Below are 56507 nucleotides of genomic sequence, written 5' to 3' on the forward strand. Positions count from 1 at the left end.
GGCTGCGCTTCATGCTCTGGTCCTCGTTGGGCCAGAACGAACTTCAAACTGGATTAAGCCCCAGGGGCAAGGTCACCCGTTGAGAGACAGATCTGTATGAGCGCACCAATTCTTGAACCGCAGATTTTTGATGAACTGAAAGCCGCGCTTAACCACGGCATCGCGTCAGGCGAGTTGCTGACACCGTTGCAGATCGAGCAGCAGACAGCGCTCTTCCGTGATCGCTTTGGACCCGCCGTGTTGCGCGATCTTGACGGTGAATCCCTGCTGCGTCTGATGCACGGACGCCTGAGTGGTGAAACTCGGTGTTTGGCCTATTGGTTGGAGTTCAAGAACGATGACGAGTTCTCCGGCAACCAATTTGGCGGTATTGGTGGTGGGTCAGCGCTAAAATTTGGCATCTTTCAGCGCCAGAGTGACAACGCCTGGATGACGGGGTCGCCGAAGGCACAGAATGTCCTGTCGCTTGAGGACGCCATAGACATTGCACGAAAACAGAGGGACCAATTGGTGGCTGGCGCTGACGTGTTGTCGTCGCTGAATACAGGAGATACTTCAGATGAGGCATACGTCAAGCTTCAAGCTGCCATGGAGAAGGCTGCTCCAAAACTAGCGCATGACGGCTGGGCTCACAAATACTGGTTTCTTACCAGCCCAAACCGACTCGATACCTACCATAGCCCCCGTTACCAGCGATTCCACCTCTTTAAGCTTCTACAAATGCCTCCCGACAAGGTCGGGATCTTGGATGGCGGTTCGCCTCGCTTCGTCTGCGCAGGACGTTTCGTTGCCGCTGCACAGGAACTTGAGGTGCCGGTCACAACACTCGACACAATCCTCAACCGGCGCGATGGTGCCTTTCACCGATATTGGAAGGTAGGCACTACAGAAGGGAGTGACGGCCGAAGCCACTGGACAGAAATGCGCGAGGGCGGTTTCGTGTCTATCGGTTGGTCCGAGCAAGTTCCCGACCTGTCAAAAACGATTAGTCAGGACAAGACGACTGCGAAAAATAAAATCCGGGATCTTCTGCTTCCCGTTTACACTGCTAACGTAGGCGTCGCGTCTAGAAAGGCTGGAGAAATACTGAATTTTGCTCAAGAAATATCGGAGTTAGATTTAGTGCTCGCGTGTGAAGGCCAAACCGTTCTGGGCGTAGGGAAAGTCCGCGGGCCTTATGAGTATGACAGCAAGCTTAGCTTCCCACACAAACGTCCTGTTGAGTGGCTTAGCCTCGACTCCTGGCGAATGCCCGACCAGGAGGGGTCGCGTACCACGATTTATGAACTTGGCAGGAGCGCAGCTAACCTCCTTGAGCTTGAACAGCGGCTATCCCGACGAGGGGCGGTGCCTGCCACAGTATCTGCACCGCATCCAGTTGTTCCGGCAGCCGAAACCGTACCTATGCCGCCGCTCGATCAGTTTGCCGCGCGAATCGAAGCCATCCTACGCCGCAAGGGTCAGGTGATATTGTACGGGCCGCCTGGCACGGGGAAAACCTACCGGGCGTTGGCCGTCGCCAACGAACTTGCCGCCCGCCATGCGTTCCGGAAGAGCTTTGTCGATTTGATCCCATCTGAGCGCAAGACGGTAGCCGACAGCGAGGGCTTCGTGCGCGTCTGTACCTTTCATCCCGGGTGGGGTTACGAGGACTTCATCGAGGGTCTACGGCCTACGACAGTGAACGGCCAGATGGTTTTTGAACCGCGCGGCGGCATCTTCAAACGTCTCTGTACAGATGCATCCAAGCAACCGAACCGCAATTTTTTTCTTGTCGTGGATGAGATTAACCGTGGCGACCTACCACGCATCTTTGGGGAATTAATTACGGCGATTGAATACGATAAACGGGATCGACAGATCGTATTACCAGTCACCGGCGCACTGTTTTCCGTGCCAAAAAATGTGTTCGTCATTGGCACGATGAACACGGCGGATCGTTCTATTTCTCTTATGGATACCGCGCTTCGCCGGCGTTTTGGTTTCGTCGAAGTGATGCCAGAAAGCAATTTACTAGTTGGACGGAAAGCTGGAGGGTTGCCGCTTGGTCCTTGGCTGGACGCGCTGAATACAAGACTTCGCCTCCATCTGAAACGGGACGCCCGCAACCTTCAGATTGGCCACGCCTATTTGATGCCACCTCAGCCCGTCACTTCGGTAGCGGAGTTTGCTCGCATTCTACGCGACGACATTATCCCCTTGCTCGAAGAATATTGTTACGACGATTTCGGTATGCTCAGAGACATTCTTGGTGGTGAGCTGGTCGATGCAGAGGCTGGGCGTATTCGAGAAGAGATATTTGGCACCAACCGGGAAGGAGATCTGATTCAGGCTGTGTCATTCGAGGAAATGCAGCCACTTGTACTCGATCAGGAGCCGGCCGATAGCACTTTGGTTGGCGAGCCGTATGATCTCCCAACCGACGACAGCGAGGGAGACGATGACCCCGCACCCTGACGGCACGCCCCCATTCGTCGTCGAGCTAACGGAATGGAACCGGGTCGGCCCCGCAGAGGACTCGCGCTTAAGGGGCCGTTCTCTAGCGGGCGATATGCCGTCGCGCCGACTGGCCGAGACGCTGCGTGGACGGTTGGACATCCGCGAGGCATACGACGGACTTGAAATCACCAGCACATCTTTCGTCGGCCGCGTGGACGTGGGGCCGCTTCGCATCGCGATTGAGCCCAAGCTGCCAGCGATGCCGCTCGCTCGACTGCTCCGCTACGCTTATGGGCTGCGCGATGTCTCGGCGGTCGAGGAGACGAGGTCACCAACCACTCGGCACGGTCTACACGACTTGCTAGTTTCGTTGCTCGCGGCGGAGGTGGAGGAATTAATGCACCGGGGTCTGGCGCGTCGCTACATTCCACTATCGGAGAATCTGGAGAGCCCACGCGGCCACATCATGATAGATCAAGTGATCCGTCAGGGCGGCGTGCGGGAGGCTCGGCTTCCCTGCGGGCACTTCGAACGTCGGGCTGACTGGCATTTGAATCAAGTGTTGCGCGCAGGCCTTGAGGCTGGTGCGCGACTTGTTGAAGACAGGAACCTCCGACGGCGTGCGCATCAACTTTCGTCGATGTTTGGAGATGTCAAGCGCTTGGTGAGCCTCGGTGCTGATGACATCGACCGGGCGGACCGTGGCCTTACCCGTCAGACCGCCGCCTGTGGGCCGGCGCTGACGATCATCCGGCTACTGCATGACGCCCAGGGTATCGCCTTCGATTCGGGACAAGTGCCGAGCCGGACGCCCGGGTTTCTGTTCGATATGAACGTCTTCTTCCAACGCCTGCTCTCTCGCTTTCTGCACGACAATCTTGCCGGTGCGCGGATCGCGGACGAACTTGCGATCCGCAACCTGTTTGCCTACGCGCCTGACGCCAATCCGAGGCGGCGCCGTGCGCCGGCACCGCGGCCAGATTACGCTTTATTTTACAACAAGGTGCTGCACGGTTTCCTCGACGCAAAATATCGCGACGTTTGGGAAAGGAGCCTCCCTGCGGAATGGCTGTATCAACTTTCAATATACGCACTTGCCTCGCCAAGCGAAGTTAGCGTGCTGCTGTACGCCTCGATGTCTACGGAAGCACGTGACGAACGCGTGGAAGTTCGCCAGCCTGTGACGTGGTCCAACAAGCGGCCTGCTTCGGTCATCTTGCGTCCGGTCTCGCTACCTTACCTAGCCGAACTTCTCGATCCCGACCGAGCGAGGAGTCTGGCCGGCGAGCGGCGGCGGTTAGCAGACCAACTGGTGGCGCCCGGAACTCGTCAGAACGACATGCTAGCGGCCTGATGGTCGTATCTCATCGGCTTATGCGCTTCTGGTGTCGCTCATAGGGATATGGCGTAAACATAGTCCTCATCATCGTCGTTCGTGGCCCGCCAAGTCTCCTGCCACGTCCCCCGAACTTGCTGCTGACCGCAGCCCGCCCGCCGCCTCCCCGTGCTCAGAGCCGGGCGCCTGGCCTACGACCAGGGTGCGCTCCAGGGCTTGCCTGCGGCGCGCGGTGGCCGTTCACAGCGCCGGCGGTCTCGGGCGGCACGCCGACCCGCTCCATCAGTTCGCGAACGTCGCGGATGCGGCTGTCGAGAAGGCCGTGCATCTCAGTCAGCGTCCAGCGCAGCTCATCCACCGCGCCCGGCGCCGCGTCGGGAAAATGCGAGAGATGATAGATCATCTCGTTGAGCACCTGCCGCAGCCCATACAGGTCGTCATGGGCGAGCTTCTGGACGTCGAGCTGGCCGAGCAGCCGCTGCACGAAGCTGCGCCGATCGGGCGGCACATGGCGCAGATCGACGAACCGGTTGACGTGGAAGGCGCGCGGCGCCTCGGCACTGCCGGCCGCTTGGGCCAGCGCGAGGCGCACGCTGTCCGCGTTGAGGTCCTCGGTATCGACGGAGAGCGTGTTCGGGAACAGGCTCTTGTAGCGTTCGATCAAGGCGTGGGTCTTGTCGTAGTACCAGCCGAACTTCTCGGCCAGCGACAGATCCATCCATTGCTGCTTCGACATCTCTCCGAGGTGGAAAGCGGTCGGACGCTTGCGCTGCGCGGCCGGCGAGTCGGCGTAGTAGAGGTGGTTCTGCGGCGACAGCTCGGCATTCTCCACCAGGCTTGCGATGCATGCCGCGCGGTCACGCCGGCGCAGATGCACCAGCGTGACCTGATCGCCGAGGAGCTCGGCGATGATCGGCAGCACGGCCGCGTAACCGTTGCCGACGACGCAGGCATGGGGGCAATCGAGGATCGTCTGACGAATCTGATCCGCGAAGCCGGGATCGTTGGTTTCCTTGAGCTGGCAGAACAGCTCATTGAGCTCGCTCGACGCCCATTCGTGCACGGCCCTGTCGCCGTTGCCCTGGTTGTCGAACACCTCCTGCATCATCCGCGTCAGCGACGTCGTGCCGTCCCGGCCGGTGCCGACGCACAGCACCCGCAGCGTGGAAGGCGGAGAATTCCTCAGGGCCGCGTCGCGGCCATTGCCGGAGGGGCGCGTCGCTCCATTGTCCGAGACCACGGCCAGGCGCTTACGCGCCAGCCGGCGAAGCTCCGCGGACGCCGCCTCCCACTCGAGCCTATAGCCGTCGCGCTCGTCGCGCAGGCGGCCCATGATCACGCCCCTTTCTTCCGTGATGCGCCTGTACCGCTCGGACTCGTCCTTCGCGGCGATCAACTCCGCTTGCAGCGCATCGACGAAGCGTTTCACATCCGCATCGAGGCGGCTTTCGGTGCTGGCGGTGTCAATCCCCAACCGGTTCTCGATCCACCGGCGCAGTCGCACTCTCGACAACAATAATCCTCCAAGAAATCGAGCCGAACGGCCTGCTGATCGTCTGCCGCAAAGGCCGCCTTGCCGGCTCCGGCTCTCCATGTAATACAATTGCAATGTACATCAAACTGCATCGCAATTCGGTTGCAGAGGCAGCGATGTTGGCCGGCACGTTGCGCGAGCCGCGCCCGCTCGTGCCCGAAAAATGTGCATGCCGCGCGACTAGTGGCCATTTGAGGGTATTAATACACCGCGATGCGGCGCGAGTGCGGTGGTCATGCGTCACGGCACGCCGCCGGCGCCGCTGTTGCCAACGGGCACGGCCGCGACGACGCCAACTCCGTTGAGCTAGTCCAGTCCGCGCTCGCGACTCAGGCGCACCATCTCGTCGATGAAGATCTGCTTCTGCTTGTCGTCGAGGCTGGTGAACAGCGGTTCCGATGTGTCGGCCACCGCGCGCTGGTCGGCGGCGCGATCGACCAGGAACTGAGCCTCGTTGCGCATCTGCTCGACGATGTCGTCCGGCGGATCGCGCTTCGACCGCGCGATGCGCAGCTCGAGTCGATCCGCGCCGTTGCGGCCGAGCGCGTGCATCGCGTTGGCGAACGGACCCCAGTTCTTCGCCTGCTCTTCCGTCAGGTTCAGCCCGGTCTTCAGGCGCTCGATATTGCTATCGCTGTTGGCGACGATCTGGTCGGCCGTGAGTTGCGGGGCGCCCGGCTGCGTCAGCATCGGCGTCGCCTTGGCGACCTTGCTCGTCTTCGTCGCCTTGGAAGGCTTCGCCTTCCTGCCCTCGGCCGGCGGCGCCTCGGGCTGCGCACTCTGCTGGCCGCTGTTGCCGGTGAACGCCCCGGTCACGCCGGTGACCACGCCGACGACACCGCCGATCGCGCCGCCGAGCACACCGCCGACCGGGCCCGCCGCCCTGTTGCCTTCGCGCGCACCCTGCTCGACGCCCTTGAACAGGCCCTGCGCGGCAGGCTGACGCGGCAGGCCCACAAGGCCAATGAGGCCTATTGACACTCCTATTGCGATGCACCGGAAAGACCGGCGCCAGATGCCGGGGCTCATCATCATCAGTTCAGGCTCCGTGCGCAGTCGCTGGTCGTGACGACCATGATTCCAACGAATTCTACCGTTGCCGCAACGCGCAAGTCCATCTGCCGCACGCAGCGCGATGCATCGGACGTGCCCAGCTGCACTGGTTCCTCTCGGCTTCCTGCTCGGCCGAGACGCGCTTTGCACTGCAACGCTCAGCACTGCGATGCAATCAGTTGCGGAACCTGCGACGAAATGTGCACGCCATTAGTTCTAGGATTCGCCTCACCGGCTTTCTCGACAGCCGCTCGCAATTCTGCTCTGATTGCATCCAAGCGAAATCCATGCGCGCATGACGCGACGCAACAACTAACAAATCGGATTCGCATCGACAGAATGCTTGGCTCACCAGGGAGGGAACGCCATGTCACGGAGGAAGCTGAACCGCCGACAATTCGTTGCTGCGACCGCTGCCACCTCGGCGGTCATGATTGCCGCGCCCTATGTGCGCGGCGCCTACGCCGCCGGCAAGCTCTCGATCGGCTTCTGGGACCATTGGGTTCCGGGCGCCAACCAGGCCTCGACCGATCTCGTCAACGAGTGGGCCGCCAAGGAGAAGGTCGAGGTTCAGATCGACTACATCACCAGCCAGGGCAAGAAGATCGAGCTGACGATCGCCGCCGAGGGCGCCGCGAAGTCCGGCCACGATCTGATCGCCATGCCGACCTGGTGGCCGCATGCGCATGCGGAACTGCTGGAGCCGGTCAACGACATCATGGAGCCGATCATCCAGGAGAACGGCGAGGTCAACGGCACCGTCAAATATCTCGGACAGTCCGGCGGCAAATGGCTCGCCGTGCCGGCCTGCGTCGGCAGTCAGATCAAGGGTCCCTGCTCCCGCATCGATCTGATGAAGAAGCATGCGGGCATCGACGTGCAGGAGATGTATCCGGCCGGATCTCCACCGAAGGCCGACAATTGGACCACGGAGACCTTCCTGAAAGCGGCGGAGGCCTGCCATAAGGCTGGCGTGCCGTTCGGCATCGGGCTTGGCGAAACCACCGACAGCGTGGACTCCGCCGGCGCGTTCTTCCAGGCGTTCGGCGCGGATCTCGTCAACGCCAAGGGCGATGTCACGGTGAAGACGGATGCCGTGCGCCAGGCGCTCGAGTTCTACAAGCGGCTGATCGCGGCGCTGCCGCCGGATGTCGCCTCGTGGGACGACGCATCGAACAACAAATGGCTGGTCTCGGGCAGGGGCGCGATGATCATGAATCCGCCGAGCGCCTGGGCGGTGGCCAAGCGCGACGCGCCGCAGATCGCCGAGCAGTGCTGGACCCACGGCTTCCCGGCCGGCCCCAAGGGCCGCTTCGCGCCGTTCCTGCCCTACTTCTGGAGCATCTGGTCGTTCTCCAAGAACAAGGAGGCGGCCAAGAGCCTGATCGTGCACCTGTCGAAGCCGTCATCAATCGAAAAGATGGTGGTGGCGAGCGGCGGCTACGATCTACCGGCCTATCAGAAGCTGACGACGCTCAAGGTGTGGCAGGAGGAGGGACCGCCGAAGGGGACCCTCTATCACTATCCCAACCCCTATAATCACCAGACGCTGTCGATCGCAGCCTCCCCTGCTCCGCCCAAGATCGCGCAGCAGATCTATGCGCAGGCGACGATGACCAAGATGTGCCTGCGCTACGCTCAGGGCGAGAAGATGGAATCGACCCTCGCCTGGGCTGAAGGCGAGTGCGAGGGCTTCATGCGCAGCTGAGGCATGCTCGAAGCAACGCCGGCGGTCCGCTTCAGCAGGCGGGCCGCCCCCTTTCACCTTGTCAGTGTTTCCCATCCAGTGAGGACCCCGCTGTCGCAGGGGACATCACGAGGAGCCTTTTCTCATGGTTGATGCCGCCATCGGTGAAAACGCCGTCGCCCGCCCTCGCGCGGCCCGCCGCAATGGTCTGCACAGGGCGTTGAAGCGGAAATCGACCGCCGCTTTCCTGATGACGCTGCCGCTGATCCTGCTGATCGTGCTCCTGGTCGTCTATCCCGCCCTGTATTCGGTGCATCTGGCGACCCTGAACAAGTCGATGCAGCGCTTCGTCGGCTTCGGCAATTTCGAGTTTCTGTTCAAGCGCGACACGTTCTGGCTGGTCGTCAAGCAATCCTGCATCTTCGCCATCACGGCCGTCGTGTTCAAGGCGCTGATCGGCTTCATCGTCGCTCATTTCGTCCACAACATCCCCGCCAAGGGGCAGCGCAAATGGCGCGGCATGCTGCTGGTACCCTGGGTGATCCCGCCGGCGATGAGCACGCTGGCCTGGCTGTGGCTGTTCGACCCGTCCTACAGCGCTTTCAACTACACGCTCGCCTTCTTCGGCATCGGCCCGATCCCGTGGACCGGGGATGCCGCCTGGGCGCGGTTCTCGGTGATCCTGGTCAACATCTGGTACGGCGCGCCGTTCTTCATGATCATGTACCTGGCCTCGCTGAAATCTGTCCCGGATCAGCTCTATGAGGCCGCGGCGATCGACGGCGCCAATTGGTGGCAGCGGATCTGGTACGTGACCCTGCCGATGATGCGCAACATCATCGCGATCACGACGCTGTTCTCTCTGATCGTGACGTTCGCCAATTTCGACATCGTGCGCATCCTCACCGCCGGCGGCCCGCTCGACAAGACGCACATCTTCGCGACCTGGGCGTTCCGCGTCGGCATCGAGGGCAGCGACATTCCGCTCGGCGCCAGCGTCTCGCTGTTCATGGTGCCGATCCTGGCGGTCGCCGCCATCTTCATCCTGCGCGACGTCAACAAGCGGGGGAACGAGTCCTGATGAGCACCGTCACGATCGACAAGGCCGGCCCGACCCGTACCGTCAAATATGGCTCGATGAGCCGCGACCGCGCCTGGGCGCTGCGCTGGTCGTATTTCTTCCTGACGCTGTTCGCGATCTTCTCGCTGGTACCGCCGCTCTACATGCTGATCACCTCGCTGAAGGGCAGCGCGGAGATCTCCGCGGCGACCAATCCGTGGTGGGTATTCCATCCGACGCTGGAGAACTATGTCGAGCTGCTCACCTCGAACCAGTTTCAGCGCTTCTTCTTCAACTCGGCCATGGTCTCGATCGTCGTGGTGATCATCACCATGCTGATCAGCATCCCCGCCGCATTCGCGCTGTCGCGGATGAAGTTCTGGGGCTCGGCGACGCTGGCGACCGGCGTATTCCTGACCTATCTGATCCCGGACAGCCTGCTGTTCATTCCGCTGTTCAAGATGTTCGCGCTGATCGGCGACGTCACTGGCATCCAGTTGATCAATCGCTGGTACGTGCTGCTGTTCATCTATCCGACCCTGACGGTGCCGTTCTGCACCTGGATCATGATCGGCTATTTCGCCTCGATCCCGAAGGAGCTCGACGAGGCCGCGATCATCGACGGCGCCTCCTGGCTGCAGACGCTGACGCGGATCTTCATTCCCGTCGCCCTGCCCGGTCTGATCGCCGCGACGATCTTCGCCTTCACCGTCTCCTGGGCGCAGTTCCTGTATCCGCTGGTGTTCACGACCTCGACCGACCAACTGGTGCTGCCGGTCGGCATCGTCACGAGCCTGATCAAGGGCGACGTCTTCAACTGGGGACAGATCATGACCGGCGCGCTGCTGGGCGCGGCGCCGCCGCTGATCATCTACGCGTTCCTGATGGACTATTACATTGCCGGGCTCACCGCCGGCGCGACCAAAGGCTGATGACGGGGGTTGATCACACATGGCTGAAGTGAGCTTGCGCAAGGTCGTGAAGCGTTATGACGACGTCGAGGCGGTCAGGGGCATCGATCTCGATATCGCCGACCACGAGTTCGTCGTGCTGGTCGGCCCGTCCGGCTGCGGCAAGTCGACGACATTGCGGATGATCGCAGGGCTCGAGGACATCTCCGACGGCGACATCACGATCGGCGGCGATGTCGTCAACGACGTGCCGCCGAAGGATCGCGACATCGCCATGGTGTTCCAGAACTACGCCCTCTACCCGCACATGACGGTGGCCGAGAACATGTCGTTCGGGCTGCGGCTGAAGCACTACCCGAAGGCCGAGATCAAGAGCCGCGTGGCGGAGGCCGCGCGCATGCTGGATATCGCCGACCTCGTCGACCGCAAGCCCAAGCAGCTTTCCGGCGGCCAGCGCCAGCGCGTCGCGATGGGCCGTGCGATCGTGCGCAATCCCAAGGTGTTCCTGTTCGACGAGCCGCTGTCCAACCTCGACGCCAAGCTGCGCGTGCAGATGCGCATCGAGATCAAGAAGGTGCACCAGAAGGTCCGCACCACGACGGTCTACGTCACCCACGACCAGGTCGAGGCGATGACCCTGGCCGATCGTGTCGTGGTCATGAACAAGGGCCGCATCGAGCAGATCGGCACGCCGAACGAGCTGTACCACAATCCGGCGACACGCTTCGTCGCCGGCTTCATCGGCTCGCCCGCAATGAACTTCGTGCCGTGCCGGCTCGAGGAGGCCAATGGCCGGCTCCACATCCGCCTCACCGACCGGATCGCCTTTCCGCTGCCGCCGGCGCGCGCCGCGCGCTATCAATCCGTGTCGCGGAACGAGCCGCTGCTGCTCGGCATCCGGCCCGAGCACATCGCCGAGACCAAGCCGCATGCGGAGCCTGGGATTGAGCCGTTCGAGGCGCTGCTCGACGTCACCGAGCCGATGGGCATGGAGACGCTTGTCTACTTCACCCTCAACGAGACGCCGGTCTGCGGGCGGGTCAACCCCAACGCCGGCGCGCGGGATGGCAGCCCTCTGCGCATGGCAATGGACCTCAACAACATGCACCTGCTAAATGAGGCTTCAGGCCTCGTCATCTGACGAGCATAAGAAGCTTCAAGGGCAGGACATGACCACCAGGACGGCAACCAACAAGAACAAGATCCTCGTCACGGAATCCTTCTCGGCCAAGGGCCGCGCGCTGCTGGCGGCGCGCGATGATGTCGAGATGATCGAGTTCCCCAACATGATCTCGGCGGTGGATTTTTCCGACCTGCTGAAGTCCCACGCGCCGGTGCACGGCGTCGCGCTCGGCGCCACGCGCTTCGGAGAGCCGGAGCTGATCGCGGCCGGCGACATGAAAGTCGTCACCCGAATCGGCGTCGGCTTCGACGCGGTCGATGTGCCCGCGCTCTCCAGGCACAAGGTGCCGCTGATGGTCGCGGGCACGGCGAACTCGCCCTCGGTTGCCGAGCAGGCGCTGTTCATGATGCTGACGCTGGCCAAGCGCGCCAACGAGATGCATGCGATGGTCAAGGACGGCACCTGGGGCGCGCGGCTCGGCGTGCTGCCGTTCGATCTCTACGGCAAGACCGTGCTGATCATCGGCTTCGGCCGCATCGGCACCCGCACCGCCAAGCGCTGCCTCGCGATGGAGATGCAGGTCCTGGTCTACGATCCCTACAAGCCCGCAGCCGACATCACCGCCGCGGGCTGCGAGCCCGTTGCCGATCTCGACACTGCGCTCCCGCGCGCCGACTTCGTCAGCATCCACTGCCCGAAGACCCCGGAGACCATCGGCCTGTTCAACGCCGCGCGTCTCAAGCTGATGAAGCCGACGGCGTATCTGATCAACACCGCGCGCGGCGGCCTGATCGACGAGGCCGCGCTCTATGACGCGCTGTCCTCGGGCCGGCTCGCCGGCGCTGGCCTCGACGTGTTCGAGCAGGAGCCGCCGCCGGTCGGCCACGCGCTGCATGCGCTGCCCAACGTGATCATGGCTCCGCACGTCGCTGGCGTGACGCGAGAGGCGGTCGACCGCATGAGCGAGCAGACGGCGCGCAACATTCTCAGCGTGCTCGATGGCGATCCGATTCGGCAGAACGTGATCAATCAGGACGTCTTGTAGTCGTCCGGCCGGTGCAATGGTCCTGTCCCGTCGGCGACGAGGCAGGACCCGCCCTCATCACGCGGATGTCAGGACCTTTCTCCACCGCTTTGGCGCCCAACTTTCAACGCATTCTTGCAACTTGGCCAAATCCAGCTACAACTGTGACTATCGGCGCCGGATTTTACGCGCGCCGGTAGGAACAGAGGCGGCCATGAGTGTTGCGACCGAGCACGCGCTCGCAACGATAGCGAGCATTCTCGATCAGCCTGAAGCGACGAGGTCGGCAGACAAGGCGGCGCCGTCGTCGAAGAAGGCTGCCGCGACTGTCGTCTCTCTCGATCAGGCCGACGGCTACACCAAGCTCGGACCTGGGCCGATTTCCGCGATCCGCTTCCGCTGGACGGCACGGCGGGGCGAGGACGGCTACTATGTCGACGAGACCGTCGGGCCGACCTCGATCGCCGTGAGCAGCGGACCGATGACCGCCGAAGCTGCCGTCAAGACGGTCGACACCCGCGCGCGAGAGGCGATCGAGCGCTTCGAGGCGCTGAAGAACGAGATGACCGGCAAGGGCCCGGTTGCGCCCAGCGAGAGGTAGCGCTCCGGCCGCCCGGACCACTCCGTCTTCGTTGCGATGTCTCCAAATCCCATGGCCGGGTTCCATCCTGGCCATTCGTATTTTGTGGACCTTGAGGCCGCCTGCCGTCCCGCTCCGGAAGGGCCTACCTCCGCGCGCCCAGATAGTCCGGCTTCGCCAGCGGCACGCCGGCGTGACGCAGGATGTCGTAGGCCGTGGTGACGTGAAAGAAGAACTGCGGCAGGCTGAACGTGAGCAGCAATGAGCGACCATCGTCGAAGCTGCGCGTCGCACCGTTGCGGAAGGTGAAGCTGACCTCCCGCTTCGCGCCCTCCTCGATCGCCGCAGGTGGCACGCTGCGCACATCGTCGATCGCGGTTGCAATCCGCGCCTTCAACCCGGCCATATCCGTGTCGCTGTCGGCAACGGTCGGCTGCGCGCGGCCGGCGAGCAGCGCGCAAGCAATGGTGGCGTGGCGGTTGGCTTCGCAGACCTGCCGGATCAGGTTGTACATGTCGGGCGCGAGCCGGGCCTGCAGCAGGTCGGCGGGATCGATGCGGCGCGCCTCGGCAAAGGCAGCGGCCTTGTCGAGCACCCCCGAGAGGTTGTGAAGATAAGGCACGAACACCTCGACCGACGCCTGCACCAAGGAAATGCTCATCAACCAACCTTCCTGCTTGCCCCTCGTCGCGCGTGGCGACCTCCGCTATGAATAGCGCGGCCACATCATGCGAGGTGATTCAATATGGGATTTTTCAACCGGACCGTCGCCGCCGTGACCGCAGCCGTGCTGGCCTGCGGTCTCGCCACTGCCGCACTCGCCGACCAGCCCTCGCGCCTCGACGAGATCGTGCAGCGCGGCAGCTTACGGGTCGGAATGACCGGCGACTACAAGCCCTTCACCTATCTTGACAAGGCGACCGGAAAATTCTCCGGCTTCGACGTCGACATGGCCGAGTCGCTCGGCAAGGCGCTCGGCGTCAAGGTCGAGTTCGTGCCGACGAGCTGGCCGCAGCTCATGAAGGATTTCGAGGCCGACAAGTTCGATGTCGCGATGGGCGGCGTATCGATCACGCTCGACCGCCAGAAGAAGGGCTTGTTCTCGACGCCGATCATGCGCGAGGGCAAGACCCCGATCGCGCGCTGCACCGACACCTCGAAGTACCAGACGCTGTCCGACATCGACAAGCCCGGCACCCGGGTCGTGGTCAATCCGGGCGGCACCAACGAGCGCTTCGCCCGCGCCAACATCAAGTCAGCCGACATCCGCGTCCACCCCGACAACGTCACCATCTTCGACGAGATCGCCAAGGGCGACGCCGACCTGATGATGACCGACGCCTCCGAGACGCGCTATCAGCAGAAGCTGCATCCCGGCGTGCTCTGCGCCGTGCACCCGGAGAAGCCGTTCGATTTCTCCGAGAAAGCCTACTGGCTGCAGCGCGACGTGGCGCTGAAGGCGTTCGTGGACCAATGGCTGCACATCTCGACGGAGAACGGCAGCTACCAGGCGATCTACAAGAATTGGTTCGATTGAGGCCGGCGTGCCGCGCAGACGGCAGGTGCTGACTGTCTGCCGTCTTTCCTACCAAAGTCAGACAAATCAAGCTGCATGAATGAGGTCCCGGCTCGGAGGCCGGGACGACAGCGGAGTGTGGTGTTGGAGCTCGCCTCACCGCGACGCTGCGGGGGATGGTGAAACCGCCCTCAGCCGTTGCGATACGTGTAGCTGTAGCCGTTGATCGCCGGGGCGCCGCCGAGATGCGCATAGAGCACCTTCGACCCTTCCGGGAAGTAGCCCTTCTTGACGAGGTCGATCATGCCCTGCATCGACTTGCCCTCATAGACCGGGTCGGTGATCATCGCCTCGGTGCGGGCGGCCAGGCGAATGGCCTCGTTGGTCTCGGCGCTCGGCACGCCATAGGCCGGATAGGCGTAGTCGTTGAGGATCACGATCTCGTCGTCGCGGACCTTGCGGCCGAGCTCGACGAGCTCAGCGGTGTTGTCGACGATCTGCCGCACCTGGCTGCGGGTCTGCTGCGGCGTGCCGGAGGCGTCAATGCCGATGACGCGGTCGGCGCGGCCGTCGGCAGCGAAGCCGACGATCATGCCGGCCTGGGTCGAGCCGGTGACGACGCAGACGATGATGTAGTCGAACTTGATGCCCATCTCGGCTTCCTGCGCCCTCACCTCCTCGGCGAAGCCGACATAGCCGAGACCGCCGAACTTGTGCACGGAGGCGCCGGCCGGAATGCCGTAGGGCTTGCCGCCGGCATCCTTGACCGACTGGATCGCATCTTCCCAGCTCTTGCGGATGCCGATGTCGAAACCGTCCTCGACGATGCGGCTGTCGGCGCCCATCAGGCGCGTCATCAGGATGTTGCCGACCCGGTCATAGACGGCGTCCTCGTGCGGCACCCAGCTCTCCTGCACGACGACGCACTTCATGCCGATCTTGGCCGCGGTCGCCGCCACCATGCGGGTATGGTTCGACTGCACGCCGCCGATCGAGACCAGGGTGTCGGCATTCGATTCGATCGCATCGGGCACGATGTATTCGAGCTTGCGCAGCTTGTTGCCGCCCATCGCGAGACCGGAATTGCAGTCGTCGCGCTTGGCATAGATCTGCACCTTGCCGCCGAGCGCCGCGGTCAGCCGCGGCAGATGCTCGATCGGGGTGGCACCGAAGGTGAGCGGATACTTCTTGAACTTGTCGAGCCGAAGCACGGGTCTCTCCGTGGGTGGATGAAAGGGCCGGCCGAAACATACGAAAAAGGCGGAGAAAGGTGCTCTCTTTATTGGCCTGCGTTTTTGTGCTCACGTCCGCAAGAATTGATACCGGCAAGAGATATGTCCGCACATGACGGAAAAAATGAGAGAATCTTCCACCGCTGATCTCGACCGGGTCGATCGGCGCATCCTGCAACTGCTGCAGAAGGACGGCCGGATGAGCAATGCCGAGCTTGCCGCCACCGTTCATGTCAGTCCGGCCACCTGCCATCGCCGCACCCAGCGCCTGTTCGAGGAGGGCTACATCAAGGGCGTGCGCGCCCAGATCGCGCCGGAGAAGGTCGAGCGCAGCGCGCTGGTGCTGGTCGGCGTCGTGCTCGATCGCTCGACGCCGGAGAGCTTTCGCACCTTCGAGGCGGCGATCCGCAAACTGAAATTCGTGCTCGATTGCCATCTCGTCGCCGGCGATTTCGACTTCTTCCTGAAGATCCGCGTTCGCGACATGCACGACTTCAACCGGATGCATGGCGACCAGCTGATCTCGCTGCCGGGCGTGCGGCAGACGCGCACGTTTTTCGTGATGAAGGAGGTGGTCGACAATGCGCCGCTCGATTTCTGAGCAGGCCGGGCATTGAACCGGTGGCGCCGCATCGGCGACTTACCAGCGCGTGAGCTCGCTCACATCAGCAACCGACATCGCGGAGACACGGATGAAGAGGCTGTTGGCCGTCGCGGCTTTGGTTCTGGCCAGCAGTGCCGCCGAGGCGCAATACGTCATCGAGTATGGCGGCAAGACGATCCGCATCGATCCCGACCGCGGCACCGTGCAGATCCCCGGCGTCTACGACAATACCGAGCAGAAGAAGACCAAGCGCACCAAGCGCGACCAGGACAATGCGACCAAGCCGCCTCCGGCGCCCACCGAGGCGGCGGTCACGCCGGCCCCGCCCGCGCAGGCTCCGGCTACGACCGCGCCCCCTGCTCCCGTCCCTGCGGCGCCCGCTCCGACGGCAGCCGCACCAGCGAGCCCGCCGGCGGCGCCTCCTCCCGTCCAGGCGGCCGCGCCACCGGCGCCGCTGCCGCCACCTCCGGTGGCCCCAGCCGCCAACGCCACGGCACCGGTTGCGCCGCCAGCCGCTGCAACGGCCGCTGCGGCTCCTGCTGCCGCGCCGGCTCCCGCCGCCGCGCCGCCGCCACCGCGGCCAGCCCAGACGCCTGCCGTGACCACGGCAGCTGCGCCGCCCGCCGCGGCGCAGACCGCCGGTCGCGATCCCAGCTCGCCGGTCGGCATCTGGTTGACCGAGGAGAAGGAGGGCCAGATTCGCATCGAGCCCTGCGGCACCAATCTCTGCGGCTACGCCGTGGATGCGAAGACCAAGCAGAACGGCGAGCAGATCCTGATCAACATGCGGCCGAGCGACAAGGCCCAGGAGAAGAAGTGGACCGGCCGCATCTTCGATCCGAACAGCGGCAGCACCTACGATTCGACGATCGCGCTGAAGGGGTCGGACAGTCTGCGCGTGCAGGGCTGCGCCTTCGGCGGCATGTTCTGCGGCGGCCAGACCTGGACGCGGGTGAACTGAGCCCGGCGCGCGACGCGCCTCCAAACGCAAAGCGCGCGGCCCTGCGACCGCGCGCTCGCACCGTTCTCAGTGATGTATCAGCCGACCGGGGTGGCGTATTCCTCGTCGGTGACGTGCTCCATCCAGGTCACGTGCTCGCCATTGAGCGATTCATGCATGGCGACGTGGACCATGCCGGTGGTCGGCGCGGCGCCATGCCAATGCTTCTCGCCCGGCGGGATCCAGACGACGTCGCCGGCCTTGATTTCGCGCACCGGCCCGCCCTTGGCCTGCACCCGGCCGACGCCCTGGATGACATAGAGCGTCTGTCCGAGCGGATGAGTATGCCAGGCCGTGCGCGCGCCCGGCTCGAACGCGACGCGCGCCGAGGCGACGCGGGCTGGAGCCTGCGGCGTGATGATCGGGTCCTGCCAGACCGTGCCCGTAAAGCTTTCCGCAGCTGCGCGGCGCGTGGGACGCGAGCCCGCGAGATAAACATCGACCATTGTTCTGCCTTTCCTGAAGCTGTGTCGTTGATCAATCGGCGCCGTGAACTACTTCTTCGACGCGGCGTAGCGCGCCTTGGTCTCGGCGTTCATCGGATAGAGACCCGGCAGCACCGCGCCCTTGTTCACCTCATCGACGATCCAGGCTTCCATGCGCTCCTGCTCGGGACCTTCCGCGAGCACGTGATCGAGCATCGCCTGCGGGATCAGCACGGCGCCATCCTGGTCGGCGACGATGACGTCGTTCGGAAACACGGCAACACCGCCGCAGCCGATCGCCTCGCCCCAGCCGACGAAGGTGAGCCCTGCGACCGACGGCGGCGCGGCGTAGCCATCACACCATACGGGAAGGCCGGTGCCGAGCACGCCTTCGAGGTCGCGCACGACACCGTCGGTGATCAGCGCGGTGACGCCGCGCTTGACCATGCGGGCGCACAGAATGTCGCCGAAGATGCCGGCGTCCTTGACGCCCATCGCATCGACCACGGCGATGCAGCCTTCGGGCATGGCCTCGATCGCGGTGCGGGTCGAGATCGGCGACGACCAGGATTCCGGGGTCGCCAGATCCTCGCGCGCCGGCACGAAGCGCAGCGTGAAAGCGGGACCGACCAGCCGCTTCTGTCCCGGGCGCAGCGGCTTGGCGCCGCGCAGCCAGACATTGCGCAACCCCTTCTTCAGCAGGACCGTCGTGATGGTCGCGGTGGTGACTTGAGACAGGGTGGCGATGGCTTCGGGAGTGAGGGACATCTTGAGACTGGTGCTCCAAACGGGCTGGCAGAAAAAGTAGGCGCATCTTGCGAGCGACGAAGGCGGCGTCAAGGGCGTGCGCGGTGCGTCCGGCGCATGCGGGGCTTGCGTGCACCCGATAAGGCCTCCTTATCGCAAGACATCCGATTAATTTATTGAATTTTCGAGACTTTTTGCCTTGGACCCAATTCCACTGGCGCCTGAAAACAGCTAGATGAGGAACACCAACGCGGATCACTTCGGACTCATGGCCGACCCTTTTCCACCTCCTCGCCTGCTGCCCAGCGGCGACAGCGCCGTCACCGTCGAGTTCAGCCGGACGATCGACGAGACCGCCAACCGCCGCGTCCTGGCGCTCGACCATGCGGTGGCAGCGGCCGGGATCGAGGGCATCACGGAGACGGTGCCGACCTATCGCTCGCTGCTGGTGCACTATGATGCAGGTGTGATCGACCACGACACCCTTGGAGCAAAGCTGCTGGCGCTGTCGGCCGGGTCGCTCGCGCCGGAAAGTGAGGTCAGGCGCTGGCGGGTTCCCGTCTGCTATGGCGGAGAGAATGGCATCGACCTCGAGGATGTCGCCAAGGCGTTGAGCCTCACGCCGGACGAAGTCGTCGCACGCCATATCGCCAGCACTTATCGCGTCGCAATGATCGGCTTCACGCCGGGCTGGTCCTATTTGTCCGGTCTCGATCCCACGCTGCAGATGTCGCGCCGCCAGAATCCGCGGCTCTGGACACCGGCCGGCATCATCGCCATCGGCGGCATCCAGACCGGCATCCAATGCCTTGCCGGGCCGTGCGGCTGGCACCTGCTTGGCCGCACCGCGATGCGGACATTTCAACTGCATCGCGAGCCGACCTTTCTGCTCGAGCCCGGCGACGAGGTCAGCTTCTATGCCGTTGACGTCAAGACCTTCGCGGAGCAGGAGCGCGCCGCCGAGGGCGGCGTGCTCATCGCCGAGCGGATCGCCGCATGAGCACGCTGGTCGTCTCACAGATCGGCCCGGCAAGCTCGGTCCAGGATGGCGGGCGTTTCGGCGCGCAGCGCTACGGGCTGACGCCGTCCGGCGCGATGGACAAGCTGGCGCTGGCGGCAGCCAACAGCCTCGTCGGCAATGCGCTGATGGCGGCTGCGATCGAGATCGGCCCGTTCGGCGCGACGTTCGCGGCGAAGGGCGGCGCGGTGCGCGTGGCGCTCGCCGGCGCGCAACGGCTGGCGGATGTCGCCAAGCGGCAGGTCGAGATCAACACGTCGGTGACGCTGAACGACGGGGAGCAGCTCACGCTCGGCTTTGCGCGCGGCGGCTCGTTCACCTATCTCGCCATCGCCGGTGGCATCGCCGGCGAACCGATGTTCAACAGTCTCTCGGTGAATGCGCGCGCCGGGCTCGGCAGCCCCTACCCCCGCCCGCTTCAGGCCGGCGACGTGTTCGAAGTCGCGCCCGCCGGCGATGCGCCGGAACTGCGGATCGATCTGCCGAAAGCCGGCGGCGCGATTCGTGTCGTCATGGGACCGCAGGACGACGAGTTCAGCGACGAGATGAAAGCGCTATTCCTCGGCAGCGACTGGATGGTCTCGGCGACCAGCGACCGCATGGGCTATCGCCTCGAGGGGCCGCAGATGCGCCACCTGCACGGTCACAACATCGTCTCGGACGGCACCGTGGACGGCAGCATCCAGGTGCCCGGCAACGGTTCGCCGATCGTGCTGATGTCGGACCGCGGCACCAGCGGCGGCTATCCGAAGATCGCGACCGTCATCACGGCCGATTTCGGCCGCCTGGCGCAGACGCCGGCCGGCACGCCATTCCGCTTCAAGGCCGTGAGCATGGCCGAGGCGCAGGCCGAACTGCGTCGTTACAAGGATCTGCTGCGCAGCTTGCCCGGCCGCGTCACCGAGCTTGCGAGCAGCGACTTCAACGTCGATGCGCTGTTCACGGCCAATGTGGCCGGTCATGCCGTCAGCGCAACCGACGCCACCACCTGGCCCGGAGTCACTCCCGATTAGTTTGATCACATCTCACGTTGCTTCGGACCCATCAACGAGCGGACCCTGACATGACCAGCACCGTCGATCTGAACTGCGACCTCGGAGAGAGTTTTGGCCCGTGGGAAATGGGCAATGACGCCGCCATGATCGAGCTGGCGACATCGGTCAACGTCGCCTGCGGCTTTCATGCCGGTGACGCTGACATCATGCGGCGGACGGTCGAGATGGCGAAGGCCAAAGGCGTCAGCGTCGGCGCGCATCCCGGCTATCGCGATCTGCATGGTTTCGGTCGGCGTCCGATGCCGGGGCTGAAATCATCGGAGATCGAGAACCTCGTCGCCTATCAGATCGGCGCCCTGCAGGCGATCGCCACCGCGGCCGGTCACAAGGTCACGCATGTGAAGGCACACGGCGCGCTGTCCAATGTCGCCTGCGAGGACGACATGACGGCGAACGCCATCGCCAAGGCGATCAAGGCCGTCGATCCGAGCCTGATCTTCGTCGTGCTCGCCAACTCCAAGCTGGTGACCGCTGGCGAGAAGGCCAATCTGAGGATGGCTCACGAGGTGTTTGCCGATCGCGCCTATGGCGACGATGGACTCCTGGTGTCGCGCAGCAAGCCCGGCGCCGTGCTGCACGATCCCAAGGTCATCGCCGATCGTGTGGTGCGCATGGTTCAGGACGGCGCGGTGATTTCGGTGACTGGCAAGGTGATGAAGATGCGGACCGACACCGTCTGCATCCATGGCGACACCGCCGGCGCGGTCGAGATTGCGCGGGAGGTCCGCAAGGCGCTCGACGCGGCCGCCATCACGGTCGCGCCGTTCAAGAGGTGATGAGAATCAGAACGGATGCGTGAAAGACGTGCCCAGGGTGATCGCGGCAATCAGCGCCATCGCGCTGTAGAAGGCAACCAGCGCGACGGTTGCGCCGCGTTCGCGAATGGCGCGGGCCTGGGGCATCTGTCGCAGGGGCGTCGATATCGTGCGCATGGCCGGTCTCCTGAAGTTCCGGCCATGAGAAAAGCGTTCCCGCGGCCGGGTGCAAGGCAACCGGCGAAATAACGACAAGCCCCCTGTTTCGGGTCCGCTTGGAACCAAAAAATTCTCGGCCGATGTTGCGACCGAGAATATTCTCCGCCGGTTCCAGCTCAGTAGACGTCGAGCTGGAACCGGCCCTTCTTCTTGAGGTCCGCGACGAAACTCACCGCCTCGTCCGTCGAACGCGCGCCGAACTGGGCGACGATGTCGACCAGGGCGCGCTCGACGTCCTTGGCCATGCGCTTGGCGTCGCCGCAGATGTAGAGATGGGCGCCGTCGGCGAGCCAGGTCCACACCTCGCGGCCGACCTCGCGCATGCGGTCCTGGACGTAGAATTTCTTGTCGCCGTCGCGCGACCACGCCAGCGACAGCCGCGTCAAGAGGCCGGCGGTCTTCATGGCGTTGAGCTCGTCGGCGTAGAAGAAGTCGCAGTCGCTGCGCTGATGGCCGAAGAACAGCCAGTTCTTGCCCGGCGCGCCGGTCGCCCTGCGGTCGTGCAGGAAGGCGCGGAACGGCGCGACGCCGGTGCCGGGGCCGACCATGATGATCGGCGTCTTCGGATCGGCCGGCAACGCGAAGCCATGCGCCTTCTGCACATAGACGCGCAGCTTGTCGCCGGGATTGATCCGCTCGGCCAGGAAGGTCGAGGCAAGTCCCAGCCGCTTGCGCTTGCCAACGACGTAGCGGACGCAGTCGACCGTCAGCGACAGCTTGCCGGGCGTGGCATTGTGCGACGACGAGATCGAGTAGAGCCGCGGCTGCAGCGGCTCCAGCGCCTCGACGAAGGCCTCGGGATGCGGCCGGACGCCGGAGAACTTCTGCAGCACCGCCATCACATCGAGCGTCGCCGCGTCGCCATCGGGATCCTCGCCCTGCGCCAGCTGCCGCGCCTTCTCGCGGGTCGCGCCGCCGGTGATGAAGGAGATCAGCTCGAACAGCGAATCCGGCGCCGGCGCCAGCGAGACGTCCTCGAGCAGGCACTGCCGCAGCGGCTTGCCGTTCACCTCGGTCATGTGCGAGGCGCCGAGCAGCGCGATGATCTGATCGACCAGGCCGAGATCATTCTTGGCGAAGATGCCGAAGGAATCGCCGACGACGTAGTCGAGCCCGCTCTCTCCGAGATCGAACTCGATGTGCCAGGTCTCCTTCTCCGAGCCCGGCTTGTTGAGCAGACGCCGCGACAGGAACGTCGCCTCGACCGGATTGTCGCGCGAGCGACCGGGCTCGCTGACGACGACGGAGACGGTGGCCGGCGCAGCCGCAGCGGGCTTGGCCGCGGCCGGAGCCTTGTCGATCTCCTCGTAGAGCGCCTTGAGCATCCGCGCGGTTTCCTTGCCGCCGGGGACGCACAGGTTGAGCCGCGCCTCGCTGCGATCGGCAATCGCATCCGAATAGTCGCTGCAATTGTAGCCGCATTGGCCGCAGTCCTGCTGTGCCATGGCCGCCATCATGCGCCGGCGCAGCGGACGGCCCTCGGCGAGCTTCATGCGCTCGCCGATCGGCATGGTCTGATCGTGCCATGGCGCCTCGCCGTCATCACCGTCGCTCGCGGGCGCGAGCACGGCGCCGTTCTGCGCCGGCGACAATGCCGTCGCGCCGTCGAGACCGAACGCTCCGGCCAGGAAACCGTTGAGCCACGAGCGCTGCGCCTCGGAAAATGGCGCCGTCGGAGGAATGATCTCGATCTTGGACATGGGCGTGATCTGGTTCATGCTGAGACCTCCGACGAAATCTGGGCTTCGGCGAGATTGCGCAGCGTTTCGCCGTCGTGACGACGTGCGAACGACAGGAAGGTCTCCTCGGGCGAGGCGCGATGGGCGAGATAGGCCTTGAGCAGCTTCTCGACGGTTACAGGCGCATCCGCCGCCTTGAGATCGCGATAGACCTCGCGGCCGATATCGGCCTGCGGGCCGAAGCCGCCGCCGGCGAACAAATGATAGCCCTCGACGGTGTCGTCGCCATCGCCGACCGGCACCTTCGCGCCGATCATGCCGATGTCGCTGATGTAGTGCTGGGCGCAGGAGTGATGACAGCCGGTCAGATGGATGTTGAGAGGCGTGTCGACATCCACCCTCGTCTCGCACCAGTCGCCGATCTCGGCCGCATGTTTCTTGGTGTTGGATGCTGCGAACTTGCAGCCGGCGTTGCCGGTGCAGGCGATCAGTCCGGCGCGGATGTGCGAGGCCTTGACCGACAGTCCGATCTGCTCGACCGCGGCGCAGGCCAGCGCGACCTTGTCGTCGCGGACGCCCGATAACAGCAGGTTCTGCCACACCGTGAGCCGGATCTCGCCGTCGCCGAGATCCGCAGCGATCTTGGCGAGCGCGCGCATCTGTTCCGTGGTCAGCTTGCCCAGCGGCAGCACGACGCCGATCCAGTTCAGCCCCTGCTGCTTCTGCTGGTGCACGCCGATATGGGCCATCCGGTCCGAATCGGGACGCGGCTCGAGCGCCTCGTCGGGGACGCGCGCCAGCTTGCGGCCGAGCCTTGTTTCAACGGCTTCCATGAATTTGTCGTGGCCCATGCTGTCGAGCACGTATTTGAGCCGCGCCTTGAGGCGATTGGTGCGGTCGCCGGTCTCGATGAACAGCCGCACGATGGCGTCGGCCACCTCGGTCGCCCGCTCCGGCTCGACGATGATTCCTGTCGGCTTGGCGAAATCCTTGTGTCCGGTGATGCCGCCGAGGCCGAGCTTGAACCACACGCCCGGCGCAACGCCGAATCCGTCCTTCACCTCGACCGCCGAGAACGCGATGTCGTTGGTGTCCTCCAACGCCGCGATCCGACCGGCGCCGTCGAAGGCGACATTGAACTTGCGCGGCAGGCCGTAGAGCGAGCGGTCGTTGAGGATGTGGAAGTGCCATTCGCGCGCGAAAGGACGCGTGTCCAGCAGCTCCTGCGGATCGATGCCGGCGGTCGGCGTTCCCGTCACGTTGCGGATGTTGTCGGCGCCGGAGCCGCGCGCCGTCAGGCCGAGATCCGACAGACCTTCCAGCAGCATCACGGCATGCTTGGGCGGGATCTCGCGTAGCTGCAGATTGGCGCGCGTCGTGACGTGGCTATAGGGACCGCAGAGCCGGTCGGCGAGGTCGGCAAGCCCCGCGAGCTGCCAATGCTTCATCACGCCGTTGGGAATGCGCAGGCGGCACATGTAGGAGTCCTGCGCCGGCGCGACATGAAAAAGGCCGTAATAGCGCCAGCGGAAATTGTCCGCCGCGGACGGCGCAGCATTGCTGCGGGCCTGCTCCTTCAGCCGCTCATAGGCATCGAACGGGTGCAGCTCGCGCTTGACCTTCTCCTGGTCGGCGAGCTTGCGCCCGGATGCGATGACCTTGTCCTGCGCCTTGATGTGAATGGCGTCGGGCCCGGTCGGCTCGGCAATCGTCGTCGCGGCAGCAGCCTGCCCGCGGCCGGCCAGCGTGACCTTGAGGCCGGCGGCCAACCCCTCAAGGTAGCGCTTCTGCTCGTCGTTGAAGTCGACTGACAAGGGTTCGATTTTCATGATGGCGGACGAAGCTCCAGCGGCCAGGACGAATGGCGTTTGCGGATGGGACGAGGATCGCGTCGTCGAACGGCCGATGGGGGGCGGTTCAAATGAGCGATCCGACCAGCTTCGTTGCTGCGGAAATCCGGTAATGGACTGCAGTCAGCGGCATCTGTGGCGGCTGACCGCACTGCAATATTCAAATTGCGTGCCAGCCGGGACAAGCAGGAAATGTAAGAGAATTCAGAGGGCTGCTCAAATCGGCGAACCCGCACTGGCAGGCTCAAGCCCTCAAATGCGGGCACTTCGCCCAAAATTTGATCGGCGGAGCGAGTTGCCCAAATTGGGTGCTGAGTGGAAGACCTCAGGCCGTCCAGCGGCCGATCTTGAAGGCCTTGAGATGGCCGATCACGTCGTCCGCCGCGAAAGGCGGACCGGCGAAGGCGCCGATGGCGCCATCCGTGCCGACCGCGGCCGTGCCCATCGCCGCGTCGTAGATGTCCGGCCGGAACACGCCCATGGCGGTGCCCAGGGCTTCAGTGCTGAGGGGAGTCTGGCCCCACCGCACCATCTGGGCATAGAGCCAGGCCGCCTGGATCTTCTCGGGCCGTCCCGCCTCTTCCCGGCCCACCAGCAGATAGCGCGAGCTTTCGCGGAAGGTGCCGTCCGGCGAGATTTTGAGGCGGCCGTCCAGCGTGCGCTGGAGCACCTCCGCATCGACGCCGATCCGCTCCGGCTGGGCTAGGATACGCGCGGCTTCTGCGTGGTTCTGCTCGATGAATTCGGCGGCCTTGGCGCAGGCGCGGACCAGGCCGGCGAGGGCGTCGGGATTCTTGTCAGCCCAGCTCTGCCTGACCGCCAGCACCTTTTCGGCCGCGCGCACCAGCACGTCAGACACGAAGTGGAGAATATGGCCGATGCCGAGATCGACCGCGATCGAGTTCCACGGTGCTCCGACGCAGAACGCGTCGACGTGACCGTTGGCGATGCTCTCCACCATGTAGGGCGGCGGCAGCACCACGAGACGGACGTCCTCATCGGGGTCGACACCGCCTGCGGCCATCCAGAACCGCAACTGATAGTTGTGGGTCGAGAACGGAAACGTCATGCCGAACGTCAGCGGCTCGGCGCCGGCCTTGCGCCGTTCAGCGACGACGCGCGCCAGCGCCAGCGCCGTCGCCATCGGGTCGAAACGATCCCCCTCGAGGTGGGCCATGATCGCCGCATGCAGCGCTGGCGTCACGGTGATCGCGTTGCCATTCACTCCGAGATTGAAGGGAGCCACGATCGGCACCTTGACATGGCCGATGCCCAGGCTGGACGCAATGGCGACGGGAGCCAGCAGATGCGCCGCGTGGAACAGGCCGATGTTGAGCTTGTCGCGCACGTTCGACCATGACACTTCGCGGACCAGCGTGACATCGAGACCTTCAGCCGCGGTGAATCCGTTGTCGACGGCGACGATCAGCGCGGCGGCATCGACCAGCGGGATGAAGCCAATGCGAAGCGGGCCGGTCATTTCAGCATCTCCGAGGCGGTCAGGATCGATTGCGCGATCTCGCCGATCTTCTTCTTTTCGCGCATCGCCGTGGAGCGCAACAGCACGTAGGCTTCCTCTTCGGTGAAGCCCTTCATCTTCATCAGAATGCCCTTGGCGCGGTCGATCACCTTGCGGTCTTCGAGCGCGGACTTGGTGCGCTCGAGCTCGTCCTGAAGCTTGGAGAACGCATTGAAGCGGGAGATGCAGAGATCGAGGATCGGCTTGATCCGCTCCTTCTTCAGGCCGTCGACGATGTAGGCGGAGACGCCCGCCTCCACCGAGGCCTGGATCGAAGCCGCGTCGCTCTGGTCCACGAACATCGCGATCGGCCGGCGGACGGCGCGACTGACCTGGAACATCTGCTCCAGCACGTCGCGGCTCGGGTTCTCCAGGTCGATGACGATGACGTCCGGATCCAGGGCATAGATGCGCGCCAGGAGACCTTGCATCTCGCTGACATGCACGACGCCGGTAAAGCCCGCTTCCCGCAAGCCTTCCTCGAGGATGGCCGCGCGGATCGGGCTTTCGTCGACGATCACGATTTTAGGCGATTGCTCGGCGCTCATCGATCACCAGGTTGTCCGGGCCCTCACCCATAGCATGGACGTGGCCGCGTCAAAGCCTTGTCTTTCTGGGCAATTCGGACTAGCTGACGCCTATCTCATCAGGCAGTTCCAAGATGCAGCAGGGTTCGGCGCCCAAGATCAGCTTTGTTTCGCTCGGATGTCCCAAGGCTTTGGTCGATTCCGAGCGCATCATCACGCGCCTTCGCGCCGAGGGCTACGAGCTTGCCCGGAAGCATGACGGCGCCGACGTCGTCATCGTCAACACCTGCGGGTTCCTGGACAGCGCCAAGCAGGAATCCCTGTCGGCGATCGGCTCGGCCATGGCCGAGAACGGCAAGGTCATCGTGACCGGCTGCATGGGCGCCGAGCCGGAGCAGATCGAGCAGGCCTATCCCGGCGTGCTGTCGATCACCGGCCCGCAGCAGTACGAGAGTGTGCTGGACGCCGTCCACCGCGCATCGCCGCCTGCGCACAACCCTCACCTCGACCTGGTTCCTCCGCAGGGCATCAAGCTCACGCCCCGGCACTACGCCTATCTGAAGATCTCCGAAGGTTGCAACAACCGCTGCACCTTCTGCATCATCCCGAAGCTGCGTGGCGATCTGGTGTCGCGCCCCGCAGCCGACGTGCTGCGCGAGGCCGAGCGGCTGGTCGCAGCCGGGGTCAAGGAGCTCCTGGTCATTTCGCAGGACACCTCGGCCTATGGGCTGGACCTGAAATATGCCGAAAGCGCCTGGAAGGACCGCAGCGTCCGGGCTCGCTTCCTCGATCTGGCGCGCGAGCTCGGCGAGCTCGGCGCCTGGGTCCGGCTGCATTACGTCTACCCCTACCCGCATGTCGACGAGGTGATCGGCCTCCTGGCTAACGGTAAAATATTGCCTTATCTCGACATCCCGTTCCAGCATGCCAGCCCGAACGTCCTGAAGGCGATGCGCCGCCCGGCGGCGCAGGACAAGACGCTGGACCGGATCAAGGCGTGGCGGACCACCTGCCCTGACCTCGCGCTGCGCTCGACCTTCATCGTCGGCTTCCCCGGAGAGACGGACGCCGATTTCGCCTATCTGCTGGACTGGCTGGATGAGGCCGAGATCGATCGGCTCGGATGCTTCAAATACGAGCCTGTGGCCGGCGCGACCTCCAACGCCCTGCCCGACCAGGTCCCGGACGCGGTCAAGCAGGAGCGCTGGGACGCCCTGATGGCTCGCCAGCAGAAGATCTCGGCACGCCGGCTCAAGCGCAAGGTTGGAACGCGTCAGCAGGTGATCATCGACGAGGTCGGGCCAAGCGTCGCCAAGGGCCGCACCAAGGCTGATGCCCCCGACATCGATGGCGCCGTTTATCTGTCCAGCCGGCGGCCGTTGCGTGTCGGCGAGATCGTCACGGTCAAGATCGAGCGTGCCGACGAATACGACCTGCACGGCACGGTCGCTGGGTTCTAGCGCGGCTCTGTCGCGTCTCGGGCCACCCGCCGGGAACTCGGGGGAATCGCAGACGGGCGTGTAGATGAGTCCTGGACCTGCGGACCGCCCCTCAGTGCGAGGAGCCCGTGGTGCGAACCGACCAGAGATTCAGCAGGCGAAGCGCCTCGTCCTGCTTCAGTTCGAGATATTTGTTCTTGAGCTTGGTCAGCTCGTCGGGGGGCGTTGCACCTGAAACGAACCGGCTATCGAGGATCGCGGCAACCGTGACCCAGCTCAGTCCAGCGGCCTTGCACGGCACGAGAATGCCGTCGCTGCGCAGGCTCTGCATCAGCGGCCGTACCAGCTCGATACTGCATTTCGCGAGCTCCGCGATGGCCGCGATCGTCTCGCCGTAGCGCCGCTGGCGGGCAAATTCGAGCAACTCGGCCTCGGTGAGCTTTCCGCCCTGTTTGAGTTGGCCGATCGCCGCCTTGGCGCTGCCGCCGACGCGGTTTCGTGACAACTCGCGCTCGGCGTCGAGCGTGGCCGCTGAAATGGCGCTGCGGATTTCCTCGTAGAGATGCGGCGGCGCCGAGGCGAGCAGGCGCACCCTCACCGCCTCCGTCGCGCGCTGCAACAGGGTCCTGCGCAAGGCTGCCGGCAGATCGGCGCGGATGCCGGCCGCGACCGTGAGCTCCGCATCTCCAGCCGCTTGCGCCACGATGACGGCAAATCCGGCGGGAGACACCCGCGCCCCGGGATTCTTCATCAGTTGCCGGCTCACGCTCGGATAGCGTCGCGCGAGCAGCGCATCGGTGACGATCTCCTGCAGCCACCAGCGCCCGGCGATCGCCACCAGGTGCTTCTCGCTGCGCGTCTGCGCGATCTCGATCAGATCCTCGCTGCTCAGCCGCGGCGATTCCGAAAGCACCGGCCCCGCGACGGCGATGTCGTCATGATGAGCCAGCCGCCGGATCACGCCGGCCGGCGCCTGCGGGATCGGGGCAAGCTGGGCGCTGAGTTCGGCGAGTGCGATCCGGGCACCGACGTCGGCCAGCGCGCGCAGCTCGATGGTGTTGACGAGACGCTCGAAGACGTCGGCAAACAGCGCGTGCTGCTCGATATCCAGGCTGCCGGCGGAGGCGACGAACAGGGAGGCGACTCGCTCGGCCACGCCGGAGCAGCGGTCGGCTGAGCCGGTGGCTATGGCCGCCTGCACTTCTTCGGCGATCGTGAGATGGGGGTTCGACATCGCTCATCCTGAGCAGCTTGCATTTTCAAGCTGGCCGGCAAAGTAAACGCAGCCGCTAAATGTTTGGTAAAGTTGTCACTAAAGCGCGAGACCCGAGATTGGATCGTGCGGCCTTCGCGCCGGCCGGCGCTTCCCTCGCCGCTTCCCGGAGCGGCGGCCCGTATTGCACCCTGCAGGCCGGCATCTTGACACCGGTTGCGATTTGCCTGTATGGCCGCCGCATGATCTTCAACCGGACCGACCGCCGCGCCGCCGTTTGCCGTCGTCACCGCCGTGACGATGCCGGGGCGCGCCATGTCCGAAGACGTTGCTGATCAGCTAGCTCATCAGCTCCAGGTTTTCGAGAAGGCCGCTCCCGCAAAGGAGCGGCCTTCTCGCTTTTTGGCCCACCGTTTCACCCCTGAGCACAGGAGATTGCACATGCTGACCGCCTCCCATCCCTACGACGCTCTGATGGAGATCACGGCGCGTCCGCGCACCGTCTTCGTTCAGGGCAAGGGGTCCTGGCTATGGGACGACGACGGCAAGCGCTATCTGGACTTCATCCAGGGCTGGGCCGTGAACTCGCTCGGCCATGCGCCGCCGGCGCTGGCCAGCGCGCTCGCCAGCCAGGCGGCGCGCCTGATCACGCCGAGCCCAGCGTATTTCAACGACACCAGCCTGCAGTTCGCCAAGGCACTCGTCGACCGCTCGTGCTTCGACCAGGTGTTCTTCACCAATTCGGGCGCCGAAGCCAATGAAGGCGCCATCAAGCTCGCGCGCAAATACGGCGCTCTGCGCAAGAACGGCGCGTATGAGATCATCACCTTCGAGGGCGGCTTCCACGGCCGCACGCTGGCGACGATGTCGGCTTCTGGCAAGAAGGCGTTCGAGCCGCTGTTCGAGCCCAAGGTCCCGGGCTTTCCAAAGGCACGCCTGAACGACATCGCCTCGGTCGAGGCCCTGATCTCCGACAAGACGGTGGCGATCATGCTCGAGCCGATCCAGGGCGAGGCCGGCGTGTGGCCCGCGACGGACAGTTTCCTGCAGCAGTTGCGGGCGCTGACCACCAGGCACGGGCTGCTGCTGATCGTCGACGAGATCCAGACCGGCATGGGCCGCACCGGAAAGCTGTTCGGCTATGAGCACGCCGACGTCCTCCCGGACATCATGACCTTGGGCAAGGGCATCGGCGGCGGCGTTCCGCTCGCCGCCCTGCTGGCGACCGAAGCGGCGTCTTGCTTCGAGCATGGCGATCAGGGCGGTACCTTCAACGGCAATCCGCTGATGTGTGCGGCGGGACTCGCCGTGCTCGACGTCATCGAGAAGCCGGAGTTTCTGAAGGCTGTCACGGACAACGGGATCTATCTGGAGAGCGAGTTGCAGCGCATCTCGGCAAGGCACGGCCTGGGCGAAGTGCGCGGCCGTGGTCTGTTGCTTGCGCTCGACGTGATCAGGCCGATCGCGCCGGCGATCGTCGCGCATGCCTTCGAGCTCGGCCTGCTGCTGAACGCGCCGCGTCCGGATGCGCTGCGCTTCATGCCGGCCCTCAATGTGACGCGCGATGACATCGCGGCGATGATCGACACGCTGGACGGAATCCTGACCAAGGTCGGCGCTGCGCGCTGCGTCGCCTGATCGAATGCCGTTCGGGACGCAGGCTCCGTGCCATACGCGAAGCCTGCGTCCCGCTGCCTACAGATGAGGCACAAACATCGAGGTCGGGCTCGCCGCCATTTGACCTGGATCAAGGACAGCCGTCCCTCTGAACAACGATCCTGATCGCGCCAAACACCTGCGATCCGATGACTTACGTTATATCTATACTGATATAGCGTTGTACGGGATGTGATCAGCTCGGAGGAAAGAGGCTTGCCGGGACCAAGCTGATGATCATCCGCCGACAACGAGGTCGGCACCATAGAGGAGATGCAAGAATGGCGAGAGACAATCTGGCTCGGGCGTTGCCGGTCGAAGACAGCGGCAGCCAAATCGCCCTGGCCGCGACCGAAGAGGTGCTGATCCACGTTCGCTTCTTCCCGAACTCGGACATCAACTCGATCGGCGAGAAGCCCGCCAGCCTGACCGCCAATGAATGGTATGAGCGCCTGCTCGACATGGCGCGTCCGCATTACCAGACCTTCGCCGGCGGCCGCGGCTTCTTCCGCATCCCCCGCCCCTGTTTCGAGGCGATCCTGAAGGGCGTTGCTGCCTGACGTCGGCTCTCTCTCCGGATGAGGCCGCGAGCGTCCTCTCTGCCTCATCCCTGTCGACCGCGGTGCGCCGGGTGCGCCGCGGTCGCTGGCGTTTTGGTCCGTGCGCGCGTCGGAGGACAACATTGAGCGAAGCGGCTTTCAACGGACTGCGACGGGTCTTCAACGCGCTGCTGGCGTCCGGGCTGGCCTCGCAGAACCTGGCAGACATGCTCGCCGACCGCGCCTTCGATCTGTTCGAAGCCAACATCGATGCCCAGACGGCGCATCTGCCCACCCTCGCCTGCGCCAAGGGCTGCCCCTCCTGTTGCGCGCTGCGCGTGACCGCGACGGCACCGGAGATCTTCCTGCTCGCGCGCTACGCCCGGCAGATCGATCAGCGCATGCCGGCAACCGCGCTCGGCTCGCTGTCACGCCGGATCAAGCTCGCCAACCGCGCGACGCGTGGCCTGAGCGAGACCGAGCGAATGAAGCTGCGCCAGCCTTGCCCATTCGTCGTGCGCGGCGGCTGCATCATCCATCCCGCGCGTCCGCTCGCCTGCCGCGGCCATGCCTCGTTCGACCGGCGCGCCTGCGCGCAGGCCATGGCCGGCCGCGAGGTGGACGTGCCGGTCTCGGCGCCACACGTCGCGCTGCGCGCCCTGGTGCAGGATTCGCTCAGGGACGCGCTCGGTGCTGCGGGGCTCGCCTCTGGCCTCTATGAGCTCAACCAGGGTCTCGTTCTGGCGCTCGACGCCCCCGAGCGCGAGCGCGCCTGGCGCGACGGACAGGACAGCCTCGCGCCGGCGCGGATCGAGGCGTCGACGACGGCAGCGCAGACGGACGCGGTGCTCTGGAGCTCGGCGGCGGGTGACGCTTCGATCCGGGACGAGGTTCCAGAGGCAGAGCCAGGTCGCCAATCTCCTATGGCTTGAGGATCGAGGCCCCGGTCGTGACGCGGCTTTCGAGATCGGCGTGCGCCCGGCCCGCATCCTTCAGCGCATAGGCGTGATTGATCTGCACGTGCAGCTTGCCGCTGATCACCGCCGAGAACAGCGTGTCGGCGCCCTCCAGCAGCTCGGACCGTTTGCCGATGTAGTCGTTGAGCTTCGGCCGGGTCGCGAATAGAGAGCCGTGACTGTTGAGCTCGGCGATCGAGAATGGCGGCACCGGACCCGAGGCATTGCCGAAGCTAACGAACAAACCGCGCGGCTTCAGGCAGGACAAGGAGCCGGGGAAGGTCGACTTGCCGACGCCGTCATAGACCACGTCGCACAATTCGCCGCGGCTGATCTGCTTGACCCGCGCGACGAAGTCCTCCTCGTTGTAGAGGATGACGTGGTCGCAGCCATTGGCCAGCGCCAGATCCGCCTTCGCTGTGGAGCCGACGGTGCCGATGACGTGCGCGCCGAGCGCGCGCGCCCACTGGCAGGCCAGCAGGCCGATGCCGCCCGCGGCGGCGTGGATCAGGACGCGATGGTGCGGCTCGACCTTGAAGGTCTTGTGCAGCAGGTACCAGACCGTCAGCCCCTTGAGCATCAGCACCGCGCCCTGCTCATAGGTGATGTGGTCGGGCAGCTTGACCAGCCGCTGCCAGCCGATGTTGCGCTCGGTGGCATAGCCGCCGAGGTTCTCATAATACGCGACGCGGTCGCCGGGATGGAAATGCGTGACGCCCGGCCCCACGGCGATCACCTCGCCTGCCGCCTCGTTGCCGGCGATGAACGGCAGGCCGGGCGCCTTGTACAGTCCGGTGCGATAGTACACGTCGATGAAGTTGAGGCCGATCGCGTGCTGGCGGATGCGGACCTCGCCGGGGCCGGGCGCGACGAGATCAACCGGCTCATAGACGAGCGCTTCGGGGCCTCCCACCTTGTGCACGCGCACCGCCTTGACCATCCCGCCATCTCCCCTTCGGACTCTCCATCGCCGCGTCCGGGAAGCCGGCGAAAGAACCTTCGACACTTACCTGATTCTCATCGGACATCCGGCTCCGTTGAAGGAGCCGACCTCCGGCCGCGCATCGGGCGCTGCCGGCGGCAAAAGCGAAGGCGATCACGACGGCCTTGTCAACTCGGCGCCTGTCAGGCGTTGCGCTTCCTGCGGTTGCGCGAGGCCATCACGTTGAAGGCTTCGACTGCCAGCGCAAAGACGATCGCGAAGTAGATGTAGCCGCGCGGGATGTGGAACTCGAAGCCGTCGGCGACCAGCGCGACGCCGATCAGCACCAGGAAGGCGAGCGCCAGCATCTTGGTGGTCGGATGGTTCGCCACGAAACGCGCTACGGGTCCCGAGGACACGTACATGATGACGACAGCGATGATGACGGCGGCGATCATGATCTCGAGATCCTGGGCCATGCCGATCGCGGTGATGATCGAGTCCAGCGAGAACACGAGATCGATGACGATGATCTGCAGGATCACCCAGAAGAACTTGTTGGCGCCGCCGCCCTGCGCCCCCTCCTCCCCCTCACGCGCCTCGACCTCGGCATGGATCTCGTGCGTGGCCTTGGCGATCAGGAACAGGCCGCCGGCGATCAGGATGATGTCGCGCCAGGAGAAGCCGAGGCCACCGATCGTGAACACCGGCTGCGTCAGCCCGATCAGCCAGACCAGCACGCTGAGCAGCAGGATGCGGAAGATCAAGGCCAACGCCAGCCCGATCTGGCGGGCGCGTGTCGCCTGCGGCTGCGGGATGCGCGAGGTGATCACCGACAGGAAGATGACGTTGTCGATGCCGAGAACGATCTCGAGTGCGGTCAGGGTGAGCAGCGCGGCCCACGCTTCGGGACTGGTCAGAAGGTCGATCATGCTTTCAAGGATCTCAACAGGCGGATCGCGGAGTCGCTCGCGACGATGTAGAGGGCGATCGCGCACAACAGCGTCGTTACGATCGGGCCCACGGCGAAGTTGTTTCCCAGCGCGTCGATGACCAGGACGCCCCAGAGCGCGACCAGCGGCAGCGTCAGCCAGCGCAGCCGCTCGACGCGCACCGGGTGGATGACATGGAACGGGACGAAGGTCAGCGCGATCAGGACCGCGAGACCCAAGGTCGCCAACGATGGCGAGGGATGCAGCAGGAACAGGTAGAATGCCGCGATGTTCCAGAGTCCCGGAAACCCGCGAAAATGATTGTCGTCGCTCTTCATGCGGCGATCGGCGAAATACAGTGCGCCGGTGACGGCGATGCCGACGCCGATGACCGGCGCCGCGAGCGGCAGCAGCATCCCGCTGGCGGTGATGGCGTAGGCCGGCACGAACACATAGGTCGTGAAATCCACCACGAGATCGAGCACGTCGCCCGACCAGTCCGGCTGCACATGGACGACGTCGAGCCGGCGCGCCAGCGGCCCGTCGATGCCGTCGATGATGAGCGCGCCGCCGAGCCACCAGAACATCGCAGTCCAATGCTCGCGCACGGCCTCGAGCATCGCGAGCAGCGCGACGCCCGCACCGAGCGCGGTGAAGACGTGCACCGAGAACGCCGCGGCACGATGCGCGGGCGTTGCGGCCACCCTGCTCTCTGGTCTCAACTGATCCATGCGACGCCAGTGCTATCAGGAATCGGAGCCAATTGCATATCTGCCGTTGCGGCCATGCGCCGCGCAGGCTCACGCAATACCCTTGAAAAAGCCCTGCAGGAACGTCAAATGTTCCCGCATGAGCAACACAGACGCCAGCTTTGATGTCATCGTCGTCGGCGGCGGACCCGCCGGGCTCGCCGCCGCGATTGCATTGTCGCAGACCGGGGCGCGGACGGCGCTCGTGGCCCGCAAGGCTCCATATGCCGACAACCGCACCACCGCCCTGCTCGGCGGCTCGGTCGATTTCCTCGACGAGATCGGCGTCTGGTCATCGTGTCGTGACCGCGCCGCCGGCCTGAAGGCGATGCGGCTGGTCGACGATACCGGCCGGCTGTTCCGAGCCCCGGAGGTGCGCTTCGTCGCCGACGAGATCGGTCTCGACGTGTTCGGCTACAACATCGCCAATGCCATCCTGGTCGAGGCGCTGGAACAACGCGCCAGCGAAATCGACGGCCTGGTGCGGATCGCCGAGGATGCGGAAAGCGTGCGCAGCGATGCCGATGCGGTGACCGTCACCAGCGCATCGGGCCGCGTGCTGACGGCGCGGCTCGTGGTCGGCGCCGATGGCCGGCATTCGCTGTGCCGCGAGGCCGCCGGCATCGGCGTGAGCCGGCGCACGCTGCAGCAGTCTGCGCTGACCTTCAACATCACCCATGCGCGGCCGCATCACAACGTGTCGACGGAATTCCACACGCCGCAGGGCCCCTGCGTGTTCGTGCCGCTGCCGGGCGACCGCTCCAGCGTCGTCTGGGTCGCAGCCCCGAAGGAGGCCGACCGGCTGTTCGCGCTCGACGACGACGCCCTGTCCGACGCCGCCGAGCGGCAGTCGCATTCGATCTTCGGACGCGTTCGCGTCGAGCCGGGCCGCCATGTGTTTCCGCTCGCGATCGAGCGGCCCCTGCGCTACGCGCAAAACCGCATCGCCCTGGTCGGCGAGGCCGCGCATGTGGTGCCGCCGATCGGTGCGCAGGGACTGAACCTCGGCCTGCGCGACGGCATCGACATCGCCGATGTCGTGCGCAAGGCCAATGCGGCCGGCGAGGATATCGGTGCCCCGCAGGTGCTCGCGCGCTACGGTGCCGCGCGCCACGCCGACATCCTGAGCCGCACCTTCGCCATCGACGTCGCCAACCGCTCGCTGCTCAGCGATCTCCTGCCGATGCAGTCGCTGCGCGCCGTCGGCATGCACCTGATGAGCGGCATCGGTCCGCTGCGGCGGCTCGCGATGCGCGAGGGCCTGGCGCCGTCATGGAGAGCCACGCGCAAGGCCGGTTGAGCACCGTCAGGGAAACACCAGCCGGCCAGTCTGGATCAGCCACATCACGCTGGTCAGGGTGATCACCGAGGCGAAGGTGCCGATCAGCACCGCCGATGAGGCCGGCTCGATCCAGCTGTCATTCTGGCGCGCGATCACGAACACATTGAGCGCCGGCGGCAGCGCCGCCATCAGCACCGCAGTCGCCGCCCAAGGCTGCGCGAACGGCCCGAACAGCAGCATCAGCCCGAACGACAGCAGCGGGTGGACGACGAGCTTCACCACGGTCAGGACCGGCACCTCCCAGGGCAGCCGCTCGAACGGGCGCAGCGCCACGGTCACGCCGAGCGCGAACAGCGCCGTCGGCGCAGCGGCGTTCTGCAGGAACTGCAGGGTGCGGTCGAGCACGGTCGGCGGATGCAGCTGAAACGCCGCCGCCAGCATGCCGGCTGCCGTCGCCATGATCAGCGGGTTCTGCAGGATCTGGCGCAGCACCGTGCGCAGCGCATGCACCACCGAGGCGTGGTCGCGCTCGGTCAGCTCGACGAGCAGCGGCACGATCGAGAACAGGAAGATGCTGTCGCAGCAGAAGATCAGCGCGGTCGGCGCCGCCGCCTTGGTCCCGAGCACGGCCAGCGCCAGCCCAGGCCCCATATAGCCGATGTTGCCGTAGCCGCCCGCGAGCCCGGCCATGGTCGCCTCGCGTAGCGACAGCCGCCCGATGGCCTTGCCGAGCACGAGCGCCAGGGCGAAGGTGAGCATGGTGGCGAGCGTCGTTGCAACCAGGAACGGAGGGTTGCTCAGCTCCGTGAACGGCGTGCGCGCGATGAGGTTGAACATCAAAGCGGGCAGCGAGACGTAGAGCAGGAAGAAGTTCATCCAGGCGAGCCCGGCTTCGGGCAGCCCCCTCCACTTACCACAGGCGAAGCCTATGAAAACGACGCCGAAATAAGGCAGGGCCAGATTGAGAATGTCGAACATGGGCTCGGAAGATAACCCCCTGGGGGGCCTGGGAAGGGCCTGGAATGCGGGGGCGTCGCGGCTTGACGCGAATCGGATTGGTCTAGATCAAATCCGCCCGCGGGGCACTAGCATCGCTCCCCATCCTGGTCTATTCGACTGGGATGATCAAAGCGCGAACTGCCAAGTTTCAGATCGGCCAGATCGTCCGGCATCGGGTGTTCTCGTTCCGGGGCGTGATTTTCGACATCGATCCGGAGTTCAACAACACCGAGGAATGGTGGTTGTCGATTCCCGAGGAGGTCCGTCCGCACAAGGACCAGCCATTCTATCACCTGCTGGCCGAGAACGCGGAATCCGAATACGTCGCCTATGTCTCCGAGCAGAACCTGGTTCCCGACGAGTCCGGCGAGCCGATCCGCCATTCCCAGGTTGCGGAGATCTTCATCAAGGACAAGTCGGGCGGCTATCGTCCGCGCAATCCGCTGATGAACTGACCTGTCGACCGGAGGGTTTCAACCCAGCGCCGCCGGCGCAGGCTTGATCTTTGGTCCCGGCGCGCAAGTTCCCCTCATATCCGTTCGCAGAACGAAAAAGGCGCTCCGAATGGAGCGCCCTTGATTTTGCGGAATGGACCCGACCGGCGTTACTGCTTCGCCTGCGGCTGGCCTGGCTGGGTCTGCTCGAGCTTCTTGCGCTGCTCCTCGGCGCGCTTCTGCAGCTCTTCCTGCAGCTTCTTCTGGGTCTCTTCGAACTGCTTCGGGTCGGTCGGCGGACCATCATAGGCCTTGGCGAAGCTGCTGTTGCCTTCCTGCAGCGGCAGCGGCAGCGTCAGCGCGGTGCCGTTCGAGTTGATCGCCTGGACGTAGAGGGTCTGGCCCTTCTTGAGGCTGTTCACGAATTCGGGCGTTGCTTCGTAGTCCGACATGCAGCCGTTCTGGAAGCAGATGACGTATTTGCCTTCCATGAACTGGTTGTTGTCGATGACGATGCGGGTGCCGGGCTGCAACTGCATGCCGAGCGGCAGGGTCACACGCAGGATCTTCTTCGGCTCGCCTTCGGGCTCGATGATGACCGCTGCAACCACAGGCTGACCGGATTCGATGCGGCCGTCCTTGCCAATGAAGCAGACCTGCTTGGCGTTGGCATCCTGCCCCTTCAGGCAGAACTTGGTCCACGGCGCATAGATCAGCTGCGGCATCTCCTGCTGAGCCTGGGCCTGAGGCTGGCCGCCGGCGGGAGGAGTGGCAGGGGCCTGGGCGGCCGGAGCGGGAGCCTTGGGAGCGGCAGCCGGAGCCTTCGCCTTCGGCGCTTGAGCCTGCGCAACCGAAGGAGCGAAGGAAACGGCCAGCGCGGTGACCGCGAGCAGCGCGACAAGCCGCCCACGCGGCCCAACCGACGAGGCCAAGTCACGGAAATTCATTGCGGAAAACCCTTTCTGAACGGCAGCGCCCGAGACCGCCAAAGGCGCCACACCAAGCCGTTGAAGCGGCTGTCTCCTCAGGAAATGAGGCGGTTAAGTGACAGGCGTTACCGCCGTAACTCAATCGCCCGCCTTCTTAACGCGGTGCGCGGAAGAATCAATGCCGCGAGACCATGTCGAAGCCGCGGTCTAGCGCTGGCGAGCGTGTGGTAAAAGCCCCTTGTGACCTGTTCCGAATCAAATGCTTGCGCCCCGATCCTGATGCTGCAGCGCATGTTCAGCGCGGCCGTGCGATGTGTCGCCGTCACGCTGGCATTGTTGCCCGAGGTCTACACTCCCATGGCGAAAGCGGCAGAAACTGCGGCGATCGCCATGCATGGTCACCCGGCCTTGCCCGCCGACTTCGACCACATGGCGTACGCGAATCCCGACGCGCCCAAGGGCGGTCGTCTGGTATGGGGACTGCTCGGCACCTTCGATAGCCTGAACCCGTTCATCGTCCGCGGTATCGCAGTGCAGCAAATCCGCAGCTATGTGGTCGAGAGCCTGCTCACCCGCGGCAATGACGAGCCGTTCACGCTGTATGGCCTGCTGGCGAAAACCGTCGAGACCGACGAGAACAGGACCTATGTCACCTTCCGGCTCGACCCGCGCGCCCGCTTCGCCGACGGCAGCCGGGTGCGCGCCGAGGACGTGGCGTTCTCCTTTGCGCTGCTGCGTGATCACGGCCGCCCCAACCACCGGCAATACTACGGCAAGGTCGCCAGGGTCGACGTGCTTGATCCGCTGACCATCCGGTTCGATTTCGGCGGCGCCGAAGACCGCGAGTTGCCGCTGATCCTCGGCCTGATGCCGATTCTGGCGAAGCACGCGACCGACCTGGCGAGCTTCGAGGACACGACGATGACCGCGCCGCTCGGGTCGGGCCCGTATCGTGTCACCGCGGTGCAGCCGGGATCCAGTGTCACCCTCACCCGCAATCCGGACTATTGGGGACGCGACCTGCCGGTCAACCGCGGATTGTGGAACTTCGACGAGGTCCGGCTCGATTACTACCGCGAGTCCAATGGACAGTTCGAAGCCTTCAAGCGCGGGCTGTACGACTTCCGCGTCGAGACCGAACCGCTGCGCTGGCACGACGGCTACGACTTCCCGGCCGCGCGCAATGGCGAGGTCATCCGCGACAGCTTCACCTCGGGGATGCCGCAGCCCTCGCAGTTCCTGGTGTTCAACACGCGGCGGCCGGTGTTCGCCGACGTGAAGGTGCGCCGTGCGCTGACGCTGCTGTTCGATTTCGAATGGATCAACCGCAACTACTTCTTCGGGCTGTACCGCCGCAGCGGTGGCTATTTCGCCGGATCCGAGCTTTCGGCCTATGGACGTCCAGCCGATGCGGCCGAGCTCGATCTGTTGAAGCCGTACGCCGCGCAGATCCCCCCCGATATCATGGACGGCAGCTACCGCCTGCCGATCACCGACGGGTCCGGCCGCGACCGCGCAACGCTGAAGGCGGCGCTCGATCTGCTTGGCGAGGCCGGCTATGGCTTCGACGGGACGGTCTTGCGGTATCGGACGACGCGGGCCCCCCTCGCCTTCGAGATCCTGGTCACGACGCGCGACCAGGAGCGTATTGCGCTGGCTTACGCCGGCAGTCTCAAGCGGGCCGGCATCAATGCGTCCGTCAGGGTCGTCGATCCCGTGCAGTTCGACCAGCGCCGCCTGAGCTTCGAGTTCGACATGATCCAGAACCGCTGGGACCAGTCGCTGTCTCCCGGCAACGAGCAGGCGTTCTATTGGGGCAGCGAGGCCGCCGACCGCACCGGAACCCGCAACTACATGGGCGCCAAGGACCCGGCGATCGACGCCATGATCGCGGCGCTGTTGCGCGCCCGCGACAGGCCGGAATTTATCTCGACGGTTCGCGCATTGGACCGTACCCTGATGGCGGGGTTCTACGCTATTCCAGTGCTCAATGCCGCCGAGGAATGGATCGCGCGGTGGAATCGTATAGAACGGCCAGAGAGGACAGCTTTGACGGGAGCGCTCCCGGAGAGCTGGTGGCAGCGGCCGGAGCCGGCACGGAAGTGACCAATCGGGGCAATTGGTCGTGGCCGGGTCCGTGAAAGTACGGGGCAACAGGTGAATCAGGCCAATACGTCGCCGACGCTCGACGCGTTGTTTCAACGCATCCTGGCGCGCAAGCCGGATGCGGTTGCGCTGGTCGATCCGATCAACAAGCAGCGCGTCACCGGGCGACCGCCGATGCGCCTGACCTATGCCGAAGCCGATCGCGTGATCTCGGCGCTGGCCGCGCACTTCGTCGACGCCGGCCTGCCGGCTCATTCGGTGATCGCGGTCCAACTGCCCAACACGATCGAGTTCGTGCTGACGGTGCTGGCCGCGCATCGCGCCGGCCTCGTGGTCGCCGTATTCCCGCTGCTGTGGCGTCAGTCGGAGCTCGTGGCGGCGCTGAACCGCACCAGCGCGCGCGCCATCGTCACGATGTCGAAGATCGACGGCGTGATTCACTCCGATCTCGCGATGAATGCGGCGGCGGAGGCGTTCTCGATCCGCCACGTCTGCGGCTTCGGCTCCGATCTGCCCGAGGGGATGTATTCGCTGGACCAGTCGATCGCAAAACCCTCGCGCTCGACGCGCGGGCTCATGCCGGACGGCCGCAAGGCCGCGATCGTCTCCTTCGACGTGACCGCCGACGGCTTCCGCGCCGTGCCGCGCACCCATTTGAGCCTGATCGCCGGTGGGCTCGCCGTCTCGCTCGAGAGCGATCTGCCGCAGGGCGTGAACATGATGTCGGCCTTCCTGCCGTCGTCATTCGCCGGCCTCGCCGCCTCGGTCGTGACCTGGCTGTTGTCCGGCGGCACCCTTGCGCTGCACCACCCGTTCGACGCCGACGCGCTGGAACAGCAGCTCGCGGAGCTGGCCTGCGATACGCTGGTCGCCCCGGCTCAACTCGCCTTGCGTCTCGACGAGGGCAATCTGGCCGCGCGGCTGCCGAACCTGCGCTATGTGCTCGGCCTGTGGCGCGCGCCCGAGCAGGTGGCGTCGAGCGCATCGTGGAGAACGCGCGACATCGAGATGACCGACGTCTATCTGTTCGGTGAAGCCGGACTGTTCGCCGTGCGCCGCACCGCGGCCGATGGCAGTCCCGGGCCGGTCAAGCCGGGCCGCCAGGGCGCGCCGCGCGAACAGCCGGGCTCGTCGATCGCCGGCGAGATCCTGGTGACGCCGAAGGGCACGCTCGGACTGCGTGGGCCCATGGTCGTGTTGGCCGCCTACGCGCCGCCGCAACCGCCGAGCGACTCGCTGATGCCGGCAGCGCCGCGCGACTACGTCGACACCGAATACGCCGTGCGCCTCGACCGCGCCCAGGACACGATCTCGATCACGGCGCCGCCGGCCGGCGTGATGGCCGTTGGCGGCTACCGCTTCCTCGCCCAGGATCTGCACGAATGGTCGAGGCGGCTGGGCCAGGGCGCGCTGCTCACCGCTCTGCCCGACCGTCTCAGCGGTCACCGCCTCGCGGGCCGCGCGATGGACAATGCGCGCGCGCGGGAAGCGCTCGCCGAGCTGGGACTCAATCCGCTGATGGTCGAGGCCTTCCGCGACCGCGCCGGCTCGGGCGGCTGATCCTGCCGTCCGGACAGCTACGGAACCGTCATGTTTGGAACAGTGTTGACGCTGCGTTAACGGGAGGGACCTAGGATCGCGATGTAACGTCAGCGTATCCTGAGTTCCCTGGATGTCCCCACAAGGCCCGCTTCTCATCGTCTCCTCGTCCACGCGGCCTTCGCTGAGTGCGGCCCTCGCGGTGGCGCAAATTCTCCCCTCCGTCGAGACGCGCTGGGCTGATGCGATCAGCATGATGTCCAAGGTTCAGCCGGCGGCGGTCGTTGCCGTCGTCGAGGATGTTGATGCAACCGAGCTTGCGGCGTTCTCGCGTCATGTCGGCGCGCGCAAGCCGTACGTGCCGCTGATCGCCATCGCACCCGGTGGCGCTGTCCTGCCCGACCACGCCATTCCCTTGCATGGCAGCGACAATCACGAGCGGCTGCTGGCGCGGCTGCGCGCGGCGTTGCGCGTCCGCACGCTGCACACCACCGTGCTGCGCCGTCTCAATGAGAAGAAAGCACCCGACGCCACATTGCCGGAAACAGATCCGCTCGATGACGCGACCGTGCTGCTGCTCGGCCGCGGCAGCTCCCTGCCCGGCCTGTCGGTCGCGCTCGGCGAACGCATGGCGGTCGTCGGCGCGCTGAGCATCGAAGCCGCCGCCAAACATCTGTCGAGCCGCGACATCGACGGCATCGTGCTCGGCGAAGGGTTTTCGCCGCGCGTGGTCGATGCGTTCCTCGCGGTGCTCGCCGAGGACACCCGCTTCCGCAACCTTGCCGTCGTCGTCACTGCCAACCAGCCGGCGCCGCTGCAGGAACTCGCCAATCTCGAGATCATCGCCGGCGCTCCCGCGCACATCGCGGCCAGCGCGCTGCCCTTGATCCGCCAGCACGCCTTCGAAGCGCGCCTCAACCGCACGCTGCGCGCCATCGAAGCCGGCGGCATGCTCGACCCGCAGACCGGCCTGCTCACCCGTAACGCTTTTGCGCGCGACTTTGCCACCGCCGTCAGTCAGACCCAGAAGAGCGGCGGCAGCCTAGCGGTGGCCCGCTTCGCCTTCGATCCGGTCAATCCGCGCGCCCAGTATGACGGCGCCCGCATCATCAGCCGCCTGATGCGACGGATGGATTTCGGCACCCACGAGGACAACGGCTCCGTCGTCGTCGTGTTCGCCGAGACGGATCTGCGCTCGGCCCACGCCATCGCCCGCCGCCTCTCCAGCGTGATGCGCCAAACCTCGCACGGCAAACGCGACACGCGCACGGAGCCTTCGGTCACTGTCGCCGCGCTGCAGCCGGGCGACACCGCGCGCACCTTGCTGGCCCGCGTCTACGGCGAGGCGCAACGCGCGGCTTCATAGAACGTTGCCTGCGTCACGGGCGTCATTGCGAGTGACCTGCCACCGAAGTTTCATCCAGGAGCATTTAGAGTCCTGTTGGGTTTTACGCCGAGTGGCGCGGGTGCAGCAACGGGCGATTGGCGGAGCTGGTGGGGGTTGCGCATCCGATCGCCCGTTGCGGTGAGGTTGGCCGCATAGGCCGCAAACTCCTAGGGGCAGGTCACTACAACAAAGCATATAACGTCAGATCTGAGCCCTTCGTCTGGACCAAGAAAAAGGCCCGGCAACGCCGCTTCAAAGACCGCCGTATCACCGAGCTATGATTCCGGGTACCAGGTCCGCTTGCGCACGCCAGTTGAAACGGTCTCGTGTGCACGCACATGGGTGCAGATCGTGATAACGAGCGCAAGCCGGCTGCACTGCCAGTCAGCGCCGAGCGCGGAGCTAGTGGGTGACGTCACGTTGACCGACAATAATGCCGCTACGCTGGCAAACATCACGCACGCCGCGATCAGCACCGCTCCCTTGTGGGTCCTTGGGTGGGAAATCATGGCCTTGGCTCCTGTACGATGGCCGGAAGAAGAAAGGGCAGGCTCCACAGTCCTTGTGAACTAATTCACGACCTGACCCACAGTTTTCGCTGGTGGCCCGAAGGCGTGCGCGATTGCTGGCGCTGGATCAGCGCCGCAGCCGGACTCGCGCACCGGAGCAAACAGCATCTTTGTTCGGCCACCTCGTCGGCCCGAGGCGGGCGGCGTGGACGGAATGTCAACGCCGAGCGCCTTGGCTGTCTTGAGATTGACGACCAGCTCAAACCTGGTTGTCTGCTCGACGGGCTTCGCGTCCGGCTGCTGCCTCGGCTTGATCTTGATCAAGTTCAGCAGCGTCGCCGCCACGATCATCACCAGGACGCCGCCAACACTGAGCGCGATCTGCATCGTCAGCCCCTCCGAGATGCCGAGCAGCGCCAGGCGGCTGGCGAACGTCAGCAGAACGCCGAGGCAGTAGATTGGCAGCGAGTTCTGGCCACAGAGAACGGCGCCGCGCATCACCGCCGTCGTCAGCCCTCGCCAATTGCGAGGCACTAACCATACCACCAAAACCGCAAGGGCCAAGAAATGCAGCAGTCGCAATGGATCGAGATTAGATTTGTCCATCGGGTAAAGCAGCGTCAGCAGCGCCTGCGGGACCAGCGCTTCCAGCGGTTTGATGCTCCAGCTCAATGCGATGATGAGGCTGAACACCAGATAGAGAGCGGCAGCCACAAGCGCGGTGCGTGAGGTCACCCATGGCCGGGCTCTCTTGTCTTCGATCATCCACCACACGCCAAGCACGACCAGCAGCTGCCAAGCCAGCGGATTGAAGGCCCAGTGGCCGTTCGGCCATGCCGGGATGGTCCATCCGAAGACGTGCACCAGTGCGTAAAGCAACAGCGACGCGCCGAGCGTTGCGTTCGGCGCTCGCAGCAGCAGCCACAGCAGCGGCGCGAACAAAAGGTGATAAAGCACGAAGAGCGGCAAGACGTCGGTGTTGACGGGGCAGTATTGCAGGATCGCCGCGTGCGCGAGCGTCACGCCCGGCTGTTCCAACAGAATGCGCGTATTGCTCTCGTCGGCAAGATGGCCGCCGCCTGCGAGGTGAACCATGATGGCGCAGGCGAGCGTGAGCAGCAGAAATGCGACATAAATATCCCAGCTTCGCCACAGCGTCCGGCCGATCACGCCGGTCCACCCCCCGCAGCGCCATGCCTTGCCGTAGGCCAACGCGCAGGTTACGCCCGACACGAACATGAACACTTCCGCGGCATCGCTGAAGCCGTAGTTCCGCAGTGTCAGCCAGCTCCCGATGTTGTTGGGGACATGATCAAGAAAGATGCACCAGAGCGCGATGCCGCGGCAGGCATCAATGCGCAAATCGCGGCCGTAGCCTTTCAGCTCCGGCAACGCGCCTACCGATGGCTTCAGGTCGGCAGTTCGATCATGCATCTGATTGCCCCGTCCGGCGTACGAGCACGCTTCAAGAGGGACCGAATTTGACAGAAAGTCACCGCCGCGCTGCCGGATCGTGACAACGCCGCAATCTAGATTTGCTTCACGCCGACCCCGGCCACCAAAGCTATTACGATAATGATCATATGGCGGCTGGCGGCGCTTGGTAGAACCTGCTGGCGCGTGAGGCTGTCCGTTTGACGATCATCGTTCAAACGGCAGAGCGCGTAAATCAGCCGGAGGTCCACAGAGAGAGGTTCCTAGGTCCTATGATCAAGGTACCGTACAGATCTCGGCATCAATCACCTTTGCCTACAGGCGAAGGAGACCCTGAGTCCCACGACTTTCGTGGTCCGTACTCGCGCTCCTACCGTGCGGTGACTACAATTACACCACACAACGGCATTCGGCTCCTACCTTGAGTGCCCGGCGGCGAACCGCTGGTTGGGCCAAGGATGATGGTGGATAGACGGTATCGAGAGCCAGTCTTCCGCCAGCTTCTTCCTCGCCAAAGACCCGAAGGTGGGTGTATGTTTTTTGAGTTGGATCTCCGTGCAATGGGATGACGGAGAGCTTTTATGAAAGTTCTTATTGTCGACGACCATGCATTAATCCGCGAGGCGTTGCACGCTGTCGTGAAACAACTGAAGCGAGACTCCGTCATTTTTGAAGCTTCGAACGGCCGTGAGGCAGTGCACATAGTCGAGGAACATCCTGACATCAGCCTCATTTTGCTTGATATCAATTTGCCTGATCGAGATGGCTTCTCTGTCCTCCGCGAACTGCGTGACCGCTATGCGACCATTGCTATCGTCATTCTCTCGTCCTCGGATGATCAAGATACAGTCAAGCGTGCCTTCAAACTTGGCGCTCTGGGTTTCATCCCGAAAACTACCGAACGTGAGGTCATGCTCAACGCCATCAAGTTAGTGTTCTCTGGCGGCATTTACATTCCCTCGGAGATACTTGAGGAACCAACGTCTCCGCGGCCTGCAAATAAGCTAGCGACGCGGGACTCTCCCAAGGGTCTCGGGTTGACCGATCGGCAGATTGAAGTGCTTGCGCTCCTGATGAAGGGAAAAAGCAACAAGATCATTGCCAAGACCCTCGATATGGCCGTGCCGACCGTGAAGAACCACATCACGGTCGTTCTCAAGGCACTCAATGTAACGAGTCGCACCGAGGCAGTAATAGAAGTAGGAAAAATGGGCTGGGACTTGTCGCCGAAATCTGATTCATAACGCCGCCCCGGTGTCTCTCCTATCGCCTTGATCCCTCAAGAACTCGTGCATGACAGCGCGGAGCCGCATTGGGTCGACAGGTTTGTGCAGCAAAATGTACCCTCTGTCCTTAGCGTCACGTAATGGTTCGGGTGCCGTATCGCCGCTGGTGAGGATAGCTGGAATTGACGAGCCAAACGCCGCACTAATTTGTTCAATTGCTCGGATACCGGTCTTTCCGCTGGCAAGATGATAGTCCGAGATTATAAGATCGAGGCGTTGTTGGCGCTCAGCCAGTCGGATGAGCGCAGCTTCGTCGGATCCGGCGGTAAGGACGGAGTATCCCCATTTGCCAAGCAATCCGCCCGTCTCCTCTCGCACAATTGGAGCATCGGCAATAACAAGAATTACCTTACCTTCGACCGCTGCGGGGCGAGGTGAGTCGACGGGCTCAGTGGACCTGACGCATTTATCGGCCATCGGAATCAGGATTGAGAATCGCGAACCTCGGCCCACAGTCGAAGCTAAGTCGACTTGATGGTTGAGAAGTACGCGAAGCCTGTCGACAATAGCCAGGCCGAGCCCCAGGCCGCCGTACCGGTTCCGTTCTGGGCCGGGTAGTTGAAAAAACTCGCCAAAGATATTCTGCTTCTGATCCTCAGGAATGCCGGGACCGCTATCCCATACTTCGATACGCAACATTTCACCGCGCCGACGACATCCGACGATGATCCCGCCCCGTGACGTATAGCGCACAGCATTGGATACCAGATTGAGCAGTATGCGTTCGAGCAGCATGGCGTCGCTCCGCACCCAGGCGTCACTTCGCCGAACGCGTAGACGCAAGCCTTTTTCTCGCGTTGCCTGATCAAACGTAGTCTCAATTGTTTGCAACAGGCGCGCGATCGGGAATTCGGTAATTTTGGGTGTAAGGATTCCAGCATCGAGCCTGGAAATATCCAGGAGCGAGTTGAACATTTCATCCATTTCTTTGCGCGTTGCATCGATCCGCTCGATCGTCTTTGTCCTTTCCCCCGATTTGAGCGGCGTGCGCAGCTGTGCAACGAACAGGCCTAGTGCATGTAATGGCTGCCGCAAATCATGGCTTGCCATGGCAAGAAAGCGCGATTTGGCTGCATTGGCGAGCTCCAGCTCTTGCGTACGCTCAGCGACCTTCCGTTCGAGTTCCATCTGCGCGTGGCGCAGACTTTCCTCCGCTTTCTTGCGCACCTCGACGTCGGCGCTCAGTAGCAAGCTTGGAACGGCAATACTGATCAAAAACATCAATACCAGCAGGAATGAAACGTTGAGATCCACGGTCGTGAAGGGGCCGCCGCCCGTGAGCGTCCCCCAAATCGTGATCCCCGCAAGCACCAGCGCAACCGTTGCGGTGTCACGTGGACCGCAGCGCAGCGCCGCCCACAACATTGGCAGGATCGCGAGAAAACCCAGTGGATTTCGGCTCGGCGTTTGCTCGATCAGGGGGCTGAAAGCAATGAGTCCAACAGCCGCCGCTGTTGCGAGGACGCCGACCGTCTCCAAGAATTCCTTGCGGTTGAAAGCATGGTAGGGGCTTGATGCCCAAAGCACGATAACGGGGGCAATGACCAGCGCGCCGGTCACATCTCCCAGCCACCATGTGACCCAGGCGTTTGCGAAATTCGTCCGTTCGATGTACCCGGCGGTTGCCAGGCTGGACAGTCCAATGCTGGCGCTGATCGGTGTCGCGATCACGAGGCAAATCAGGGTAAACTTCGCGACAGAATATGGCGTCGAAAACGTATTACATCCGCTCGACCATCGATTGATTAGGTAAGCGCCAACAACCGCTTCAAGAGAGTTACCGGTCGCAATCGCAATCGCGGTGGCAACCGAGCCGGCGGTCGTCGCATTGGCGATCACCGCCGCCGTGAAAATTGCGGGCCAAGTCCGATATCCCCACAACAGCACCGCCGCCAGCGCGACACCTGTCGGTGGCCAAATTGGCGTTGCACTGGGATGAATAGAGGCGAGAGCAAGGCCACCTTTTGCCAGGGCGAAATAGATCAGTCCAATTGCGACCAGACCGCCGGCATAGCTAATGCCTCGGCGGAAATTTATCTCCGGCGATAGTGATCGTGGATCGGACATCGTCGATGCCTGAACTAGGCAGTTGGATCGCCCCCCACAACTGACCTTTGATCTTCTTGAAGATCTGCGAAACTGATCTCGTTGATAAAAATCTGTGAAACATTAATCCTCTTTAGGGACTCGTGCGACCATCTCAAGGTTGCACACGCGTTCGAGCCGGACTTAGCTAGCGCTCGCATGATGCCGATACCGGCGAGCATCGCAGGCCCGCCCTGTTCTGCAACTGACCTGCCACCGAAGTTTCATCCGGTAGGATTTAGAGTCCTGTTTGACGCCGAGTGGCGCGGGTGCAGCAACGGGCGATTGGCGGAGCTGGTCGGGGTTGCGCCGCCGATCGCCCGTTGCGGGGAGGTTGGCGGCTGAAGAATGGCGGCGGCCTTGCCGTCGCGCGCTTCGCCTTCGATCACTTCGACCCCCGCGCCCAATATGACGGCGGGCGCATCATCAGCCGGCTGATGCGCCGGATGGATTTCGGGACCCACGAGGACAACGGCTCGGTCGTGGTCGTGTTCGCCGAGACCGATCTGCGTTCGGCCATGCGATCGTGCGGCGGCTGTCGAGCCGTGATGCGCCATACCTCGCATGGCAAGCGCAACGCGCGCATGGAGACGGCGGTGACCGTCGCCGCGCTGTAGCAGGGCGACACCGCACGCACGCTGCTGGCCCGGGTCTATGGCGAGCCGCAGCGCGCGGCGTCGTGAAGCCCACTAGTAAGCCTGCCTCAGGCAAGCACTTCAATTCCGATGAGCCGCCCATCCGCATCGAGATCCAGGATTATGTCGGCGCCAACGTATGAAAGAAGGTCAGACAATGGTACTTGCCTGGCAGAGCACCCCTTCGTTCCTGACCCGGGATGCTCAGGCAACATCAGATACGCCACGTTCGGATCGTCTGCACTAACGCGAAGTGCGATGTTACGTTGCGTCATCGACATCTCCCAAGCAGGCGCATCAATGTCCGTAAGGTGGGTACACGCGCATGCACGATCTCGCCATATGTGAGCGCAAGACGGCGCCGTGCCCGCGATCCCAAGAAATTAGCCGAGCGTACCATAAATTGTAAGGGATCGCTTCCAGCAAGTCCAAGACACGGCGTGTGCGCGTGGCTCGCATATCCTGACTTCGGTCGTCAGATCTCATCGGCTTGGCCACGATCTCAACCGAACACTGGCATCTTCAGATCGCGCATTTGCCCCACTCGTCTGATGCTATCACCCTTCGTTCGGGGGCGTCTGACGAAGCGAAGGATGGCGCGATGCAGAACAGACAATCTCGCGATCAGACCGACTGGATCAGCGTGATCGCGATCGTCTCAGTCTTCACGATCGCCAGCCTTGCGTTGCATTTCGGCTGGATGCTTCGCTAACGCTCCATTCCGCTACGCCGCCTTCTTCTTCTCCGCGAGCTCCGCCAGCTCCTTCAGAATATCCGTGGTCCCGGCCAGCCGCTCTTCCGGAGTCTCCCAGACCTGCAGGAACACGACCTTCATGTCCGGGCGCACCTTGGCGGCCTGGCCGTGGCGCTTGATGAAGGCGACGAGGCGCTCCGGATAGGCAAAACTGTTGTCGCGGAAGGCGATGACGGCGCCCTTCGGGCCGGCATCGACCTTCTCGACATTGGCGCGGCGGCAGTAGTTCTTGATCGCGGCGACCTTGAACAGATAGCGCGTCTCGTCCGGCAGCTTGCCGAAGCGGTCGCGCAGCTCGGCGGCGAAATTCTCGATCTCCTCGTCGGTCTCGAGATCGGCGAGCCGGCGGTACAGCGACAGCCGCACGGAGAGGTCGGAGACGTAGTCCTCGGGGATCAGCACGGGCATGCCGATCGTGATCTGCGGCGACCAGCGGTCGACCGTCGGCTCGGTGATGCCGGCCTTGAGGTTCTCGATCGCCTCCTCCAGCATCGACTGATAGAGCTCGAAGCCGACCTCCCTGATGTGGCCGGACTGTTCGTCGCCCAGCAGATTGCCGGCGCCGCGGATGTCGAGGTCGTGGCTGGCGAGCTGGAAGCCGGCCCCCAGCGTCTCCAGCGACTGCAGCACGCCCAGGCGCTTTTCGGCCAGTGGGCTGATCTTGTGCGTCGACGGCAGGGTGAACAGCGCATAAGCGCGCAGCTTGGAGCGGCCGACGCGGCCGCGCAGCTGATAGAGCTGGGCAAGGCCGAACATGTCGGCACGGTGTACGATCAGCGTGTTGGCGCGGGGAATGTCGAGGCCGGATTCGACGATCGTGGTCGACAGCAGGATGTCGAACTTGCCGTCGTAGAACGCCCCGATGATGTCCTCGATCACGGTCGGCGCCATCTGGCCGTGCGCGACGGCGACCTTCATCTCCGGCACGGTCTTGTCGAGGAACTCCTTGACCTCGGCGAGATCGTCGATGCGCGGCACCACGTAGAACGCCTGGCCACCGCGATAGCGCTCGCGTAAGAGCGCCTCGCGGATCATCACGGGATCATGCGGCGCGACGAAGGTGCGAACGGCGAGACGATCGACTGGCGGCGAGGCGATGATCGACAACTCGCGCACACCGGTGAGTGCGAGCTGCAAGGTGCGCGGGATCGGCGTTGCCGACAGGGTCAGCACATGCACCTCGGCGCGCAGCTGCTTGAGCCGCTCCTTGTGGCTGACGCCGAAATGCTGCTCCTCGTCGACGATGACGAGGCCGAGATCGCGGAACTTGATCGCCTTGCCGAGCAGCGCGTGGGTGCCGACGACGATGTCGACCGAGCCGTCGGCGAGGCCCTTCTTGACCTGATTGAGCTCCTTGGTGCTGACCAGCCGCGACGCCTGTGCGACGTTGACCGGAAAGCCCTTGAAGCGCTCAGCGAAAGTCTTTGCATGCTGGCGCGCGAGCAGCGTGGTCGGCACGACGACTGCGACCTGCTTGCCGTCGAGCGCGACCGCGAACGCGGCCCGCAACGCCACCTCGGTCTTGCCGAAACCGACGTCGCCGCAGACCAGCCGGTCCATCGGCCGTCCCGCTTCGAGATCGGCGAGCGTCGCCTGGATCGCGGCGAGCTGGTCCTCGGTCTCGTCATAGGGGAAGCGCGCGCAGAACTCGTCATAGAGGCCGGCCTGCACCGGCAGCTTCGGCGCCTCGTGCAGCATGCGTTCGGCGGCGATCTTGATCAGCTCGCCGGCCATCTCGCGGATTCGGTTCTTGAGCTTGGCCTTGCGTGTTTGCCAGCCGGAGCCGCCGAGCTTGTCGAGCTCGACATTGGTCTGGTCGGAACCGTAGCGCGACAACAGCTCGATGTTCTCGACCGGCAGATACAGCTTCGTTTCGCCGGCGTAGCGCAGCTCGAGACAGTCATGCGGCGCGCCGGCGACCTCGAGCGTCTGCAGCCCGACGAAGCGGCCGATGCCGTGATCGACATGAACGACGATGTCGCCGATCGCGAGGCTCGTCACCTCCGAGATGAAATTGTCGAGCTTGCGGCTCGCCCGGCGCGGCCGCACCAGGCGGTCGCCGAGAATGTCCTGCTCGGAGATGACCGCGATCTGATCGGTCTCGAAGCCGGTCTCGAGACCGAGCACCGCGAGCATGGTCTCGTTGCGCGGCGTCGCCTGCACCACGCGCCAGGTGTTGACGCTGGTGACATGGATCAGCTTGTGATCCTTCAGCATGCTCGCCATGCGGTCGCGCGAGCCTTCGCTCCACAGCGCGATCACGACCTTCTTGCGCACCGATTGCAGCGCTTGCACGTGCGCCACCACGGCCTCGAATACGTTGACGGCGGAATCGTTGCGCTCGGGCGCGAAGTTGCGGCCCTGTCGCGCGCCGATGTCGACGACGTTGGCGCTCTCCGGCACCGCGAACGGAGTGACACGCGCCAGCGGGACGGCGGCGAGCCGCTCGGCCCATTCGGAGGACGTCAGATAGAGGCGGTCGACCGTCAGCGGCTTGTAGATCGCCCCGCCGCCGGGATGCTCCATCGCCTCGCGGCGCGCGTCGTAATAATCGATGATCTGCTTGAAGCGCTCGCGCGCGGCATCCTCGCCCTGCGGCTCGATCACGATGGGTGTGTTCGGCAGATAGTCGAACAAGGTCTCCATCTTGTCGTGGAACAGCGGCAGCCAGTGCTCCATGCCCGGATAGCGGCGGCCTTCGCTGACGGCCTCGTACAGCGCATCGTCGCGCTCCGGCGCGCCGAACTCGGCGACATAGCCCATGCGGAAGCGGCGGATGGTGTCGGTGACGAGCTGGAATTCGGAAACGGGCACGAGGTCGAGCGAGCGCATGTCGAGCAGGGTGCGCTGGGTCTCGGCGTCGAAGGTGCGGATCGATTCCAGGCTATCGCCGAAAAAGTCGAAGCGCACGGGCTGGTCGAGGCCGGCCGGGAACAGGTCGAGGATGCCGCCACGCACGGCATATTCGCCGCTTTCGCGGACGGTCGACGAGCGGTGGTAGCCATTGTGCTCGAGCCAGGCGATCACCGAATCCATCGGCACGACATGGCCCGGAGCGACCGACAGCGCCTGCCCCGCCATGGTGTCGCGCGAGGGGACGCGCTGCACGATGGCGTTGACGGTGGTCAGCACGATCAGCGGCTTGTCGCTGCCGGCGAGGCGCGACAGCCGTGCCAGCGTGGTCACGCGCTGGGCGAGGATGCCGCCATGTGGCGAGACGCGGTCATAGGGCTGGCAGTCCCAGGCCGGGAACTGCATCACCGGCAGATCCGGCGCGAAGAAGTCGAGCGCTCGCGCCAGCTGCTGCATCCGGTTGCCGTCGCGGCAGACCACGGCGAGGCTCACCGCCGGCGGCTTCGGCTTGGCCGCGGTGGCGCGCGCGAGGTCGGAGACGACGAGGCCTTCGGCGCCCTCCGCGACGTTGGCGAGCGTGAGCGCGCGCCCCGGCGCGAGGTGCTCGGCGGGCGACTTGACCGGGCTCTTCATCAATCGGCGCCCACCGCGCGGAACGCCTTGATGCGCTCGAACAGCGCCGGAGTCTGCTCCGGCGGCAGCGGCCGGGCGCCGGTGACCGCGGCATAGAAGTCCGGGTCGGGGACTTCGAGCAGTTGCTCGAGCTCGGCCAGCTCGCCTTCGCTGAGGGCGCCGATCTCGGCGTCGGCAAAGCGGCCGAGGATCAGATCCATCTCGCGGGTGCCGCGATGCCAGCAGCGGAACAGGAGCCGCTTGCGGCGGTCGTCAAGGCCTTGGCTCGATCGGGTCGTTCCGGTCATCGCGACATCCTGCTGTTCAACGCCAAAAGCCCGGACGGTGCCGGGCGCGGTTGATATAGCGGTGCACAGCGCCCCTGTCAGCCCCTCCCGGGCTGCAGAACCGGCATGCCCGGCACCTCGAACCTGAGAAAAAGACGTGGATGTCTCGGCATTCGCGGCTATTCCGGCTCCCAAACCGCTTTAAGTGTTCGCTCCATGCGCCCCAGCATCCTCAATCCTCTGTTTGCGCCGGTCACGACCCTGTCGGGGGTCGGACCGAAGCAGGACAAGCTGCTGCGCTACCTGCTCGGCTGCACCGAGACGCCGCGGCTGGTCGACCTGCTGCTGCATCTGCCGGCCAGCGTGATCGACCGCCGCAACCGGCCGAAGGTCCGCGACGTCGAGGTCGGAACCGTGGTGACGCTCGAAGTCACGGTCGACCGCCACCGTCCCTCGCGCAACGCGCGCGCGCCATACCTCGTTTACGCCAGCGACGAGACCGGTGACGTCGTGCTGACGTTCTTCCGGCCCAAGGGCGACTACATCGAGAAGATGCTTCCGGTCGGCGCCAAGCGCTACGTCTCCGGCACCGTGCAGATGTATGACGGCGTGCCGCAGATCGTGCATCCCGACCGCATCCTGGACGAGGCCGGCTTCGCCAAGCTCTCGGGAATCGACCCGGTCTATCCGCTGACCGAGGGCCTCGCACTCGGCTCGCTGCGGCGGGCGATCGCTGCGGCGCTGACCAAGCTGCCTGAGCTGCCGGAATGGATCAGTCCGGAGGTGCTCCGACGCTGCAACTTCCCCTCGCTGAAGGAGGCGCTGACGCGGGTGCACGTCCCGCAGGAGCTGACCGACATCCTGCCGGAAAACCCGTTCTGGTCGCGGCTGGCCTTCGATGAGCTGCTCGCCGGCCAATTGGCACTGGCACTGGTGCGGGCGCAACTGCGCCGGCCCGCGGGCAACCGTCATGCCGGCGACGGCCGGCTGCGCCGCAAGATCATCGACGCCCTGCCCTATGCGCTGACGAACTCGCAAGCCGAGGCGATGGCCGCGATTGCCGCCGATCTCGAAAAGCCGGTGCGGATGCTGCGGCTGCTGCAGGGCGACGTCGGCTCCGGCAAGACGGTGGTAGCGCTGCTGGCGGCGGCCGCCGTGGCCGAGGCCGGCAAGCAGGCCGCGCTGATGGCGCCGACCGAGATTCTGGCGCGCCAGCATGCCAAGACCATCGCGCCGCTCGCCGCGCGCGCCGGCATGAACGTGGTCATCCTGACCGGACGCGAGAAGGGCAAGGAACGCCGCGACATCCTCGCCCGGCTCGAAGCCGGTGAGATCGACATCCTCATCGGCACGCACGCGCTGATCCAGGACGACGTGATCTTCAAGTCGCTGGCGCTCGCCATCGTCGACGAGCAGCATCGCTTCGGTGTGCGCGAGCGGCTGGCGCTGACCTCGAAGGGCGAGGCCGTCGACGTGCTGGTGCTGTCGGCGACGCCGATCCCGCGCACCCTCGTGCTGACCTATTTCGGCGACATGGACATTTCCGAGCTGCGCGAGAAGCCGGCCGGTCGGCAGCCGATCGACACCCGCGCGGTGGCCGACACCAGGCTCGGCGAGGTCGTCGACGCCGTCGGCCGCGCGCTCGATGCCGGCAAGCTGGTGTACTGGATCTGCCCGCTGGTCGAGGAATCCGAGGCCGAGGGCATCGATCATCTCACCAACGCGACGGATCGCTTCGAGAGCCTGCGCGAGCGCTTCGGCGACAAGGTCGGCCTCGTCCACGGCAAGATGAAGGGCAGCGAGAAGGACGACGTCATGGGGCGGTTCGCGGCCCATGAGCTGCGCCTGCTGGTTGCGACCACCGTGGTCGAGGTCGGCGTCGACGTGCCGGCGGCCAGCATCATGGTGATCGAGAACGCCGAGCGCTTCGGCCTGGCGCAGTTGCACCAGCTGCGCGGCAGGATCGGCCGCGGCTCGGAAGCCTCGACCTGCATCCTGCTCTATCACGAACCGCTCGGGCCGATGTCGAAGGCCCGCCTCGCCGTGATCCGAGAGACCACAGACGGGTTCCGCATCG

At 64.5% G+C, this 56507-nt stretch carries 49 protein-coding genes and 1 pseudogene (1 of these 50 running past the window's edge); 27 read left to right on the forward strand and 23 right to left on the reverse strand.

Going from position 1 to position 56507, the window contains the following annotated elements; translation table 11 throughout:
- Positions 1–96: 96 nt before the first annotated feature.
- Entirely contained in the window at positions 97–2457 is a 2361-nt protein-coding gene (locus ACQR13_RS13830) for an AAA family ATPase (RefSeq protein WP_315751572.1), read from the forward strand.
- Positions 2441–3793, forward strand: a complete 1353-nt coding sequence (locus tag ACQR13_RS13835; protein ID WP_315751573.1) for an McrC family protein — start codon at positions 2441–2443, stop codon at positions 3791–3793. The genes ACQR13_RS13830 and ACQR13_RS13835 overlap by 17 nt, the downstream gene beginning before the upstream one ends.
- Positions 3794–3947: 154 nt before the next feature.
- Here ACQR13_RS13835 and ACQR13_RS13840 read toward each other — a convergent pair whose 3' ends face one another.
- Both ACQR13_RS13840 and ACQR13_RS13845 read right to left on the reverse strand, forming a co-directional pair.
- Complete coding sequence (locus tag ACQR13_RS13840; protein ID WP_315751574.1) at positions 3948–5369, reverse strand: hypothetical protein; 1422 nt, start codon at positions 5367–5369, stop codon at positions 3948–3950.
- Positions 5370–5615: 246 nt separating this feature from the next.
- A complete protein-coding gene (locus ACQR13_RS13845) occupies positions 5616–6260 on the reverse strand; it encodes a Spy/CpxP family protein refolding chaperone (protein WP_315712622.1) in 645 nt (214 codons plus the stop codon).
- 469 nt (positions 6261–6729) lie between these two features.
- Between ACQR13_RS13845 and ACQR13_RS13850 the strand changes: the two genes are divergently transcribed.
- From ACQR13_RS13850 to ACQR13_RS13875, 6 genes are all read left to right on the forward strand, one after another.
- Entirely contained in the window at positions 6730–8070 is a 1341-nt protein-coding gene (locus ACQR13_RS13850) for an ABC transporter substrate-binding protein (protein WP_434841048.1), read from the forward strand.
- A gap of 124 nt (positions 8071–8194) precedes the next feature.
- Positions 8195–9130, forward strand: coding sequence for a carbohydrate ABC transporter permease (locus ACQR13_RS13855; RefSeq protein WP_315711958.1), 936 nt, complete (start codon positions 8195–8197; stop codon positions 9128–9130).
- The gene (locus ACQR13_RS13860) at positions 9130–10041 is read left to right on the forward strand and encodes a carbohydrate ABC transporter permease (RefSeq protein ID WP_315711960.1); all 912 of its coding nucleotides are present in this window, start codon (positions 9130–9132) and stop codon (positions 10039–10041) included. The genes ACQR13_RS13855 and ACQR13_RS13860 overlap by 1 nt, the downstream gene beginning before the upstream one ends.
- A gap of 19 nt (positions 10042–10060) precedes the next feature.
- The gene (locus tag ACQR13_RS13865; RefSeq protein ID WP_315711961.1) at positions 10061–11161 is read left to right on the forward strand and encodes an ABC transporter ATP-binding protein; all 1101 of its coding nucleotides are present in this window, start codon (positions 10061–10063) and stop codon (positions 11159–11161) included.
- Between the two features lie 28 nt (positions 11162–11189).
- Positions 11190–12188 (forward strand): hydroxyacid dehydrogenase, encoded by a 999-nt coding sequence (locus tag ACQR13_RS13870; RefSeq protein ID WP_315751577.1) that lies wholly within the window; start codon positions 11190–11192, stop codon positions 12186–12188.
- A 193-nt stretch (positions 12189–12381) separates the two neighbouring features.
- Positions 12382–12768, forward strand: a complete 387-nt coding sequence (locus tag ACQR13_RS13875; RefSeq protein ID WP_315711965.1) for a hypothetical protein — start codon at positions 12382–12384, stop codon at positions 12766–12768.
- 124 nt (positions 12769–12892) lie between these two features.
- On the opposite strand, the gene ACQR13_RS13880 is transcribed toward ACQR13_RS13875, so the two are convergent.
- A complete protein-coding gene (locus ACQR13_RS13880) occupies positions 12893–13408 on the reverse strand; it encodes a DUF1993 domain-containing protein (RefSeq protein WP_315751578.1) in 516 nt (171 codons plus the stop codon).
- An 84-nt stretch (positions 13409–13492) separates the two neighbouring features.
- Between ACQR13_RS13880 and ACQR13_RS13885 the strand changes: the two genes are divergently transcribed.
- A complete protein-coding gene (locus tag ACQR13_RS13885; RefSeq protein ID WP_315751579.1) occupies positions 13493–14284 on the forward strand; it encodes a transporter substrate-binding domain-containing protein in 792 nt (263 codons plus the stop codon).
- 170 nt (positions 14285–14454) lie between these two features.
- Here ACQR13_RS13885 and ACQR13_RS13890 read toward each other — a convergent pair whose 3' ends face one another.
- Positions 14455–15474, reverse strand: coding sequence for a 1-aminocyclopropane-1-carboxylate deaminase (locus ACQR13_RS13890; protein ID WP_315711969.1), 1020 nt, complete (start codon positions 15472–15474; stop codon positions 14455–14457).
- Positions 15475–15619: 145 nt separating this feature from the next.
- Between ACQR13_RS13890 and ACQR13_RS13895 the strand changes: the two genes are divergently transcribed.
- Together ACQR13_RS13895 and ACQR13_RS13900 are read left to right on the forward strand one after the other, a co-directional pair.
- The gene (locus tag ACQR13_RS13895) at positions 15620–16096 is read left to right on the forward strand and encodes an Lrp/AsnC family transcriptional regulator (protein WP_315711971.1); all 477 of its coding nucleotides are present in this window, start codon (positions 15620–15622) and stop codon (positions 16094–16096) included.
- A gap of 91 nt (positions 16097–16187) precedes the next feature.
- Positions 16188–17060, forward strand: coding sequence for a DUF2147 domain-containing protein (locus tag ACQR13_RS13900; protein ID WP_315751580.1), 873 nt, complete (start codon positions 16188–16190; stop codon positions 17058–17060).
- 77 nt (positions 17061–17137) lie between these two features.
- Here the strand turns inward: ACQR13_RS13900 and ACQR13_RS13905 are convergent, their stop codons facing one another.
- Together ACQR13_RS13905 and ACQR13_RS13910 are read right to left on the reverse strand one after the other, a co-directional pair.
- Entirely contained in the window at positions 17138–17545 is a 408-nt protein-coding gene (locus ACQR13_RS13905) for a (R)-mandelonitrile lyase (protein ID WP_008965351.1), read from the reverse strand.
- Positions 17546–17593: 48 nt separating this feature from the next.
- Positions 17594–18292, reverse strand: a complete 699-nt coding sequence (locus ACQR13_RS13910; protein WP_257164758.1) for a ribonuclease activity regulator RraA — start codon at positions 18290–18292, stop codon at positions 17594–17596.
- 247 nt (positions 18293–18539) lie between these two features.
- On the opposite strand from ACQR13_RS13910, the gene pxpB reads away from it, so the two are divergent.
- The 3 genes from pxpB to ACQR13_RS13925 are packed head-to-tail and all read left to right on the forward strand — an operon-like array spanning position 18540 to position 21120.
- Positions 18540–19271 carry a 5-oxoprolinase subunit PxpB gene (gene pxpB / locus ACQR13_RS13915; RefSeq protein ID WP_315751581.1) on the forward strand — a complete coding sequence of 244 codons (732 nt, stop codon included), beginning with the start codon at positions 18540–18542 and terminating at the stop codon, positions 19269–19271.
- Positions 19268–20302: a biotin-dependent carboxyltransferase family protein gene (locus ACQR13_RS13920; RefSeq protein ID WP_315751582.1), complete on the forward strand. Its 1035-nt coding sequence runs from the start codon at positions 19268–19270 to the stop codon at positions 20300–20302. The genes pxpB and ACQR13_RS13920 overlap by 4 nt, the downstream gene beginning before the upstream one ends.
- A gap of 50 nt (positions 20303–20352) precedes the next feature.
- The gene (locus ACQR13_RS13925) at positions 20353–21120 is read left to right on the forward strand and encodes a LamB/YcsF family protein (RefSeq protein ID WP_315711978.1); all 768 of its coding nucleotides are present in this window, start codon (positions 20353–20355) and stop codon (positions 21118–21120) included.
- A 6-nt stretch (positions 21121–21126) separates the two neighbouring features.
- Here the strand turns inward: ACQR13_RS13925 and ACQR13_RS13930 are convergent, their stop codons facing one another.
- From ACQR13_RS13930 to ACQR13_RS13950, 5 genes are all read right to left on the reverse strand, one after another.
- Positions 21127–21276, reverse strand: coding sequence for a hypothetical protein (locus ACQR13_RS13930; protein ID WP_315711980.1), 150 nt, complete (start codon positions 21274–21276; stop codon positions 21127–21129).
- A 158-nt stretch (positions 21277–21434) separates the two neighbouring features.
- A complete protein-coding gene (locus ACQR13_RS13935) occupies positions 21435–23036 on the reverse strand; it encodes a sulfite reductase subunit alpha (RefSeq protein ID WP_316202337.1) in 1602 nt (533 codons plus the stop codon).
- A complete protein-coding gene (locus tag ACQR13_RS13940; protein WP_316202336.1) occupies positions 23033–24826 on the reverse strand; it encodes a NirA family protein in 1794 nt (597 codons plus the stop codon). The genes ACQR13_RS13935 and ACQR13_RS13940 overlap by 4 nt, the downstream gene beginning before the upstream one ends.
- Positions 24827–25172: 346 nt before the next feature.
- Positions 25173–26327, reverse strand: a complete 1155-nt coding sequence (locus ACQR13_RS13945) for a CmpA/NrtA family ABC transporter substrate-binding protein (protein WP_315751585.1) — start codon at positions 26325–26327, stop codon at positions 25173–25175.
- Positions 26324–26914, reverse strand: coding sequence for an ANTAR domain-containing response regulator (locus ACQR13_RS13950; protein ID WP_008965342.1), 591 nt, complete (start codon positions 26912–26914; stop codon positions 26324–26326). The genes ACQR13_RS13945 and ACQR13_RS13950 overlap by 4 nt, the downstream gene beginning before the upstream one ends.
- A 113-nt stretch (positions 26915–27027) precedes the next feature.
- On the opposite strand from ACQR13_RS13950, the gene rimO reads away from it, so the two are divergent.
- Positions 27028–28353, forward strand: coding sequence for a 30S ribosomal protein S12 methylthiotransferase RimO (gene rimO / locus ACQR13_RS13955; protein WP_316202334.1), 1326 nt, complete (start codon positions 27028–27030; stop codon positions 28351–28353).
- A gap of 91 nt (positions 28354–28444) precedes the next feature.
- On the opposite strand, the gene ACQR13_RS13960 is transcribed toward rimO, so the two are convergent.
- On the reverse strand, positions 28445–29566 hold the full coding sequence (locus ACQR13_RS13960; protein WP_316202333.1) for a DUF2336 domain-containing protein: 1122 nt from the start codon (positions 29564–29566) through the stop codon (positions 28445–28447).
- 420 nt (positions 29567–29986) lie between these two features.
- Between ACQR13_RS13960 and ACQR13_RS13965 the strand changes: the two genes are divergently transcribed.
- The 3 genes from ACQR13_RS13965 to ACQR13_RS13975 all read left to right on the forward strand — a co-directional run bounded on the left by ACQR13_RS13965 (position 29987) and on the right by ACQR13_RS13975 (position 32672).
- Positions 29987–31183, forward strand: coding sequence for an acetylornithine transaminase (locus ACQR13_RS13965; RefSeq protein WP_434862911.1), 1197 nt, complete (start codon positions 29987–29989; stop codon positions 31181–31183).
- 299 nt (positions 31184–31482) lie between these two features.
- Positions 31483–31761 carry a hypothetical protein gene (locus tag ACQR13_RS13970; protein WP_315711990.1) on the forward strand — a complete coding sequence of 93 codons (279 nt, stop codon included), beginning with the start codon at positions 31483–31485 and terminating at the stop codon, positions 31759–31761.
- A 122-nt stretch (positions 31762–31883) separates the two neighbouring features.
- Positions 31884–32672, forward strand: a complete 789-nt coding sequence (locus ACQR13_RS13975) for a YkgJ family cysteine cluster protein (protein WP_315711991.1) — start codon at positions 31884–31886, stop codon at positions 32670–32672.
- Here ACQR13_RS13975 and ACQR13_RS13980 read toward each other — a convergent pair.
- The 3 genes from ACQR13_RS13980 to pcsA form a co-directional block, all read right to left on the reverse strand.
- On the reverse strand, positions 32662–33636 hold the full coding sequence (locus tag ACQR13_RS13980; protein WP_315751589.1) for a quinone oxidoreductase family protein: 975 nt from the start codon (positions 33634–33636) through the stop codon (positions 32662–32664). The genes ACQR13_RS13975 and ACQR13_RS13980 overlap by 11 nt on opposite strands.
- Before the next feature lie 185 nt (positions 33637–33821).
- Positions 33822–34550: a TerC family protein gene (locus ACQR13_RS13985; RefSeq protein ID WP_315711994.1), complete on the reverse strand. Its 729-nt coding sequence runs from the start codon at positions 34548–34550 to the stop codon at positions 33822–33824.
- Positions 34547–35281, reverse strand: coding sequence for a phosphatidylcholine synthase (gene pcsA / locus ACQR13_RS13990; protein ID WP_315711995.1), 735 nt, complete (start codon positions 35279–35281; stop codon positions 34547–34549). Before pcsA ends, ACQR13_RS13985 begins: the two co-directional genes overlap by 4 nt.
- Before the next feature lie 118 nt (positions 35282–35399).
- On the opposite strand from pcsA, the gene ACQR13_RS13995 reads away from it, so the two are divergent.
- A complete protein-coding gene (locus ACQR13_RS13995; RefSeq protein WP_434862912.1) occupies positions 35400–36599 on the forward strand; it encodes a UbiH/UbiF family hydroxylase in 1200 nt (399 codons plus the stop codon).
- 6 nt (positions 36600–36605) lie between these two features.
- Here ACQR13_RS13995 and ACQR13_RS14000 read toward each other — a convergent pair whose 3' ends face one another.
- Positions 36606–37559 carry an AEC family transporter gene (locus tag ACQR13_RS14000; protein WP_316202330.1) on the reverse strand — a complete coding sequence of 318 codons (954 nt, stop codon included), beginning with the start codon at positions 37557–37559 and terminating at the stop codon, positions 36606–36608.
- A gap of 143 nt (positions 37560–37702) precedes the next feature.
- On the opposite strand from ACQR13_RS14000, the gene hspQ reads away from it, so the two are divergent.
- Positions 37703–38035 (forward strand): heat shock protein HspQ, encoded by a 333-nt coding sequence (gene hspQ / locus ACQR13_RS14005; protein ID WP_315711998.1) that lies wholly within the window; start codon positions 37703–37705, stop codon positions 38033–38035.
- A gap of 149 nt (positions 38036–38184) precedes the next feature.
- Here hspQ and ACQR13_RS14010 read toward each other — a convergent pair whose 3' ends face one another.
- Positions 38185–38961 (reverse strand): invasion associated locus B family protein, encoded by a 777-nt coding sequence (locus ACQR13_RS14010; RefSeq protein ID WP_315751592.1) that lies wholly within the window; start codon positions 38959–38961, stop codon positions 38185–38187.
- Positions 38962–39222: 261 nt separating this feature from the next.
- Between ACQR13_RS14010 and ACQR13_RS14015 the strand changes: the two genes are divergently transcribed.
- From ACQR13_RS14015 to ACQR13_RS14025, 3 genes are all read left to right on the forward strand, one after another.
- Positions 39223–41049, forward strand: a complete 1827-nt coding sequence (locus ACQR13_RS14015) for an extracellular solute-binding protein (protein ID WP_315751593.1) — start codon at positions 39223–39225, stop codon at positions 41047–41049.
- 51 nt (positions 41050–41100) lie between these two features.
- On the forward strand, positions 41101–42609 hold the full coding sequence (locus ACQR13_RS14020; RefSeq protein WP_316167932.1) for a class I adenylate-forming enzyme family protein: 1509 nt from the start codon (positions 41101–41103) through the stop codon (positions 42607–42609).
- A gap of 112 nt (positions 42610–42721) precedes the next feature.
- Positions 42722–43954 carry a GGDEF domain-containing protein gene (locus ACQR13_RS14025; RefSeq protein WP_434862913.1) on the forward strand — a complete coding sequence of 411 codons (1233 nt, stop codon included), beginning with the start codon at positions 42722–42724 and terminating at the stop codon, positions 43952–43954.
- Positions 43955–44004: 50 nt separating this feature from the next.
- Here ACQR13_RS14025 and ACQR13_RS14030 read toward each other — a convergent pair.
- A pseudogene (locus ACQR13_RS14030) lies at positions 44005–44136 on the reverse strand (IS3 family transposase); the annotation flags it as partial.
- Between the two features lie 408 nt (positions 44137–44544).
- Positions 44545–45918: an OpgC domain-containing protein gene (opgC, locus tag ACQR13_RS14035; RefSeq protein ID WP_315751596.1), complete on the reverse strand. Its 1374-nt coding sequence runs from the start codon at positions 45916–45918 to the stop codon at positions 44545–44547.
- Between the two features lie 581 nt (positions 45919–46499).
- On the opposite strand from opgC, the gene ACQR13_RS14040 reads away from it, so the two are divergent.
- Positions 46500–47162 (forward strand): response regulator transcription factor, encoded by a 663-nt coding sequence (locus ACQR13_RS14040; protein ID WP_315751597.1) that lies wholly within the window; start codon positions 46500–46502, stop codon positions 47160–47162.
- Here the strand turns inward: ACQR13_RS14040 and ACQR13_RS14045 are convergent.
- Positions 47157–49271 (reverse strand): MASE1 domain-containing protein, encoded by a 2115-nt coding sequence (locus ACQR13_RS14045; protein ID WP_315751598.1) that lies wholly within the window; start codon positions 49269–49271, stop codon positions 47157–47159. The genes ACQR13_RS14040 and ACQR13_RS14045 overlap by 6 nt on opposite strands.
- 341 nt (positions 49272–49612) lie before the next feature.
- Here ACQR13_RS14045 and ACQR13_RS14050 point away from each other — a divergent pair, with 341 nt between their 5' ends.
- Positions 49613–49906: a hypothetical protein gene (locus ACQR13_RS14050; RefSeq protein WP_315751599.1), complete on the forward strand. Its 294-nt coding sequence runs from the start codon at positions 49613–49615 to the stop codon at positions 49904–49906.
- Positions 49907–49992: 86 nt separating this feature from the next.
- On the opposite strand, the gene ACQR13_RS14055 is transcribed toward ACQR13_RS14050, so the two are convergent.
- A complete protein-coding gene (locus tag ACQR13_RS14055; protein ID WP_409998646.1) occupies positions 49993–50205 on the reverse strand; it encodes a DUF2283 domain-containing protein in 213 nt (70 codons plus the stop codon).
- A 209-nt stretch (positions 50206–50414) separates the two neighbouring features.
- On the opposite strand from ACQR13_RS14055, the gene ACQR13_RS14060 reads away from it, so the two are divergent.
- Positions 50415–50636, forward strand: coding sequence for a hypothetical protein (locus ACQR13_RS14060; protein WP_315751600.1), 222 nt, complete (start codon positions 50415–50417; stop codon positions 50634–50636).
- A gap of 12 nt (positions 50637–50648) precedes the next feature.
- Here the strand turns inward: ACQR13_RS14060 and mfd are convergent, their stop codons facing one another.
- Both mfd and ACQR13_RS14070 read right to left on the reverse strand, forming a co-directional pair.
- Positions 50649–54164 carry a transcription-repair coupling factor gene (gene mfd / locus ACQR13_RS14065; RefSeq protein WP_315751601.1) on the reverse strand — a complete coding sequence of 1172 codons (3516 nt, stop codon included), beginning with the start codon at positions 54162–54164 and terminating at the stop codon, positions 50649–50651.
- Positions 54164–54451 (reverse strand): succinate dehydrogenase assembly factor 2, encoded by a 288-nt coding sequence (locus ACQR13_RS14070; RefSeq protein ID WP_315751602.1) that lies wholly within the window; start codon positions 54449–54451, stop codon positions 54164–54166. The genes mfd and ACQR13_RS14070 overlap by 1 nt, the downstream gene beginning before the upstream one ends.
- A gap of 195 nt (positions 54452–54646) precedes the next feature.
- Here ACQR13_RS14070 and recG point away from each other — a divergent pair, with 195 nt between their 5' ends.
- Positions 54647–56507, forward strand: partial view of an ATP-dependent DNA helicase RecG gene (gene recG / locus ACQR13_RS14075; RefSeq protein ID WP_434862914.1) — the 5' portion only. Its footprint extends 242 nt past the window's final position; 1861 of the gene's 2103 nt are visible here — the first part of the coding sequence; it begins with the start codon at positions 54647–54649; its stop codon lies beyond the right edge, outside the window.

Origin of the sequence: Bradyrhizobium sp. HKCCYLRH3059 (assembly GCF_051168035.1) — a bacterium.
Taxonomy (GTDB): domain Bacteria; phylum Pseudomonadota; class Alphaproteobacteria; order Rhizobiales; family Xanthobacteraceae; genus Bradyrhizobium.

Excerpts from the sequence above, each read along its gene's own strand:
- rimO (WP_316202334.1), top strand. The coding sequence starts at position 27,028 with ATGCAGCAGGGTTCGGCGCCCAAGATCAGCTTTGTTTCGCTCGGATGT.
- ACQR13_RS14045 (WP_315751598.1), bottom strand. The coding sequence starts at position 49,271 with ATGTCCGATCCACGATCACTATCGCCGGAGATAAATTTCCGCCGAGGC.
- ACQR13_RS13860 (WP_315711960.1), top strand. The coding sequence starts at position 9,130 with ATGAGCACCGTCACGATCGACAAGGCCGGCCCGACCCGTACCGTCAAA.
- ACQR13_RS14000 (WP_316202330.1), bottom strand. The coding sequence starts at position 37,559 with ATGTTCGACATTCTCAATCTGGCCCTGCCTTATTTCGGCGTCGTTTTC.
- ACQR13_RS14010 (WP_315751592.1), bottom strand. The coding sequence starts at position 38,961 with ATGAATTTCCGTGACTTGGCCTCGTCGGTTGGGCCGCGTGGGCGGCTT.
- ACQR13_RS13900 (WP_315751580.1), top strand. The coding sequence starts at position 16,188 with ATGAAGAGGCTGTTGGCCGTCGCGGCTTTGGTTCTGGCCAGCAGTGCC.
- ACQR13_RS14040 (WP_315751597.1), top strand. The coding sequence starts at position 46,500 with ATGAAAGTTCTTATTGTCGACGACCATGCATTAATCCGCGAGGCGTTG.
- ACQR13_RS13910 (WP_257164758.1), bottom strand. The coding sequence starts at position 18,292 with ATGTCCCTCACTCCCGAAGCCATCGCCACCCTGTCTCAAGTCACCACC.
- ACQR13_RS13855 (WP_315711958.1), top strand. The coding sequence starts at position 8,195 with ATGGTTGATGCCGCCATCGGTGAAAACGCCGTCGCCCGCCCTCGCGCG.
- ACQR13_RS14015 (WP_315751593.1), top strand. The coding sequence starts at position 39,223 with ATGCTGCAGCGCATGTTCAGCGCGGCCGTGCGATGTGTCGCCGTCACG.
- ACQR13_RS13870 (WP_315751577.1), top strand. The coding sequence starts at position 11,190 with ATGACCACCAGGACGGCAACCAACAAGAACAAGATCCTCGTCACGGAA.
- ACQR13_RS13865 (WP_315711961.1), top strand. The coding sequence starts at position 10,061 with ATGGCTGAAGTGAGCTTGCGCAAGGTCGTGAAGCGTTATGACGACGTC.
- ACQR13_RS13925 (WP_315711978.1), top strand. The coding sequence starts at position 20,353 with ATGACCAGCACCGTCGATCTGAACTGCGACCTCGGAGAGAGTTTTGGC.
- ACQR13_RS13895 (WP_315711971.1), top strand. The coding sequence starts at position 15,620 with ATGAGAGAATCTTCCACCGCTGATCTCGACCGGGTCGATCGGCGCATC.
- ACQR13_RS14070 (WP_315751602.1), bottom strand. The coding sequence starts at position 54,451 with ATGACCGGAACGACCCGATCGAGCCAAGGCCTTGACGACCGCCGCAAG.
- ACQR13_RS13960 (WP_316202333.1), bottom strand. The coding sequence starts at position 29,566 with ATGTCGAACCCCCATCTCACGATCGCCGAAGAAGTGCAGGCGGCCATA.
- ACQR13_RS14055 (WP_409998646.1), bottom strand. The coding sequence starts at position 50,205 with ATGTCGATGACGCAACGTAACATCGCACTTCGCGTTAGTGCAGACGAT.
- ACQR13_RS13965 (WP_434862911.1), top strand. The coding sequence starts at position 29,987 with ATGCTGACCGCCTCCCATCCCTACGACGCTCTGATGGAGATCACGGCG.
- ACQR13_RS13945 (WP_315751585.1), bottom strand. The coding sequence starts at position 26,327 with ATGACCGGCCCGCTTCGCATTGGCTTCATCCCGCTGGTCGATGCCGCC.
- ACQR13_RS13935 (WP_316202337.1), bottom strand. The coding sequence starts at position 23,036 with ATGAACCAGATCACGCCCATGTCCAAGATCGAGATCATTCCTCCGACG.
- ACQR13_RS13930 (WP_315711980.1), bottom strand. The coding sequence starts at position 21,276 with ATGCGCACGATATCGACGCCCCTGCGACAGATGCCCCAGGCCCGCGCC.
- ACQR13_RS13885 (WP_315751579.1), top strand. The coding sequence starts at position 13,493 with ATGGGATTTTTCAACCGGACCGTCGCCGCCGTGACCGCAGCCGTGCTG.
- hspQ (WP_315711998.1), top strand. The coding sequence starts at position 37,703 with ATGATCAAAGCGCGAACTGCCAAGTTTCAGATCGGCCAGATCGTCCGG.
- ACQR13_RS13940 (WP_316202336.1), bottom strand. The coding sequence starts at position 24,826 with ATGAAAATCGAACCCTTGTCAGTCGACTTCAACGACGAGCAGAAGCGC.
- ACQR13_RS13835 (WP_315751573.1), top strand. The coding sequence starts at position 2,441 with ATGACCCCGCACCCTGACGGCACGCCCCCATTCGTCGTCGAGCTAACG.
- mfd (WP_315751601.1), bottom strand. The coding sequence starts at position 54,164 with ATGAAGAGCCCGGTCAAGTCGCCCGCCGAGCACCTCGCGCCGGGGCGC.
- ACQR13_RS13850 (WP_434841048.1), top strand. The coding sequence starts at position 6,730 with ATGTCACGGAGGAAGCTGAACCGCCGACAATTCGTTGCTGCGACCGCT.
- ACQR13_RS13830 (WP_315751572.1), top strand. The coding sequence starts at position 97 with ATGAGCGCACCAATTCTTGAACCGCAGATTTTTGATGAACTGAAAGCC.
- ACQR13_RS13995 (WP_434862912.1), top strand. The coding sequence starts at position 35,400 with ATGAGCAACACAGACGCCAGCTTTGATGTCATCGTCGTCGGCGGCGGA.
- ACQR13_RS13950 (WP_008965342.1), bottom strand. The coding sequence starts at position 26,914 with ATGAGCGCCGAGCAATCGCCTAAAATCGTGATCGTCGACGAAAGCCCG.
- ACQR13_RS13920 (WP_315751582.1), top strand. The coding sequence starts at position 19,268 with ATGAGCACGCTGGTCGTCTCACAGATCGGCCCGGCAAGCTCGGTCCAG.
- ACQR13_RS13970 (WP_315711990.1), top strand. The coding sequence starts at position 31,483 with ATGGCGAGAGACAATCTGGCTCGGGCGTTGCCGGTCGAAGACAGCGGC.
- ACQR13_RS13840 (WP_315751574.1), bottom strand. The coding sequence starts at position 5,369 with ATGGAGAGCCGGAGCCGGCAAGGCGGCCTTTGCGGCAGACGATCAGCA.
- ACQR13_RS13880 (WP_315751578.1), bottom strand. The coding sequence starts at position 13,408 with ATGAGCATTTCCTTGGTGCAGGCGTCGGTCGAGGTGTTCGTGCCTTAT.
- pxpB (WP_315751581.1), top strand. The coding sequence starts at position 18,540 with ATGGCCGACCCTTTTCCACCTCCTCGCCTGCTGCCCAGCGGCGACAGC.
- ACQR13_RS13985 (WP_315711994.1), bottom strand. The coding sequence starts at position 34,550 with ATGATCGACCTTCTGACCAGTCCCGAAGCGTGGGCCGCGCTGCTCACC.
- opgC (WP_315751596.1), bottom strand. The coding sequence starts at position 45,918 with ATGCATGATCGAACTGCCGACCTGAAGCCATCGGTAGGCGCGTTGCCG.
- ACQR13_RS13905 (WP_008965351.1), bottom strand. The coding sequence starts at position 17,545 with ATGGTCGATGTTTATCTCGCGGGCTCGCGTCCCACGCGCCGCGCAGCT.
- ACQR13_RS13980 (WP_315751589.1), bottom strand. The coding sequence starts at position 33,636 with ATGGTCAAGGCGGTGCGCGTGCACAAGGTGGGAGGCCCCGAAGCGCTC.
- ACQR13_RS14025 (WP_434862913.1), top strand. The coding sequence starts at position 42,722 with ATGTCCCCACAAGGCCCGCTTCTCATCGTCTCCTCGTCCACGCGGCCT.
- pcsA (WP_315711995.1), bottom strand. The coding sequence starts at position 35,281 with ATGGATCAGTTGAGACCAGAGAGCAGGGTGGCCGCAACGCCCGCGCAT.
- ACQR13_RS13875 (WP_315711965.1), top strand. The coding sequence starts at position 12,382 with ATGAGTGTTGCGACCGAGCACGCGCTCGCAACGATAGCGAGCATTCTC.